This is a genomic window from Legionella sp. D16C41 (assembly GCF_048541585.1).
Taxonomy (GTDB): domain Bacteria; phylum Pseudomonadota; class Gammaproteobacteria; order Legionellales; family Legionellaceae; genus Legionella_C.
Genome location: NZ_CP183303.1, coordinates 115,343 through 173,013, shown reverse-complemented (window position 1 = coordinate 173,013; position 57,671 = coordinate 115,343). Strand labels below are relative to the sequence as shown.

Genomic DNA, 57,671 nt, shown 5'->3' with positions numbered 1-57,671 from the left:
TCATGAGTGGCTAGAAGACTTAGGGTTTAGCTACCACCATAGTGAGTTTTATATGGTTAGGCAAAGCAGTCAACCTTCATTAATTACGCGCCCACGCTTAGCTATTCGCCAAGCAACCTTTGCTGATTTAAATGATTTGTGTAAGATTGACGCGTCCTGTTTTGCCATACATCAAGATATGGCTGAACGTTTTGCCTATTTATTAAATCAGGATCAAACAACTATATTACTTGCATTAAAAAATAAAATTCCAATTGGAAAAGCCCATATTCAGTGGAAGCCTGATATAGCACATTTTTCAGATATTTCTATTCTTCCTCCCCAGCAAAAAAAAGGCTTAGGCAGTGAATTATTGGCCCATTGTATTAATGAAGCTTTAAATAGAAAAAGAATAACGCTAGATTTAAGTGTTGAGGCTAATAACCAAAGAGCTTTAAAATTATATCAAAAGCATGGCTTTGAAGTTCGAAATAAGCAAGATTACTGGTCAATTAGCTTAGAAGGATTACAAGCGCTATTGCCTAGACTTCGTTATTAATAATTTATTATGCTGCAATTGATTACGAAACAATTTAAATCTGTAGTAATTGCATTATGGAAGTATTGCTTTCAAAATCTACCAAGTACATAATTTAATTTTATAGACTTAAAAGAATAGCTCAATTTAACAGTAATTTAATAGACTTCTTCATAATTTATAGCAGATGACAAGGTATATAGCGTCACCCACTAAGTTTTAGACAAGGTAGCAGTGAGTGAGGCAAAGGAATGTACATAGAAGTACATGACTGAACCGAACGAGCTGGCAAACGTCGCATAATGTTTAGTGGAGGGCGCTATATTAAGAATTGATGTACTGAAATAATTTAGCCAATGGCCTGTAATAATATTTTTAAGAAAGTCTAAGGTGTTACTTTAGCTAAATCAACTAACCTCTATCTTGCAAGAATAGCTTAAGGGTAAGGAATGAAGAAAAGGGTTGTAATTACAGGTATGGAAATTGTATCTTCTATAGGAAATAGCCTACAGGCATTCTGGCAATCAGCTGTTGAGGGAAAATCCGGTATTAAACGGATTCAAAATTATGATCCAAGTCCTTATCCTACTCAAATTGGAGGCGAAATTACTGATTTCTCCTTAGAGGGAATAGAAGCACTAGAAAAATATAAACGGTATCCACGTGCTGTTCAGTATGCTCTTTTCTGTACTTATTATGCACTTGAACGTGCTGGTCTTACGACTAAAGAATTAGAAACAGCAGGTGCCTTTATAGGGACTAGTTTAGGCGGTACACCGGAGATAGAGTCTGCAGCTTATGGTGTTTTCTTTAACGAAACTTGGAAAAAGATACCTGCTTTAAGCGTTTTACGGGCAATGCCTAATTCTATTGCTAATCAAATTGCCATTACCTTTGGTTTAGGCGGGCCTAATTCCACTATCTCAAATGCATGTGTTTCCTCTGCAGAAGCAATAGGTAGCGCTTATCAACAAATTTCGCAAGGCCGTCTACCTATCGCTATATGTGGTGGGACAGAATCTTTGCTATGGGAAGCTATTATGGCTGCCTGGTGTAAATTACGAGTTATGTCCGTTAAAAATGAACAACCAAAGCTCGCTTGTTGTCCTTTTTCAAAAAATCGTAGTGGTATGGTCATGGCTGATGGTGCAGGCATTTTAGTTTTAGAAGATTACCGCCATGCAAAAGCACGGGGTGCTAAAATTTATGCAGAAATCATTGGTTTTGGTGCTAGCTGTGATGCTTATCATATTACCGCTCCAAGTAGTCCTGGGCAAATTCGTGCCATTCATTCAGCACTTGATGATGGTAGACTCTCTATTAACGACGTTCAATATATTAATGCCCACGGCACTGGTACTCAATTAAATGATCTAACAGAAACACAAACCATAAAAGAAGTATTTGGCCAACGAGCTTATGAAATACCCGTTACCGCCCAAAAATCCATGACTGGGCATGCTATTGGTGCTGCTGGAGTAATGGAAGTTATAGCAACAGCATTAAGTTTACAGCACGATACTTTACTACCGACTATTAATCTAACTGAGCCTGATCCCATTTGTGATTTAGATTACGTTGCTAATTTTTCAAGAAGGAAATTAATTGATATAGCTTTATCTAATCATTTTGCTTTTGGCGGTGCTAATGTTGCTTTATTATTAAGAAGAGCTATTTAGCAATTTAATTATTATAATTATCGTAGGCTCGATTTAGCAAAAAATCGCAAAACATGATTCGCAAGTCATCTCGCAACGCGTTATAATCGATCCATTTGTGTAAACTAGAAGGTTAATTAATGAGTATTTCTTTATATGAAATAGCTAAGCTTGTGCAAGGTATAGTTATTGGTGAAGATATTATTGTATCGTCTTTATCACCTATTGAAAATATTGCCGCCGGCTCACTTGTTTTTGCTGATAGTCCTGAAAATCTGCGTCGAGCCGAGCAGTCTGAAGCAGCAGCTATTCTTACTAATCAACAGGTTACTCATTCATTTAAATCTATCGTGCAGGTTGATCATCCTTTTAAAGCATTTATTAAATTATTAGATATATTTTATCCTAACGCTATGCCTACAACAGGTATACATCCAAGTGCAGTGATTGCAGCTGATGTTAAATTGGGCAAAAATATCTCGATTGGACCTTATGTAACGATTGAGTCAGGCACCATTATTGATGATCATTGTATCTTAAAAAGTCATGTAAGTATTGGAAAAAATGTAAAAATTGGTCGAGATACGACAATACATTCTCACGTTACTGTCTATGATAATACAGAAATTGGCCAGCGAGTGTGTATTCATGCATCAAGCGTTATAGGATCGGATGGTTTCGGTTATATATTTGTTGACGGACAGCACCTAAAAGTTCCTCATAAAGGCAAGGTTATTATTGAAAGCGATGTTGAAATTGGTGCAAATACTGTTATTGATCGTGCGACATTAGATGCCACTTGTATTGGCTCTGGCACTAAGATAGATAATTTAGTTCAGGTAGCTCATTCTGTTAAGCTAGGACAGCATAATATTCTTTGTGCTTTTACAGGTATTGCAGGCAGCACTATTAGTGGTGATCATGTAATCTTTGCTGCTAATGTTGGCGTTAGTGATCATGTTCAAATTGACGATGGCGTTATACTTGGCGCAAGGGCTGGAGTTCCTCCTAAAAAACATCTAAAGGCTGGTAATGTATATCTAGGAAATCCAGCGCGCCCTAAAGAAAAAGCACTTGAACAAGAGCTGGGTGTTAATCGTATTGCAAGTATGCGTAAAAATATACGGCTCCTTAATGATAAAATAAATGAACTTAGTGTACGCCTGAAGCAATGTGAGGCAGCTGAATAATGTCTAAACCTATGCTTTTAATAGATGGCTCTTCTTATTTTTTTCGCGCTTTTCATGCTTTACCACTCTTAACTAACTCTAAAGGGCAGCCAACAGGCGCTATTTATGGCGTAGTTAATATGATTAAGCGGCTTATTAGCGATCTTAAGTGTGAACATTTAGCTGTAGTCTTTGATGCTCAAGGCAAGACTTTTCGTGAAGAATGGTACCCTGAATACAAAGCACATCGAAGTGCTATGCCTCCTGATTTATATAAGCAGTTCCCATTACTTATCGAAGTGTTAGAAGCCATGGGCTTACCGCTACTCATTGTAGAGGGCGTTGAAGCTGACGATGTTATTGGCACATTAGCACGCATCGCAACGGAGCAAGGTCAGCCGGTTATTATTTCAACTAGCGATAAGGATATGGCTCAATTAGTTAATGAACATGTCAGTATTATTAATCCAATGACTAATCAAGTCATGGATAGTATCGGTATTAAAGAAAAATATGGCGTTACCCCAACTCAATTTATTGATTATTTAACTTTAGTAGGCGATACCGTTGATAATATACCTGGGGTTACTAAATGTGGTCCCAAAACTGCTATTAAATGGCTTGAGCAATATGAGACTTTAGATAATTTATCTGCCAATGCTCATCTTATAACTGGTAAAATCGGCGAGTATCTACGTAAAAGCTTAGAGTACCTACCTTTATCCAAACGTTTAGTCACTATTAAAACAGATGTTGAACTTCCTTTAGGTTTAATGGATTTAAAAACTAAAAAAGCAGACAGAGAAAAATTAATAGCTTTAGCGCAAGAATTAGAATTTAAATCTTTATTAAAAGAATTACTTACAGCACAAGAAGAATCTATCCCGATAATATCAACAAACGATTTAAGCTTAAATATTATTAAAAATGATGCAGAGTTAGATAGCCTACTGCAAGTTATGCAATCTGCTTCACAACTTTATTTAAAGACGGAAACCGCTGATCCCAGCTCTATTCATGCAGATATAGTGGGCTTATCCCTTGCTATAGACGAATATAGTGCTTATCTTCCTTTTTCCCACCTAGAAAGTGAAGCAACCTTAAAGCCTGCTGCAACCTTTGCAGCTTTAAAATCGATTCTTGAGAATCAGGCTATAAGTAAAATCGGACATAATTTAAAATATGATTACAATATTTTAAAAAATTATGGTATTCACTTAGCAGGAATAAGTTTTGACACTATGCTTGCTTCTTATGTGCTAGATAGCATTGAGCAGCATACTCTTAATTCTTTAGCTCTAAAATATCTGGGTTGCAATACTATTACTTATGAAGAAACCGTCGGAAAAGGCGCCAAGCAACAACAGTTAAATCAAATTAAGCTTGATAAAGCTGCAACTTATGCGCTAAGTCAAATTACTACCATTGTAGCGCTCCATAAAAAATTTAGCACCCTACTAAAAGAGCCCTTAAAGACTATATTTGAAACTGTTGAGATACCTTTGCTGCAAATCCTTGCAGAAATGGAGCGTCACGGGGTATTAATTGATATTCCTACTTTAGAAAAGCATGGGCAGCGACTTAAATCGCGTCTAATAACTTTAGAGCAAGAGGCAACTCGACTTGCTGGTCGAGCATTTAATTTAAATTCTCCCAAGCAATTACAAGAAATTCTTTTTGAGGAATTAAACTTACCTATTTTAGCTAAAACACCTACAGGACAACCTTCAACTGCTGAGTCAGTATTGCAAGAGCTTGCATACAGTTATGAACTACCCGCTATTATTTTGGAGTATCGTAGTTTAAGTAAATTAGTATCAACCTATATTGATGCCTTACCTAAGCGTGTCCAGCTAGAAACGATGCGAGTTCACACCTGTTATAATCAAGCTATTACAGCAACAGGTCGCCTGTCTTCTAGTGAGCCTAATTTACAAAATATACCTATTCGCAGTGAAGAAGGACGTTTAATTCGTACAGCATTTATTACCCCTTCGGATTATGTTTTATTGGCCGCTGATTATTCACAAATTGAACTACGTATTATGGCTCATCTGTCATCTGATCCTAATCTCTTAAAAGCTTTTGCTAGTGGTTGGGATATTCATACGGCAACAGCTAGCGAAATTTTTCAAGTTAAATTACAGGACGTTACTCAAGAACAACGGCGTCGAGCTAAAGCAGTTAATTTCGGTCTAATCTATGGCATGTCTTCTTTCGGTCTAGCTAAACAATTAGGTATTGAACGTCAAGATGCTCAACTTTATATGGAGCGCTACTTTCAGCGCTATCCAGGCGTTTTAGAATATATGGAAAGAACACGCCGGCAAGCACACGATCAAGGCTATGTAGAAACTATATTTGGTCGCCGTTTATACTTACCTGATATTAATGTACGCAATTTAGCAAGGCAGCGTGCTGCAGAACGCATGGCTATTAATGCTCCTATGCAAGGAACTGCAGCAGATATTATAAAAAAGGCGATGATTGCAGTGTTTAAATGGCAAACCTCTTTAACTCAACCAATAGTACGTATGATTATGCAAGTCCACGATGAGTTAGTTTTTGAAATTCAACGAGATGCTCTTGAAGAGGCAACAAAAGAAATTCATCAATTAATGGAAAATGCTGTAGAGCTCGTAGTGCCGCTACAAGTAACCATTGGTACTGGTAACAACTGGGATGAAGCACATTAATTTATATGATAAATAGCTAACATTATTAGCTATAGCATCTGTTACTTACTAAATTCTAGACGAGGCCTCAGTGAGGCCAATGAAGGTACAGCGCAGGATACATGACTAAGCTTTGCAAACTTACTATGCAGTATTAAGCTCATGAGTGCTAACCATATCAAATATATAATTGCTTAAGCTTAACTTGACCTTTAGCAAAAGTTAATTTTTGTTTAATTAAATAAGATAAGGATTGCGCAATACGCTCAGGGCTAACAATTTTCTGCCAACAGTTATAATCATGAAAAGACCTATTATGCCGGCTAAAAACTTCTGCAAAGGCTTGACGCATATTTTCAGAATTTGTCCAAGCAATAATAGGGATATATTTGTAATTTGACCAGATAGTATGCGCTAAAGCAGGACCATTACATCCTAAGCCGTCTGATGCTTTTAAATCACCATCTAAAATGATAAGTTCAGGAGTGGTATGTTGTAAATAAGTCAACGCCTGTACGCTATCAATAACTACGGTAACATTAATTTGTGAATTTACTACCTGTAGTAAGCGAGTTAAGCAAAACGCATTGAAAGTACTGTCTTCAACAACTAATACTCGCATGAGAACTCCTTTTAATCCTTGCTAGGAGTATACTGACCAAACCTTAAGAAAAGATTAAGGAATCGAATTTTAATCCTTAATTTTTGCCTTCAATCTACTTATTTTTCAACTATAAAGATAATATTGTTCATAAAGCAAGTAAATTATACAAATAAATTAGGTAATCTATACATTGTTTGCAATGAATTATTTAGAACGTTGTAACGCCTCTGGCTCCGGCAACAATTACTTTATCTGCTAAACGCTTAGCGAATAATCCATTTTCAACGACTCCAGGAATTACTTTGATTGCTTGCTCTAATTCAATAGGACGATTAATAGGCAAGTTATAAACATCTAAAATGATATTATCATTATCTGTAATAAAACCTTCTCGATAAACAGGGTCACCACCTAATTTTACTATTTCACGAGCAACAAAACTACGTGCTAATGGTAAAACCTCAACTGCTATTGGAAAATGACCTAAGTGAGACACAACTTTTGTTTCATCAACAATACATATAAATTGTTCTGAGGCAGTTGCTAGGACCTTTTCACGGGTAAGTGCACCACCGCCACCCTTAATAGTTTCTTTCTGTTTATTTATTTCATCTGCGCCATCAATATAAAGCAAAAGTTCACCAGCTACATTTAGATCAATAACCGGAATACCAGCAGCTTTAAGTCGTGCCTCAGTTTCTTTAGAACTGGCAACACAAGCATCTATACGATGTTTAATTTTTGCCAATTCTTCAATTAAAAAGTTAACTGTAGAACCCGTACCTACCCCTAATACAATATTATCTTCAATATAATCTAATGCAGCAAAAGCTGCTTTTTGTTTTAGTTCATTCATAGTTATTTAATTCTTGTAATTGAAGTCCTACAAAGAGGGCGCCAGTATACTAGCTGACTTCTATATCAGCATATTATACTGGACTTTGCTAAATAAATTAACTTCTACGCAAAATTTTTAATCAGAAAGCTAATACGGTATTACGCCCTACTGAACAGCCGGCATTGTAGTAGGAACTACAGGAGATTCAAGCGCACTTCCTGCTGTACTACTTGCCTTTGGCGCTACAACTGTATTGGTAGTCGCATTACTGTTATTAGTATTATTAACATTGCTAACTGTATTTGTTGCAGAAGTATGCGCTGCCTGTGCTGGCATATTAGCCGCATTATATTTGTTAGTAGCAGACCAATGTGAGCTCGTTTCAGCCCGAGCCGCTCTTTTATTATAATGATGATATGCATGAGTATTTCGATTTGCATAATAAGGGTTATCGTTATAATTGTTTCCCCATAAGCCAGGAAAGGAGTCACATCCTACTAATAACAATGGCGCGCCGAATAAAGCAGCGTAAAAAGTTCCAATAAATAATTTATTCTTTTTCATAATATCATCCTTGTTATTATCTAAATTAAAAGTTTAGCTCTACTATTACAATATGTAAAATCAAGGATAAACTATAATTTTAAGGGTTACTTAAAAAGTATAAGTTATAGCTAACTATTTAGCGAAGATTTGTTTTCTCTATAGTGCAACTTAAATTTAGAACATTTTTTCTAATAAAAAACTTCATTAGTAAGGAATACTATGCAAAATAAATATTTAGATTACTTAAAAGAACTCTACACTTACTATAGTGAAGATAAAATTGCTATTTTCGCAGCGGCACTAGCTTATTATACAGCATTTGCTCTAGCGCCTTTCTTAATTATTTGCACTTCTATTGTAGGTTTAGCTTTTGGCCAAGAAGCAGCTCAAGGACGCATACTTGAGCAAGTTAGTACAATGACTGGCAAGGAAAGCGCTGATTTAATACAAACTATGATTGTAAGTGCAAGTAAGCCTAGTTCAGGCATTACCGCACAAATCGTTAGTATTGTTCTTTTAATTATTGCTACCTCTGGCATATTTAGCCAAATACAAATGGGCTTAAATAATATTTGGGGTGTTGAACCTAAACCTGGTCGTGGTATTTGGGGCGTAATAAAAGATAGATTTCTTTCTTTTACCATTGTATTAAGTGTCGCTTTCTTACTTCTTGTGTCCCTGCTTTTAAGTGTCATTATTACTATGTTAAGTGGCTACCTAAGTCAATTGTTACCAGGTGGTGAATTAATTGCTTGGGGACTAAATTTTGCTATCTCCTTAACCGTTATTACATTTTTATTTGCTCTGATTTTCAAAATACTACCTGACGTCGAATTAACTTTACTTGATGTTATTTGGGGCGCTTTTTGGACTGCCGTTTTGTTTACGGTTGGTAAAACCTTATTAGGTCTTTATTTAGGGCAAAGCCATGTTGCAAGCGCTTTTGGCCCAGCAGGATCACTTATTATAATTCTTATTTGGGTTTATTACTCAGCACAAATTCTTTTCCTGGGTGCCGAGTTAACTAAGCTGCATGTTACCAAACACGGTAAGAAGATTAAGCCCGATGTTGATGCTTATGTGAAAGAAGAAGGTAAAAAATCATTGCCAAGTTAATTACTAAAATCAATAATTTTTATTAGGCAGCGACGTCTTTGCTCGTTATACTGTTTTTACATTCATTATTTATGGGTTAATTATGATATATCCTAATATCCTTGCGACAATAGGTAAAACACCTGTAGTAAAAATTAATCGCTTAAACGAAGGGCTTGCCTGCGAACTATATGCAAAATGTGAATTTTTTAATCCAGGTGGCTCTGTTAAGGATAGAATTGGTTTTGAAATGGTAAAACAGGCGGAGCGCGATGGACATATAAGGCCAGGATATACCTTAATTGAACCTACCTCTGGCAACACTGGCATAGGAATTGCGCTAGCAGGTGCTGTTTTAGGATATAATGTAATCATTACCATGCCAAATAAAATGAGCCAAGAAAAACAATTTATTCTAGAACGTTTAGGTGCAACAATTTATCGTACCCCAACTGAAGCTGCATCACATGATCCCGACAGCCATATTTCATTAGCAAAAAGACTTCAACAAGAAATACCTAATTCACATATTCTTGATCAATATGCTAATCCAAATAATCCTAATGCTCATTATTATGGAACGGCGCAAGAAATTATTGATGATTTTGGCAAAGATTTAGATATGGTCGTTGCGGGTGTAGGCACTGGCGGAACTATTTCCGGTATTGCTAAACGCCTTAAGGAATTTAATCCAAATATTAAGATGATTGGTGTTGATCCTGTCGGCTCTATCCTAGGCGGTGGTCATGAGGTTAAGCCCTACCATGTCGAAGGGATTGGTTATGATTTCTTCCCTGATGTTCTCAACAATAATTTAATTGATCAATATATTAAAGTTAATGATGCAGACTCTTTTACCACGGCTAGACGTCTAATTCGTGAGGAGGGCCTACTAATTGGCGGCTCTAGCGGCGCTGCAATGTGGGGTGCATTACAAGCTTGTAAGACGCTAAGCGCTGGAAAAAAATGCTTAGTTATTTTACCGGATTCAGTACGTAATTATATGTCTAAGTTTGTAAATGATACTTGGATGAAGGGTGAAGGTTTCTCACTTGCTTAACTAACAGATAATTTATCTGAATGATTGTTTATGTATAACTGGCTGATTTAGTGAATCATAAACAAAGTCTTCAGCTAATTGACCTGTGCTTATTGCTTCGGCCAGAGCGCGAACCAAATCCTGCATAACTATACCATCATAATTAAGGGTAGTTATATGACTGCCTTTAGTTAAACGTTGTGCAGTCTTTGGCATGAATTCAGCAAAGAAACTCTCGTTGCCATGCTCAATGCCAACGTATTTACTATCATGCGCATCATTATTATTTTTCACGCCTTTAATATAAATATTTAACAACTGCTCTTTAGTAATTTTATTATCACTAATTAAATAATTTAAACGACGCATATTTTCTTCAAGGTCCGCTAATAATTGCCTTTCTTCTGCCGCAATTTGTGCATGAATTGCTTCCATAGCGGGATCTACATCTGCATTATTTGCATTATCTGCATCAGTCTCACTGGCTTCCGGCTCTATAACTGGCTTGAAAGAATGAATGGATTGAAAATTACTATTATTCCTTAAGTAAGGAATATAGTTTGGATCTTCTAATTGAATATGAATGCCTTCAGGCATATTAAACCGCTGTCTAGGACCATATTCTAACTTTAAGGGTAATTCTTTATCACGAGAAACTACACTAATGGTAATAGATATTCCCAATGCATCCGCAAGGGCAGCAAAAGCACTTTTATCGACTGGCGTATTAGGCTTGCGCATATATTCTGGGGAAATATTTTTACCTTTACCACTAAATGCAACCCAGTAGCGTACGGGGTCTTTACATAATTGACTTACTGTAATTTGCCTTAAAGTATAAGCAAATTCAGCTACAAATTTTGCCATTGTTTCAGGTCTATTAATAAGTTGTAATAATCTTTCAGCAGGTGTTAACAATCCTGCTGCTTGTGGCAAAGTAAAATATTTACTGTGTTGTTCTAAAATTTCAACTAACAAAGGTTGATTTAGCCTTCGGCGACTTAAAACATTATCAATAATAGCAGCAGCTACGGCACGAAAACCGCAGTCTTCATGACCAATATCGACTAGGCTACGTTTTGTTAATGTTCCTTGGCTTGAAAAAAAGTTAGTTGCCATAACCTGCTCTTTATATAAGATATTAATACTATTTTATGCAAAAAAGATTAAGAAAATATTAATTATCTAGTTTATATATCATTCAAAAAATAAGCAAGATACTTATTTTTAAAACAAATTTATTGATCTGTTATTAAATGTATAGTTAAGAAGACTTAAAAACACAATATCTGTTTATAAATTTATTAATTACATCAAAAAATTGTTTGTCCCAAAGATCAGTGTGACCTCTTTTTTCAAAATCTACAAATTCTTTAGGCTGGTTGGCCTTTTTATAGAGCTTTATTCCTTCTTGATAAGGAACAATTTCATCCTGTCTACCATGCAAAATTAACAAAGGAGCTTTTATTGTATTAATTCGCGCTAAAGAATTAAATTTATCCCAGGGCGCTAATGGTAACCAGGGGTAATGAAACTTAGCTAGATCAGCTAAACTAGTATAGGGAGATTGCAAAATCAAAGCACAAACTGGATACAGGGAGCCTATTTTAGTAGCTATACCAGTACCTAAGGATTCACCATATAAAATTATTTTATTCAGTGGGACTCTTTGTTCTTGTAGAAATTTAATTGCAGCTTCGCCATCTAAGTAAAGACCTTCTTCTGTAATGCGGCCCTCATTCCCGCCATAACCTCTATATTCAACGAGTAAAACACCATAACCAGCTGTTAGAAAATAACGAATAAATGGCATACGATAGCCAATATGTCCTGCATTGCCATGATAATAAATTAAAGTAGGCCAATTGAGGTTTGCTGGTTTATACCAAGCTAATAGCTTTAATTTATCCTCTGTCATTAAATAAACTTCTTGCATATCATTGGCTGCAAAAAACTGACGTGTTGGCCTTGCCCTTGCTGGAAAATAAATAAGTTGGCGCTGTATAAGATAAATACTTAGTATTGTTACAATGCTAAAAGCTAAAATAAAAATTAAAAATTGTTTAATCATTGTATTCTCTGTGCAGTAGTTAATTAGATATGCACTATGATAGATGACAAAGATTTATCTTATTACGCTCCCTATGGTTATAAGCTACGTTATAAGAAGTGAAACGAAAAAGTATGCCTATCGATTTTTATCAATTGATAGCGATTAACAAATAGTACTTGGTTTAAAAATAGATTATGAATCTACCATTAACAATGATACAACTATAATTTCTTACTCTATAACTAGTAGTATTACCAATTATGTAAAACAATTAGGAGAAGAATTATGGAACAACTTCATGATTCTGACATAGCCAAGTTAAAGGAATTATTACGCCATTTAGGTGAGTTTATAGCCTATTTTGAGGTTGCTGATTCGAAAATGATTGCTTGGCGTCAAGAATTAGAAACTCATTCACAAATCCAAGAAAAAAAGATAAATCATCAACTACAGCATTTACAACATGAACTTGAAGCTTTGCAAGATTTATTAACTCAGGCAGGAATAATTAAATTAAAGTTAAGCATTGAGAAAGCGTTAAAAGATGGTGAAATGCACCTCACTCTACTTCAGGAAATAGGACAAGAGTTATTAACTAACTTGAATATAAAACAGCAAGAAATTAATAAGACCATGGTCTCAGGCCTTAACCAATTAGAACAATATACTTTGCAAGCTTTAAATCAAATTAATGATAAATTAGCAGATTATAACGTTGATCATTTTCGTAAAGTTACCACTGAAAGTTGCTCTTATGTTGAAAAAGTAGCGACTTTGAGTATACGTAAAAGTACGAATCTATTAAAAGCTTTTCAATGGCGAACCATAGCTTTAGCGCTTATTACGACTTTTCTAACTGCTTTCGCAATTAGCCTCTATGTAAGCAGTGAAATGCCTTGGGAGAGCCATCAGCGTGCTTTAAATGAACGGCAAGCAGGCAAAGTATTAATTACAGCTTGGCCACAGCTCTCACATCAAGAAAAAGATAAAATATTAGCTAGTTATATGCAGCAAAAAACTTAACATGTTAATCATTACCGCAAGCATAGTAATCTTAGCCATTATTATTTGGTTCTACCAAAATAAGACAGCGAAGAAAATAAAAAAATGGCAGCAAGCACTTAAGCTTAATATACATCAACCTATATTTAATAAATTGTACTGCGATGTTAATGGCTTTAATCTTTCTAAGATGGCCCGACTTAAACAAGATACAATTGCATTTATATATGGTGAAATTGAATTTGAGTCATTCATCGCGCTGTTATCCCTATGTAAACCACAAGTAAATACAATTTTCTATGACCTAGGTAGTGGCACGGGCAAGGCTGTTATTGCTTGTGCTATGGTATTTAATATTCAAAAAAGCTATGGTATTGAACTTTTAGTTCCTCTTCATAAGTGTGCGCAAAAGCAGCAAGAGCGGCTCGGCCAGTTAGAATCCTATCGGGAAAACGCTAAAAAAATTGTATTTATACAAGGAGATTTTTTACAAAAATCTTTTGTTGATGGCACAATTATTTTTATTAATGCGGCCACTTTTATTGCTGAACTTTGGGAACAGTTGAGTACGCATGTCGAACAAGTCAAACCAGGTACATTGATAATTTCAACTAGCAAAGTACTTAATTCAAAGCGGTTTATCTTAAGGAAAATTGTACCTGTTAGGATGAGCTGGGGTATTGTAAATGCTTTTATCCAACAGCGCTTATCAGATATATAGAAGTCTCATGAATTTTGGCTAACTAAATTAAGTTTTATATTGCAATGATGAGTAAAAGATTGATACAGTTAATTGATAAATTGAATAATTTTGTTCTGAGTCTATACTAAAGATATTAAAGCTTTTGCCTAATCTGTAAATTTTATTTTAATGTTAGGTGCAGGCGTATCAAAAATAGCATTTACAATGCAAAAAAGAAGCACTAAAAGATGAATGCACCTAGCACTAAATAAGATACAGACTCTGTAAAAGCTCTATTGAACTGCTATCTACTATTGTGTCCTAAGAGATAGCAATTTGAAAACGCGGCTAACCGAGGTGGGTATGATTAAATCTGAACTCATAGCAAGCCTTGCTTCCAAAATGACACATCTACCTGAAAAGCAAGTCACAGATAGTATAAACCGCATCCTTGAATTAATGAGTGATGCTTTAGTTAAAGGCCAACGGATTGAAATTCGAGGTTTCGGTAGTTTTTCTCTGCACTATCGACCACCACGCAATGCTCATAATCCTAAAACAGGCGAAAAGGTGGTTACCGAAGCAAAATATAGTCCACACTTTAAGCCTGGAAAAGAATTACGTGAGCGTGTAGATGCTTCACGTGATAAAATTGAGCTAGAAGCAGAAGAGTAGCTGTTAATAGTCTTCTTTTACAACCGTCATGGCTATAATGGCTATAGGTCAATTAAACAAAGGACACCTTAAAAATCAATGTACATAAAGTACATAAATATTTTAAGGTTTCTTCGTTTGACACTGGATCTTAATAGCCTTTTTAAAGAGACTAATTAATTAACAATAACTTAAGTACGCGGTAAGGTAACACCTGTTTGGCCTTGATATTTGCCACCTCTATCACGATAAGAAACAGCACATACTTCATCTGATTCTAGAAATAACATTTGTGCTACCCCTTCATGGGCATAAATTTTAGCGGGTAGTGGGGTAGTATTTGAAAATTCCAAAGTAACATGTCCTTCCCACTCAGGCTCTAATGGCGTGACATTGACAATAATCCCACAGCGTGCGTAAGTTGATTTCCCCAAACAAATTGTTAAAACATTACGTGGGATACGAAAATATTCTATAGTACGAGCTAAAGCAAATGAATTGGGTGGAATAATACAGACATCGGACTTAATATCTACGAAACTATTAGCATCAAAGGCTTTTGGATCAACAATAGCAGAATTAATATTAGTAAAAATTTTAAATTCATCAGCGCAACGTACATCGTAACCGTAACTTGAAACGCCATAGGAGATAATGCGACCACGCTCCTCATTTTCCCTTATTTGGCCTGATTGAAATGGTGAGATCATTCCATGTTCTAAGGCCATTTTTTTTATCCAGCGATCGGATTTAATCGACATGTTAACTCCACTTACTATTTAACTTAGAACTACTCATAAGCCTTTATAATAGTTTAATAATTATAATAAGCTAGACTTAAACTAAGGTAGCTGCTCTTGCAAAAGTATTTAATTTATATACCTCTTCCTAAGCTTAAGTCTAGATGGACATTAAAAATATATGCCTATTTGTGCAACGACTGCATCAGAGGCTCTGCCAGTCCCTATGATAGGAGCATTGATAACGCCTGGTGGCGCAGCGCCATTGGCATAATTATTAGAACCATAATCAATATCATGTCGATATTCAAGGCTCTCAACTGTATCCTTCCAGATAGAAATATTAAATACACCGCTTATACGCTGTTTAGGTATGTTCAAAGCTAAAGCCTCCTTCGTCCATTGGTAGCCAATTGCTGCTGATGCAGGCTTATCCCATATTCTAAAAGTCATTCCTGCCTCAAGCTGAAGCGCTTGCGGTTTAGCTCCACGGTTATTAAAACTTAAATCTTGTACCCTAAATGACTGACCAGCGCCAACCCATTCAGCAGTTAAATTATAGCGATCAAAACTAACATTACCATGTAAATTTAAACCATTAATCTTTCTAACGGCTTCTGAACCATTCGTTAGTGATCCAAACCCGCCGAAAGTAGTTAAAGGAGGAGAGCCATTAATTTGCATACCTTGTGAATCATTAAGCGAGCCAATTAATCCTCCGCCAAATTCACCAAGAAAATCTCCTGAGCCAAATACATAACCTAAATTAAATCCTCCAACGCCACCACGCCCTAACGTTGTATCGGATACAAAACCATATACTGCGGCATAAGGGCCTGGATCATTTTGTGACTTATAACCAAAAATAAACGGTCTAGTTTTGGTACGGGCTAAGGTCATAGTCAGTGGAGAGCTAACCATCGCACTAGCATAGCGGCCAAAAGGGGCATAAAGTTGACCTGCAGTAAAGTAAAAGGGAGACCTATCTAAATCACCGATGTTAACAAACCCCAGATTTAAACTAAATGCTGAATTAGTAATTCTAGGCCCACCTACAGCAGGTGGTGATTCATCATAAGCAATAGAAATAAAGCCTTCTACATCTTTATTTAATATGGCAGCAACATCTAACTCACTTGAGCCTAGAGTAATGTCACCTTGTGAATTGCCACTACGCACTTTACTTAAGCTTGCTATCGGTTCGGTTTTACCACTAACTGCCAAAATGGGTACATTAGGTATAGGGTATCCTATCTGTTGGTAAGCACGAAATAATCGTCGTCGTTGCTGCATCAAACGTATATCACGATTAATACTTGAAATATTAACAATATAATCTGAGCCATCAAAAGCCGGTCTCTCACCCAAATAGGGAGAGGTTACAATTGGCGTACCGGCAATATAAGTAATCACTTGGTTATCTGCAATTAAAGCGGTTGGATAAAAACTAATAGACTCAGGATGAGCTTCAATTGTATGAACCACAATATGGCTTTCTTGAAAGTTGACTACTTTTCCGGCCTTGGCGTTTGTCTGTGCTTCAGTAACGGGTGCTGCTGGGTGATCAACGGGCGTTGCCAAGGTTTGTGCTTTCCGTTTAGAAATTGCTTCTTTTTTTGACTGAGTAGGTATAGATTTGTGTGATCGCTTAGCGTGCTTACTAGGCTCATTTTTAATTTGGCTTTTTAAATGTCCTAATTGCGCCTGTAAGGTTTTTGTCTGCTCCTGTAACTGCTGAATTTGTGCTTGCAACTCGTCTTGGTTAGCTGCATTAATGGTTGTCGATAAAGGGATAGTGGCTAAGGCCAGAATAATTGCTTTAGATTTCACGCGCTATACTCCTGACATATTTTTTTACTTCTTTGTCTTTGCGCTTGCCAACTATTTGCTTCCTAAAAACATGGATTAAACATATTTTTGTTGAACTAAACAAATTTTTAACAAAAAACGCTGATAGATTATATACTCGAGAACAGCAATTGTGCGAGTTTTAATCGATAATTTTGTAAGTTAATTTATAAATTAGCTTTAGAATAACAATTTAAATTCGAGTTTAAACTAGATAGAAAATAATTCTGCTTGAAATTGATTGAGTGGCTTAAGCTTTATTTAGCTTAAGCTTGTCCTCAATCATCACAATATTAGGCACTACCTAACCATTTCACGCCAAAATAGGGACCATATAATCCAAAATTACTAGTAATAATATTAGTAAAACCGATAGTAGGAGTCTCTAAGGCATTAAAGTAATTAAGTGCTTGGAAGCCACCTTCAATATTTAATAAACCTTGCGCAAAAGGATGAGCGTAAGCTGCGCCTACCTTAGCTTCAAAGCTTGGGATTATTCTTTTTCTACTTGCATAAGTTGAGCTAACTATTAAACCATTATTATAAATAGTCATCCCCTCTAACCTTGCTGAGCCGTAGAGTATAGATGCTGAAGTATTAGCAGTTATCCTTAATCCATAAGGAAGTCCGTAAGAATAATCAATACCTATTGTAGGACCAAAGCCATTGAAATCGGCATTAATAGGTTCTCTAACGCCACCAATTGAAGATGCGAAAATCGGGCTAATATTATAAAAATGAAGGCCCTCAACCTGAATCTTTGCAAATTGGCCACCTGCATAAAAACGTGCTTTTTTAAGTAGTCCTAGATCAACATGTTGACCCATAACTAGATTCACTTGTTCAAATTTGTTGGAAACCAAGCCATGAAAATTAGCAGGAAGATTGACTACAGACCCATTAGGTAGTAGTTGCCGATATGCCCCCCTAAAATGTCCAAGATCACTATTATCTACATCATAATGCAGCCAATTCATGGTAATGTCATTACCTGTACTGAAATGATAAGAGCCTTCTACACGATAACCCCATCCAAAATCTGGTTCAATAGCTCTTAAGACACCCGTGTCTGCAGGGAAAAAACTTCGTCCATCAGTATAGAGAGGCTGTAAATATAACGCTTGTACACCCAAATCCCAAAAATTTGTCTCACAAGGTACTGTAACATCACCCGGCACACATGTAGGAACTGGGGGGGCTGAATACATACCAGCTGCAGCAACTCCACTTACCGATAAGCCTAGTATTATTGAAGTGATTTTCTTCACCATTTTTACTCCATTGGTAAAAAAAAACCCATCAACAAGTGATGGGTCATAAAGCTTTTAGATTAGATTAGACGTTGCCAACCCATTTTAGACCAGCATATGGGCCATGGATTGAAAAGTCAGAGTTTCCAAGTCCACTGTTTTGAGCATTAAAGTAGTTAACCCACATATAACCTACGTCTAAAGTTACATCGCCTTGTGGCATAGCGTAAGTGTATGCAGCACCTAACTTAGCTTCTAATTCTGGAACTAATGCATCTCTTTCACCAACAGAACCGACGCCAAAGCCAGAAGTTGTATCAATTACACCAGCAGCGTTACGGAATTTAGTTTCACCGATTAAGAGAGCAGAAGCGCCTTTACCGTAAATTGCTAAGCCATTGCCAAAGTTATACATTAAGTCCATACCAATTCGAGGACCGAAACCATCAAATTTGTTATAACCAGCAGCGCCTGCAGATGGTAAAACGTCAAACACTGAAGGGAAAGCTAATACTCTAAATTCATGCTTAATACGTGCGAACTGAACACCACCATGGAAGCGAATGTCTTTGAACTCACCAAAGTCAACATGTTGACCGAATTCAGCATTAACAGCATCCCACTCAGGTTCAACTCTTACAGTAAGTGGATAGTTACCAGCTGGAATAACTGGAAGAAGTGCACCAGGAGTAGTAACTAGGCCATCTGAACCTGGGAAGTAAACTAAGTAACTTGATCTATTGTCATCGCTACGATAGTGATACCAGTTAACGTTAATATCATTACCAGTGCCGAAATGATAAGAAGCTTCTATTTTAAAGCCCCAATCCCAGTCTGGCTCTATTTCATTGTAATGAGCGCCACCAAAAGGATCAACGTAGAAACCTGCGTAGTGATTAACAACAGGTTGGAGGTACAATGCTTGCGCACCAAAATCCCAAGCCATTCTCTCGCAAGGTACAGTAACACTACCAGGGGTGCACACAGGACCCATGGTTCCAGCAAATACTGCACTGCTACCTAAAGCAAGGACAGCTACTGCTGTTTTTTTTAGATTTAACATGCTTCATCTCCACTTTTTTATTATTAATTTCCGGTTTTTATTGCCAAACCAATCTTGGTGTTGACCGCAGTACGCAATCATCGCTCTAACCGAGAACGTACATGGGCAAATTATCAAACGCCACTTTCGCAAAGTCAACACTATTTCGCTAGAATTTCATCATAATTTTAATTAATTAAGTATCTTGTACCAATATATGTTTTTTTTATAATCACAATAATTAAATGCCCACCATATATAAAATTCGAATTCACTGAAATCTAATTAGTAAATTGCGATTTAAACAAAAATCAAAAAGCCTTTAAATTTAGATAAAAAATACAAGTTGTTGAAAATTTGTTATTATATTTTTTTCATGTTATAAGAATTTATAAAAGATTAAATTCTAATAGTAAATAGAAATTTTACTTAAATTAAAAATATATTTAGTAAAAATTTATTTTTTATAAACTGTATTAACTTTTTTGTCTTAATTAGTAGTAGGATTTTATGGTGCAATTTACAATTACTCGTCCTGATGATTGGCATCTTCATTTAAGAGATGGTTTAGCTCTAAAGCATACTGTTGCAGCAACTGCAAAACACTTTGAAAGGGCATTAGTTATGCCTAATTTAAAACCGCCTTTAACCTCACTTGATAGTCTTTTAAGTTATCGTGAACAAATTTTATTAAATGTTCCTAAAGATTGCTCTTTCAATCCTTTAATGACATTTTACTTAAATGAAGACGTTAAGGCTGATGAGCTTGTTAAGAGCAAATCACATACTTTTATTGTAGGTGCAAAGCTCTATCCAGCTGGGGCAACAACAAATTCAGAGGCAGGAGCACGCTCTTTAAAAAATCTTTATCCTTTATTGGAAGTGATGCAACAAATGGATTTAGTGTTACAAATTCATGGCGAAATTGTACATGGTGATATTTTTGAGCGTGAAGCTAATTTCATTAAAGAAGAGTTAGTGCCTATTATTAAGAATTTTCCTAAATTACGTGTTGTCTTAGAACATATTTCTACAAAAGAGGCTGTAGATTTTATTATTAATACACCTAATAATGTTGCCGCAACAATAACTCCCCATCACCTTCTATATAACCGAAATCATCTGTTAGCAGGTGGGATTAGGCCACATTACTATTGTTTACCTATTTTAAAGCATGAAAACGATCAGCGTGCTCTTCAACAAGCAGCGATCAGTGGTAATCCAAAATTCTTCGCAGGGACTGATAGTGCGCCTCATAGTCAGCAAACAAAAGAAACTGCTTGCGGTTGCGCTGGAATTTATTCAGCCCCCTATGCGGTAGCGCTCTATACTCAAGCATTCGATACACTTAATAAACTTGATAAACTAAATGCTTTTATCAGTCATTTTGGTGCTAATTTTTATCACTTTCCAATTAATAAACAAAAACTAACGCTTATTAAACAAGCCCAACACGTGCCAGCAACCTTACCATTCGGTAATCAAGAAGTTGTGCCTATTGCTGCTGGTAGTACATTATCTTGGAGTGTTTCAGATGAAACAGCACAAAGCTAACAGGGCTTTAAAAGAGCGCTTTCGAGGCTTTCTACCTGTTGTTGTCGATATAGAAACAGCAGGTATCGAACCAACTAAAAATGCTTTGCTGGAAATATGTATTGTCCTAATTTATAAAAATGAGCAAGGTTTATTTTATCCACAGGCCACGTATTTTGAACATATTATTCCTTTTGAGGGCGCTGAATTAGATGAAAAATCGCTGGACTTTTTACAAATTGATCCCTTTCAGCCTTTACGATTTGCTATTAACGAAGCGGAAGCTTTAAAAAATTTATTTGCACCCATTGAACAAGCACTTAAAATAAACCACTGTCAAAAAGCTGTGCTAGTTGGTCATAACGCTTGGTTTGACTTGCTATTTTTAAAAGAAGCGCTTAAAAGAACTAACTTAAAATCACCTTTCCATTCTTTTACCTGTTTTGATACAGCAACGCTTGCAGGCTTTATGTATGGTCAAACCGTGTTAGCTAAAGCAATGGAAGCGGCTGGTATCCCATTTAATAAAAATGAGGCACATTCTGCTGTTTATGATGCAGAAAAAACAGCAGAGCTATTCTGTATGATGTTAAATACCTTGGAAGAAAAGCTAGCAAAAAGATGATTTAAGCTGTGTTAAAGTCATCTTTTTTGAAAAATGTAACAGAGCATACCTAGAAGTAGCTGGGCAACTGACCATAGAAAATCATTTCCTTGTGGCCACCTGCTAGGCTTTGAAAACCCGTCTTAAGTAAATATCGTGCCATGCTAATAGCACGATATTTACTATATAAACTATAATTCTTCAGAATAAGTAGATAAATATTCTGCTACTCCTGTAGGAGAAGCTTTCATGCCTGCCTTTCCTTTTTGCCAACCAGCAGGACAAACTTCACCATTTTCTTCAAAAAATTGAATAGCATCAATGATACGAATTAATTCATCTATATTACGGCCAATGGGTAAATCATTGACTATTTGAGAGCGAACTATACCCTTATTATCAATAACAAAGGCGCCTCGAAAAGCTACGCCAGCTATCGGATGCTCTACACCATAAGATTGACAAATACTATGAGTAATATCGGCTACCAACGTATATTCTACAGGCCCTATTCCACCATCTTTTATAGCTGTATTGCGATAAGCATTATGGGTAAATTGTGAATCAATAGATACAGCAACTACTTCTACATTACGTTTCTTAAATTCATCCATACGTCGATTTAGTGCAATCAACTCAGAAGGACAGACAAAAGTAAAATCGAGCGGATAAAAGAAAATCAAACCATATTTATTAAGTAAGGCTGTATGCAAATTAAACTTATCAACAATATCACCATTACCTAAAACTGCAGAAACAGTAAAATCAGGGGCCTTTCGCCCGACTAAAACAGACATTTAAATCTCCTCAATTCAGTGCATTGCACCTTATTACTTAAGTCAAAAGCGTTGGTTTGTCAGTAAATAAAAACAGTCATCTTTTTACTTAATGTAAAATCAATTATTAAAATCTAGAGAGCTACCGCTTCACGCAATAATAATTCTAATTCGCCTTGTTGATAAAGCTCCGTAATAATATCAGAGCCACCAATCAATTTGCCTTTTACATAAAGTTGAGGAAAGGTAGGCCAATCAGCGTATTGAGGTAGAGTTTGTCGAATATCGGGATTGGCTAAAATATCTACATAAGCAAAATCAACTCCACAAGCATCAATACATTGTACTGCACGAGCAGAAAAGCCGCATTGAGGCATTTTTGGAGTACCTTTCATATAGAGTAATATTGTATTTTCAGCAATCTGCTGTTTAATTTTATTAAATGTTTCCGTTGTATCCACTGACGTCACCTCTATAATTAAATGAGCCTAATTATGGCGAAAATACGAGCAATTCGCAACTTAAAGATTGGTTGTTCAATAGGCTAATAAATTGAAATTTATTACGATAAATGCAGTAACACCTTCTATTATAGATTATTTTAGCTTACATTTGCGCAGTATACCTTTTCCAAACTAACATTAATGGCCAATCGCAGCCGAAAAAAGTCTCCAAAATGCTCATGTACTTCATGTACACTGCGCTTTTTCAGCTTTTTTTCAACTGACCTTGTCTCATTACTGCCAGCTTGGAAAGAGGTTTAGTACATGAGGACTTAATTCAATTTGATTGATTTTAAAGAATTTACCAAGCAACAAGAAGTCTAATCACATTGAAATTGAATATGTTAAACATCCTGCTAAACTTATCATTTTAACTCTTAATGGAGATTTCTATGGCATTTACACTTCCGGCCCTACCTTACGCGATGGATGCACTTACACCACATATTTCTAAAGAAACCTTAGAGTATCATTACGGCAAACATCATAATGCTTATGTAACCAATTTAAATAAATTAATTACCAATACAGAGTTTGAAAACCAAAGTTTAGAAGACATTATAAAAAACTCAACAGGTGGAATATTTAACAATGCCGCACAAGTTTGGAATCATACTTTTTATTGGCATTGTCTAAGTCCAAATGGCGGCGGTGAGCCACAAGGTAAACTTGCCGATGCAATAGCAAAAACTTTTGGGTCTTTTGAGGATTTTAAAGAGAAATTTTCACAAGCGGCTATTACAACCTTTGGCTCTGGCTGGGCTTGGTTAGCTCAAGATGATACTGGTAAATTACAAATTATAAGTACAAGTAATGCTGATACTCCAATGACTAAGGGACAAAAAGCCTTATTAACATGTGATGTCTGGGAGCATGCTTATTATATTGATTATCGTAATGCTAGGCCTGATTATGTCAAAGCCTTCTGGTCTCTTGTAAATTGGGATTTTGTAGCAGATAATTTAGGTTAAATTTTAATCTTATAATTTGCCGTTTAAATTTATTTAAAATAAACATCTATAGCGGCTTTGTAAATAATAGACTTCTTCGGAAATTGTTAGCATTTAAGTTAAATATTCTACGTAAGAAAGCTAAAAAGCAAGGTAGACAAGTATTCTGTAGTGCTTTCTTCCTATAGAAATTAGTCTACAATTGCCGTTTCCGAAAGAGTCTAATGAGGAGTTGTAATGACATTAATTACGAGTTATAGCCCTATTCCTATCACTTTTACTCACGGCGAAGGTGTTTGGCTTTATGATGAAGATGGCAAGTCTTATTTAGATGGTTTAAGCGGTATTGCGGTATGTGGTTTAGGCCATGCACATCCAGATGTTACACATACTATTCAACAACAAGCTGCTAAATTGCTACATACCTCTAATGTTTTTCAAATTAAAGAGCAGCAACTACTTGCTGAAAAATTAACCAAACTTACAGGGATGGAGCAGGCTTTTTTTGCTAATTCTGGTGCCGAAGCAAATGAAGCAGCTATTAAACTGACGCGACTTTATGGTCATAGTAAAGGGATAGACACTCCCTCCATTATTGTAATGGATAGAGCTTTTCATGGACGAACTATGGCAACATTAACCGCATCAGGAAGCCGTAAAGTTCAAGCAGGATTTGAGCCTTTAGTACCAGGTTTTATCAGAGCACCCTTTAATGATATTGAAGCATTAAAAACAATTGCTCAAAATCGTGATGATATTGTTGCGATTATGGTAGAACCTATCCAAGGCGAAGGCGGTATTTATGTAGCAGATGATTCTTATTTACGAGCAGTAAGAGAATTATGTGATCAATATGAATGGTTACTTATTTTAGACGAAATTCAAACAGGCAATGGCCGTACAGGAAAACTGTTTGCCTATATGCATAACAATATTTATCCAGATATTTTAACTACAGCAAAAGGCTTAGGGAATGGGGTACCAATTGGTGCTTGTCTAATGCGTGGTAATGCCTGTAACCTCTTTAAACCTGGAAATCATGGTTCTACATTTGGTGGGAATCCTCTAGCATGCGCCACAGCTCTTACCGTTTTAGACGTTATTGAACGCGATAACTTGTGTGAAAAAGCTAAATACAGTGGCAACCTAATTAAAGAAAAGTTAATGCAAGAATTAGGTTCAAACGTATGCGCCATTCGTGGCCGTGGTCTAATGATTGGCATTGAGCTTGACAGACCTGCAGCAAATGCCAGAAAAATAGGTCTTGAGCATGGAGTTATATTTAATGTTACTGCTGATAACGTTATCCGTTTACTACCACCCCTTATTATTAGCGAAGATGAAGTTAATGAGCTAGTTAAGCGTGTTGTAACCACATTGCATGAATTTCTAGAAAATTAAATATTTTAATTTTTTAAATAAATAAGCGGTTAGATTTAACTTCAATCTGGACTAAAATAATACCAAGAAAACGTAGAGTAGCATGCTACATAAGCACGTTTTAAAGTGTTATTTTAGTTCAAAGTGCTATATACAACTTTTTGGTAAACGAGGAGCTCTCCTACCAGTTGATTGTAACGATTTATTAGAAGCAGCTAAGCTGACCGCTATTGTGTGTGCAAAGCCTTTCTTACTTTAAAAATTGAAGCTTTGTCCCCTACACACAAACCCTAAAAAACCGTCAGCTTTTGCATTAGGTAAATCGCTCGCATTATAGTGATAAAGCCACATTTTGCGCTTAATTTCTGCTGGCAATTGTTTTAACTCATTATAGTGAGCATGTACACCAGACTTATTTTTCTGCGTTTCACAATCATGAAAAATAAGGTCTACTTCTTTATCTAAATGTTGAAGTAAGTAAGGGTTATATTGCGTATCAGTAGAATAAAATATTCGTGTTGCGCCATGAGTAAATAGAAGGCCATAACATGGTACTAACTGATAATTATTATAAACATGAATGACTTGTATTAGTCTAAATTGAATATTTTGCCATGTAAACGAGTGTTCGTTGCCTATAGTAACTACATCAAAATAAGTTGATAATGATGGCTTTTGATAAGTTAACGTACTCAAGCCACCTACAAGAGAGTGTTCCCAGAGTTCATCAACAATTTTTGCTGAAACAAATAAAGTAGGCTTTTGCTGATAATCCTCATCAAAATAAGTTGATAATGCTAACCATTCTAAGCCCCCAATATGATCGCTGTGCAAATGACTAATATAGACATTACGGATGTCTCGATAACTACGATTTAGGGCAAACAGTGAAAAACGTAAATCAGTACCAGCATCAATTAATAAGGAATCATGATTACTTTCTAAAAGTACATTGGATTGGAAATTATCTTTTCCTACAGTAAATGCAGCACCGGTGCCCAAAAAAGTTATTGTCAATGACATAACGTAATCCTAAATAGTTAAATCGATTGTTCGGAAAAGGATTTCATCATTTTCAAACCAAGCCTTAGTAATTGAATATTCGGGCAGCTCAATCCAAGTTGTTCTATTAGTAGTTAAAGGCTCAGAGGCAAATAAAATATTTTTTCGTTTATTACCGTACATTTTATAAATACCTCCACTGCTACCATAGGACTCGCCAAAAGTTGCCCATAGACTGTGATATTCTAAAAATGCTCTTTGTACATTATTCTCATTATGGCCGAAATCATAAACAAAGCGAGTTACAATTAAATAATTACCATTAGTCAAAAATAAATTAACAGGAGAAGCAATCTTAATGCCAAGCTTTGCTCTAATTCGGCGAACAATAGCAAGTGTTTTAATAACAGCGTCGCATGCCTCGTTTACACTAACCTCTTGAGTATAATCAGGTAGCTGGGATAGAAATAAAGCATATAACCATTCGCTATCAGTTGTCCCTTTTATTTGCGCAAAAACAGATGGTTTCATTTCTTGACTTAATGCATATTTCATTTCAGCCATGTTAGCTAAGCTACCATTATGGGCAAAAGCAATTTGGGTCGTTTCAAATTTAAATGGATGAATATTTTGTTCAGAAATAATTTCATTAGTACTGTATTCAACACCTCTAACATGAGCAAGAAAACAATTTGCCCATATTTTTTTAGATAAACGATATAAATTCTTATCAAAAAAAGGTAATGCTGTCGTTTTATAATAATAAGGCATCATAGACTCAAGCGAGCTAGATGACCAGGCACAAAAACCTAAACCCGCCAAATTCTGAATATGTTGCATTAATTTAGGCGCATAACTTTGATGCGCTAAAGAATTATCAGGCGCATATAATAAATCGTATAAAACTACTTCCTGTTTTCCCAAATAAATAAGAACCCTACACATACACCCTCATGAAGTAAAATTTAGGTATTCACAATTAATTCTTATACATTGTCTATTTATTATAGAAAGCCAATGAACAAAGGCAGTGTGCACATACTGACTTAACTTATAAAAAATCTCTGGCTCAGTGTGTTTTAATTGTTGATATTGATTAATATCTAACTCAAGAATTATACTTTCCTCACAAGTTACAAATTCAAACACTGATTTTAAATTTTGGGTAAAAAATTGTTGTAAAAATAAATCCCCAATACTAATAATACCTATAGATTTAATTAAGTTTTTTTCTTTAGCTAAAAAAAACATAACGGCGCCTGAAAAAACCAAACCAATTTTTCCTAGAATTTGTTCATTTAATTGATATCCTCTATCATATAATTTGACTTGCATAAAAGTTAAAAGTTTATCAATCTGCGCTTTGGTAAGTGCATTTAAAAAGGCTAATTTATCCAAAAGTTGTCTATTTATCGCTTTGATATTTAACTCTTGATAAGTGGCTTTATTACTTGGTAGAGAATGCGCGTGATCAGAATATAAATTATGGTTTGTCTGCAAAGTTAATAAAGTATTAATTAACTGACTGCCGTCACAAATAATCTTTTGATTAGTTTGTTTAGCAATAGCATATTCAATTTTAAAAGCAATCTCTGGGTAGAGAATACGTAATGCATTTAAAACAGCGCGTTTAAGTAAAAGGCAGTTCACTGAGGTTTTAGCTACAATAGTTGCGGTCGTTAAATCATCTGTAAGAAAAGCAACTTCACTAAAAATTTGTGATTCAACTAAAATAGATTTTTGCTTTATACTGTCGCCTGGTAATGTGATATAAACTGCAACTTGCCCTGTTTCGATAATGTAAAGATACTCACTAAAACAACCCTGAGAAATAATTAAATCGCCTGCTTCAAAAGAAGCTTTAGTAATAAACTTCGTTAAAAAGAGTAGTTCTTTTTCGGTAAAATTAGAAAAAAAACCTCTAGCCCTACTACTTTTACTTACTATTCCCATATCATATAGCCCATTGTGCAACAGGTAACTCTTGCTCCTGATTATGTAAATAAACTTCTAATAAGTTATGAAAATCGCGACCATATTTACTAATAAATTGACACTGCCAAGCGCTACCATTCATCCTTTTATCGATACGTTCAGCGATGATATCTAGATATAGTTCAATATCGCTATTATTGATACCTAATGCTAATAGGCCTTTACGGGCTTTAGGAATTAATTCTTTTAACAGCAAACAAGCATTCATTTTTTTACCTAAAAACCATGTAAACTGTGCATTAAATCCGTGCCTTGCTGCTTCAAAAAAATTATTTTTAGCTAAGTAAAAAGGCAATAAATGCTCTATGGATGTTGATTGCAAAGAAAAGTAACTTAACAACCCATAAAAGAAAGCAGCATTAGCTATCATATCTATAATTGTAGGCCCTGTAGACAAACCACGATGCTCAATCCTTAAATGAGGCTGACCTTTATTATTAAAATCAATAACGGGCCTATTCCATCGGTAAATAACACTATTTTGCCGCCTAACATGAAACATGTTATCGATTGATGATTTATAAGAAATTTCTGGTATAAGCCGAGGAAAAAATTGATAGTTTTGATCAAAGAGTTCAAAAAATGAATTTTTTAAATAACTGATACCGAACATACAGCATTTAAAACCTAGAGCTCTATCAAAACGCGGTAAAGTCAATGCTTGCTCAAAGAGAAAAACTCTTGTATCAGCGAAAATATGTTTACCTAAGAGAAAAGGACTATTACAGGCTAAAGCAAGCATAGGTCCAGCAATAGCCTGTGCAATATTATAATATTTTACGGATTGACTCAGACCCATTTGAATATGGATTTGAAATGCGGAAATCAAGCCGTTAATAGTTAAAGAATGTAGTGGTAATTTAAGATGCTCGGCGCCTAAGAGATCTATTAAAATTGGTTTACCACTACAATGCTCCCAAATACAACTGTTAATAAGATGATAGCGCTTTTTATTAGTTAAGTATTTAATTGCCAGGTGTTTTTCAGTTGCCGTAGGCAACGTACCAATTAATGCTAAATGATAGTGATTTCGTCGAGCTACATCACAACATTGTTGCCAAAATTTTAAAACATTTTGATGTAACTTACTTAAGCCATCTTTACATAAATGAACATGGCAGGTATTAATTTCTAAGTGTGCTTTGCCCACTTCTGGAATTAGTGCAGCGTCATTAACTTTCTTTATAAACTTTAAATTATCCGGTGCCGGATTATACTTATCATCTAGTAAAAATAATTCAATTTCAGCACCTGCTTCTAATTCTCTTTCAATAAAAATTTGCTCAATAAACCACTGCTCAAGTAAGTTAGTTTCTGCAAGAAGACGCTTATCAAATTCACGATATCGCAGCTTGCTAATTTTCGTATGATTCTTACTAGACATATTAGCCTTATAATAAAATACTAAATATCGTCTTAATAAAATTAAAGATATGACTGAAATTATAGTATATTGCTAATTAGTTATGCTTTATGTGGGATTAGTAATAACGTTAACTTCATGCTTCATGTAGGTTAGTTTTAAGGTTTTTTTTCTTCCATTAACAGAAGAAAGTGCCCACAAGACGGATAAAATAAATAAGAAGATAACATTTTTAAGAGCGCCCTTATGGGGAGGGAGAAAGAACCTTAAGCTGATAGCTATGGGCCAGAGCCCATCAAGTTCTCTTAAGTTAATGCTATTAGCTGAGCTATCACCGCTTTATTCAGCAATAATGAGCTAGAAATCTAATCTTAGTTGGTAGTACGCTGACGTAAGACTTCGTATAAAGATACAGCAGCAGCTACAGAAACATTCAAGCTTTCTACACTTCCTATCATAGGGATAGAAAACAAGGCATCACAGTGTTCACGTGTTAAACGTCGCATGCCATGACCTTCCGCACCAAATACAAGAGCAATTGGTACCTTAAAATCAAGTGTGTAAATAGTGTCGCTTGCCTCACCAGCAGCGCCATAAATCCAAAAGCCTTCTTTTTTTAAGGCTTCTAAAGTACGTACTAAATTGGTAACTCGCACTAAAGGAATAGTCTCAGCAGCACCGCAGGCTACTTTACTTACTATGGGCGTCAGGTTTGCACTTTTATCTTTTGGTAGAATAACAAAATCCACTCCAGTTGCGTCAGCGGTGCGTAAACAGGCACCTAAATTATGTGGATCCGTTACTGAATCTAAAATTAAAAGCAAGGGCGGTTTTTTGCTTTTCTGTAATAATGAAGTTAAGTTTCCTTCATTAAAATTAGGTAATTCCCCTACATAGGCCACTACGCCTTGATGTTTACTCTGTGGGAAGCGTTGATTCATTTGTTGTGCTGTTAACCGTTCAATAGCGATATTACGTGCTAAGGCTAGCTCAAGTAATAGTTGAACGCGTTGGTCATGACGCTCAGCATTAAGTAATAACTTGTTTACTACACGTTGTCCTTGATTTAGCAGAGCAGTTACAGCGTGCAAACCATATATAATCTGCTCACTCATTATTTTCCTCAGCTTCTGCTAATTCAAAATCAATTTTACGTTCATCTAAATCAACGCGGGCCACTAAAACTCTAATTTTATCACCAAGGCGATAATTTTGGCCGCAACGCATTCCTCTTAAACGATGCTTTACAGCATCAAACTCATAATAATCATTTTTTAATGAAGTAACATGCACAAGCCCTTCCACAAAGATATCATCCAATTCAACAAAAATACCAAAACCTGTAACAGCTGAAATAGTACCATTAAATGTTTGCCCAAGCTTATCTTGCATATACTCACATTTCAACCAGGTAATTACTTCTCGAGTAGCCTCATCAGCTCGCCGTTCTGTTGCAGAACATGTTTTACCTAACCGATTCATATCCTCTTCGGTATAAGCAAAATCTTCAATCGGCTGATTATCAATTAAATGTCCGATAGCACGATGAATAAGTAAATCGGGATAACGTCTTATTGGAGAAGTAAAATGTGTATAAGCTGGATAAGCTAATCCAAAATGGCCATCATTCTTTTCAGCATACTGAGCTTGTTTTAACGAACGCAAAATAACCGTTTCAATTAGATGTTTCTCAGGCTTATCGCCAATAGATGCAATAGTGGCTTGGAAATCTTTGGGATGTGGCTTTTTACCACCACCTAAACGCAGCCCCAATTCGCCTAAAAATTGACGAAGTGCCATAATTTTATCTTCATCAGGCGTAGCATGAACGCGGTATAGGGCAGGAATTCCTGCTTTTTCCAAAAAACGTGCTGTAGCAACGTTAGCAGCTAGCATGCATTCTTCAATTAGTCGATGTGCATCATTACGTACAATAGGAACGATCCGTTGAATTTTTCTGTTTTCATCAAATTCAATGGAGGTTTCTGTTGTATCGAAATCCATTGCGCCTCGTTTTTTACGAGCTTGTAATAGTACTTTATAAAGGCTGTATAAATCTTGTAGATTCGCCCAAACTGCCTGTTTAACTGTATCTACCGTATTTGTTTCAAGCCAGTTTGCAACTTGCGTATAAGTTAGACGCGCTTGGGAATGAAAAACAGCTCGATAAAATTTAGATCGGGTAATTTTTCCTTCCGCACTTATTGACATCTCTGCCACTATACATAATCTATCAACATGAGGATTTAACGAACAAATTCCATTTGATAAGGCTTCTGGTAACATAGGCACAACTTTGCCAGGAAAATAAACTGAATTTCCGCGCCGTGCTGCTTCCTTATCTAGAAGAGAGCCAACTGGAACATAATAACTAACATCAGCAATAGCGACATAAAGCTGATAACCGCCCTTCGCTTTTTTATAACAATAAACAGCGTCATCAAAATCTTTAGCATCTTCACCATCAATTGTTACAAAAGGAAGATGTCTTAAGTCAGTCCGGCCCTTACATTGTTCTGGCGTAACATGCTGTGGAATTTTAGCAACAGAGGCTACTACCTCTTCAGGCCATTGCGCTGGAATACCATGTGCAAAGATGGCTACCTCAATTTCCATACCAGGAGCCATATGCTCACCTAATATGTGCATAACCTTGCCTATTGCTTGGTTACGTTTACTAGGAAACGCGATGACTTCAACTAAAACGATTTGCCCCTGTCTTGCGTTATTAGCAAACTCTAGTGGTATAGAAATATCTTGCGTTAAGCGCTTATTATCAGGAATAACGAAACCTACTCCTTGTTCGGTAAAAAACCGGCCGACTACAGTGACGTTGACATGTTCAATAACTTCATGGATTTTGCCTTCTAATCGCCCACGTCTATCCTGGCCACTTTGATAAGCAAGAACCGTATCACCATGCATAACTGTACGCATTTCAGTGGCTGATAAAACCATGTCATCACTGCCATCATCTGGGATAAAAAAACCATACCCGTCTGGATGACCTTGTATTGTTCCCTTTTTTAAATTTATACGTTGTAGTAGACAAAATCTGTTACGTCGATCTTGCATAATTTGGCCATCACGTAACATTGCCTTTAATCGAAATCCTAGCGCTTCTTGCTCATTTTCTGAGTGAAGATCTAACTTATTTATTAATTGATTTCGAGACATAGGGCGACCATATTCTTCTAGCACCTGCATAATTAATTCCCGGCTAGGAATAGGTAAGCCATATTTTTCTTTTTCCCGCTTATAATGGGGATCTTTATTTTTTTTACTCACAAGCACCACGTTTATTAGTTTAATATAAACAGTTAATTTTTAATTAAATCATAGCCTAGCATTTATTATTGAGCTGGTAACTTAAACCCTCTTCCACCTAAATGGGAATTTAAAGCTGGTAAATCCATATTCTCACCTGCCCAAAAAGTACCTGTTGAACTTGCTGGAAGTTTAACTTTTGACCACTTGCATACTGCTAATATTCCAGCACAAGGCACTTGCTGCTCATGTCCTGGCTTAGTTTCAATACAGCTTAGCTCAAAAGAAGATTGATTTACTGCTAGTGCTGACCAATTCTGAGACTCTAAACGACTACTCCAACCAGCACTAGCACTTGGCTCAGATACAGGGTGAGTAATCCATAAATCGCTGTTTGAATTATTATAAATTAAATAGAGGGTTGGCTGTTTAGCTTTTAGAACTACAGTTTCATCTTTGACAACCACGGGCGTACAACCAACAGGAAATGTAGCTTGACTATAAGCCAAATTATTTATAGCAAATAACAGCATTAGTGTATACCAAATTTTCATAAAGTTCTCCATCTAAGTCACTATTAAATAAGCTAAGTCAATAAATATCACTCTCTTATTTAATTATCGATTATGCTAATAGTTTAACTTATTACATTGTTTTATTAATACTACACTGTTTGATAATAAATTAGTAATTAATGCTGTAATAGCGGCTAAATTATTTACTATTATTACTAGATTTAGTTGTAAAATTTAAAATTAATTTAGCCTTTTCTATTCGTATAAGAATCAATTAAATTTAATTTTTATGATCTTAATAAGTTTATTTCATTTTCGCCGCTTACTAATCGGAAATATGTTACACTCACCTTTCAACCTTTTTATTGCCATGATTAATTATGAATTCTAATCTTTTAGTTGCCCAAATCATTCAATTACATCGTGAAAGCATTATTTTATGGAAAAGTAATGGTGTTGCCTATAACCATAAAGACTTTCTGGCTTTGGTTGAAGAAAATCATGGGTTTAACTATAAGCTTTGGCATGCTGAAGATAAAGCGCGCCGTGATGATATGGGCTATGAATTTGTTTATCATGCAAAGCGAGAAATTGATAAGTGCAATCAACAGCGTAATGATCGTATGGAAGCTATTGATGAGTGGCTCGTTACTTATTTAAAGCCATCTGAGGGAGACTTATGCCCTGTACACTCTGAAACACCGGGCATGATTATTGATAGACTCTCTATCCTTGCACTTAAAATTTATCATATGCAAGAACAAGCTAATCGAACCGATGTTAATGAAAATCATATTTTTCAATGCCAACAAAAACTTGCTACTTTAATCCAACAGCATCAGCAATTACATTATTGTTTAGAGCAATTACTTGAAGAAATAAAAAATCAAACACGAACTTTTAAAATTTACCGTCAATTAAAGATGTATAATGACCGTACTTTAAACCCCCAGCTTTATCAAAATGAAACTGCCTAATCATCTCATACTTAGCTTTTTAGCCAAATATAGCTTTTCGCTAGTAGAAGGTATTATTACGTCATGAAATAGACCTCTTGTATAACCTGTTTATTTTACATGAGTGCAAGGCGCAAGGGTTTTGAGGAGCGGAGTTTACAGGGCGTAAATGAGCACCGGAAAAACTCTTGCAACACAGCAATCGTGTAAAATAAACAGGTTATGCAAGAGGTCTAATGAAGTTATCCGGGCTTTAAAGTTGTAGTACCAGGTGCTACAAAACTTTCCTTTTTTGAAAATAAGGAAAAATGAGAAGTGCCTAAGCGAAATGTTTCCATTAACCCAGTTTTCTTTAATTTAGGCGCATCCAATTTAGTAGTATTAGGAATATCATTTTTTCTTAGTTCTACCGTTTCAATAGTTGTAGCGGCCCGCTGTTTATCCACATATCCCTTGTCTGTTGTTTGTGTTTTTTCTTTGTCCTTATTATTTTGATTAGCATGATTAAATAATTTAATAAAATAAGATGATTGAGTTTTTTGAGGAGATTGAGAATCCGTGAGAGTTGTTCTAGATTTATCCAATGTTTTTACATTGAACTGTTGAGAGGGTATCTGAGTTAAGTCGGAAGATTCAGGCGATTCTGTATTTTCTGGGATGTTTTCAGCTAATATTGATTTTTTATTTTCTTGTTGCGAGGGGTTTGACTCTTGTCTGTTAGGCAGCGAGCTGGCTTCTTTAATTTGTTGCGCTACCTGCGGGGGTGAAGGTGGCGACTTATCAGTTTTGGCAAAAGATGTCGGTGGCGGATGCAAGCTTGAATTAATTTTATCTTGTCTTTTAGTTTGATTAAAAGGTGGCCGACCAAAACTGCGAGCATGATTACGTAACGCTAAAGTAAAGGCATATAATGCTGAGGCTATAAATGAGATGCCCACCATAATAGGAGCATCGTGGTAATGTCCATCACTAGCTAATTCTTGTAGAGGATTAAGTACATAGCCTGTGGCCTTAGGTCCTTTTGTCAGGCCTGAAAAAAAGGTACGTATTGTTTCAAACCATTGCTGAAATATAAATTCAGGCGCACTTGGTACTTTTTTACCATCATTAATAACATCTTTTACTTCTTCTTTAAAATTACGCCGTTTTTCTGGCTGTATTGTTTCTCTAATAACATTAGTTGCAGACCTTTGCTGAATCTGCTTTAAATCTCTTAGCATCTCATTTAATTTCTCGTAAGGTTTATCGTTAATAACCTCATCTTTGGTTCTATGTTTATAATGTTGATACATAGAGTAAGCTACAAAACCTGCTAAAAAAATGATTCCTGCTGAAATACAGCTAATAATTAATGCAGGTGGGAAGGTTGCCGTAGTAAGAATAACAATAGTTGAGATAGCGAATATAACACAAGAAAGAGCGCTATAAGCAGCTAAACCATGTCGCATACCTTCTAAACACGCCTCAAGTGGTGATAAAGTTGCTAACGATTTAAGGTGATCACGTTTATTTTTAAAGTCTAGAAGAGTTAATTTTATATTAGCTGTTAATTTATCTTGTTCTTCTAACAGTGCTTTACTTTTGTTACCTAATGCTATTAGTTCAGATATTTCCTGCAAACGAGCAAAATTAGCTTGTAAACTAGAAGTATTTTCTTTAATGAACAGTGCTAAATCAATTTCTAATTGAGTAATTTTTAGTTTACGCTGATTATCGTATTCCTCATAAATACGTGTTGCGATACAAGCAATACAATAGAGAATACAAAGTGCTGTCAACCCTACTAATAAGGGCCAATTAAATGAGCATAAAGTTAAAATACCCATGTAATAATAAAGACTATCTACTGTGCCATTAAATGCCGTAGACGCGTAAGCCAAACGATGTCTATTTTTTACCTCATTAATTTGTGTATAGATTTGATTTCTTATACGCTTATAATCTTCAACTGTTAAATTTCCATTATCTTCAATAGATGCTAATAATATCGCGTTTGCCTTCATCATATTTTTACGTAAATTAACCATATGACGAAACCAAATACGATTACTTATTGATAAGACACTTAAAGTTAATCCAACTGGCAAAATTAAAAGATTTAGATGGGAGCCACTCAGCAAATTAGCAACTTGAATAGTACTACGTACACCCTTATAAATATTTTTTAATCCCTTTAAGGAATCACGAATATAAGGCCAAGTAATAGCAATATAACGCTTGAGAAGATTTTTATCACTGTCTTTAAAGTGATTGGCAAGCATTGAAAAGACAATTAAAGTAATTGATTCTGTTGCTGCAACTAAAATACCCGTAGGCGTTAACGTCCACTCATGCATAGCATCCGAGGAGGAGGTTTTACTGTTTGTAAATATAATATCAAAAAGATTTTTAAGGGTAAGGTAGGAAAGATTTAGGCCATCCAGTAGCCCATAGAAGATGTAGATTTTACCAGCTTCATGTAATTGCCTAGCTAGTAAGCGGCTTTGAACATCTAATCTACCCGCGATAGCATAGACAGCACTTTCATTGTCAGTTGAAGAGGCTATATCATTTGCCAGTTTGGTCTTGGACGCCATGGAATTACTACAACGACTAAGATGGGCGGCATTTTACTCAACTTAAGACTAAATGGCAATATAATTTTCATATTGATTTAAAAGCGAGCAAAATAGCTAGTCCATCAACAATATTATCACAATTACCTAAAAATAAAAGCCAATTTTTAAAATTAATTTGATGTTCTTTTGCGCATTAAAATCATTTTTATAACGAACTTATTGCTGATAACTAAATCATACTTTTAGAGACTTAAAAAAATAAACTAATAAATACTTATTAATTTAATTAAAACTTATTTTATTATCACTTTTCATCGATAAAAAATGGATGCAGTATTATTAATGAAGAAAGCAATTAACGCTTGCCAAAAAGTTAATAAATGCGTATAAAGAATCTATTGTGATATATAATTGAACATCTAATATTATGAGGATAACTATTTTATTAATGTTTTTGCGATACATTGCTAATTCTAACAGCCTTTTACTTTATCATGTGGCCGCTTAAATATTTACTTACCTCCAATTTATTTTTTAACCTGTATTTCTTACTAATTAAGGTTAAAAACTTTATAGATTAGCTTGAAATTTTGATGACTAGGAAGAGCTGTCATGCAACAGTATAAATTAACATTAGTTTATGGTTTCGCAATTTTTGTTATGTTTTTTGGTTCAGGTAATTTAGTATTTCCTCTACAAATTGGCCATATAAGCGGCCTACATTGGTTTTTAGGATTTACTGGACTATTGTTAACTGGAATTCTTTTACCTTTGCTTGGGCTATTTGTCATCAAACTTTATCATGGCAACTATTTAGGTTTTTTTAATGAGGCAGGGAAATTAGCTGGGACAGTTTTACCTTTCATTATTTTATCTCTACTTGGCTCATTTGGCGTAGTACCACGTTGTATTACAGTTGCTTATGGCAGTATAAACTACCTTTTTCCACAAATTCCTTTAATGGGGTTTAGCTTAGTTTTTTGTCTTATAACCTTTTTTCTATGTTTAAATGATAAAGTTATGGTTAAAGTACTTGGCAAATGGATGAGTCCCTTATTATTATCAACACTTATTATTTTAATTTTCGTTGCAGTTCTTAAAGCGCCTCATACACTTACTGAAACAGTAGCAAGTCAAGCGTTTACTAATGGCTTTTTAACAGGCTATCAGACTATGGATCTTTTTGCTGCTTTCTTCTTTTCTTCACTAATCTTTAAACAAATTCAAAGTGAATTTCCTCATTCTTCTAATCAAGAAATTATCCGTTTTGCTATTAAGCCTAGTATTTTAGGAGCTTCTTTATTAGGGCTTATTTATTTAGGCTTAGTTTATCTCGGCTCCCACTATGCGCCTTTACTCTATCAAGTTAGGCCTGAATTAATTTTACCTACCATTGCCGCACAAACTTTAGGTAGTCATGGTACGTTGTTTATGGCAATAACCATGTTTTTTTCTTGTTTAACTACAGCTATAGCTTTAAATAATCTATTTGCTCGCTATCTTGCCTCTATTTTTAAACCTGGGGAGCAAAAATTTCTTATTTGCTTAATTTTTACTACAAGCCTTGCCTTTATTATGTCTTTATTAGATTTTAAAGGTATTGCTGCCTTCTTAAATCCTATTTTACAACTTACCTATCCTGCACTAATCGTACTAACAATATTGTGTTTGTTTTTACGTAAAGGCCAACGTCTTAAAATGGTGATTTTTTATTTTATTACTGGCTTAATAGGCCTTACTACCTTTCATTTAGCCAATTAATAAAAAAGGAGCTAGTCATAAATTACTTATATGATTAAAATTCAATTGTAAATTTCAGTATTCGCTCAAGCCTTTTAATTTCCTCTTATTTAGGAGCGCTGGGCACGGCTGTACTAAGCTGATAAAATTTATAGACTTAATTGGAGGAAAGAAATGAAATTATTTACTGTACTCATTTTAGTTTGCACAATATTTTCAGGATATACAATGGCTGCAGAAAATAAAATTATTTATGGCTATGTTGAAAAAGCTATCCTTATAGATAAAAACCTTGTTGTATCAGCTAAACTTGATACTGGTGCAAAATCTGCTTCTCTAAGTGCAATTAATATTCAACAAATTGATAAAGATGGCAAAATTTATCTAAGCTTTCTTGTGCCTACTAAAGAAGGTGAGGTACCCTTTATAGCTGAATACTTAGGTGATGTAAAAATTAAAGTACGAGCTGGTGAGAATTTAAAATCTAAAACAGATCCCTTAAATAGACCTGTCGTGTTATTACGTATTCGTATCGGTGATATAGAGCGTACTATTCCAGTTAACTTAGCAAATCGCAAACGCTTTTTATATCCTCTGTTGTTAGGTCGAGAAGCTATTAAATCATTTTCAGGCTTAATAGATCCAAGCCTTACTTTTAATGTAAAACCAGTTATGTTGAATAATAATGAAGTCAAATAAACGCCATGTTTATGGTTTAATTTTAACCTTATTTTTTTTAGGTATAGGGTTGTTTCTTTATCGTCACTTAATTTTAGATGTGCCAATTACAGATACTGAAACCGTTAATAGCTGGATGGTTGAGGCAAATCTTCGCTTTACAGCGGAGCGAAATACGCCAGTTAAGGCCAATTTTATTATTCCGTATATGCCGCCTTATTTTGCTATTTTAGATGAATATTTTGTTTCACATAACTATGGTATTACTACAAATTTACAGGGCTACAATCGCCAAACTGTTTGGTCTTTACGTCGAGGCGCAGGGGATCAGTCGCTTTATTATCGAGCGATATTTCGTGAAACTGATACAAATGAAGCAACACTGCCTAAACCACCACCTATTAAAATACTGACCTTAGCAGAAAACCAAAAATCAGCAGTAGATAATATTACAAATTTAGTTCGTCAATCGTCAGCAGATATTCAAACTTTTGCCCAAGGAACTATTAAGGAGTTAAATAAGAAAGAAGGAAATGCTAAACTTCTGATTGGCAGTGATTTCTCTGATCTTAATATTCTGAACACAGCGATACTCATATTAAATCAAGCTAAAATTTATGCCATGCCAGTAAAAGGTGTCTATCTAAGTCAGCAAAATAAAGCTGAATTTAAGCTATTGATGGCAGTTTACAATGGTAAGGAATGGTGTTATATCAACCCTCGCACCGGTAGCGCTGGCTTACCTAAAAATTTTCTAGTCTGGCAATATGGCTCTGAACCGTTATATACGGTAGCAGGTGGTAAAAAAGTTAACTTCAATTTAACTATTTCTACAACGCCCATTAATGCCCTCACTATTGCTAAAGCCCGTGGTTTACAAACAGACTCAGAAATGTTGCGTTTTTCTTTATTACAATTGCCTGTTAATACTCAAGAAACTTATAAAATTTTACTTACCGTACCCATTGGGGCTTTTATTATTTTACTTCTACGTAATTTTGTCGGTCTAAAAACCTTCGGTACATTTATGCCTGTACTTATTGCTCTAGCTTTTCGAGAAACGCACGTCATTTGGGGCATAACTTTATTTGTACTTATAGTATCTTTAGGTTTACTAGCCCGTTTCTACCTTGATCAACTCCGTCTGCTTTTAGTGCCAAGACTTGCTGCCATCTTAACCATTGTAATTCTGCTTATGATCTTTATTAGTGTTTTGAGCCAAAACTTAGGGCTTGAATCAGGGCTTTCTGTCGCTTTATTTCCTATGGTTATTTTAACTATGACAATTGAGAGAATGTGTATAACATGGGATGAGCGTGGCCCAAGTGAGGCTATTAAATCTGGCATAGGAAGCCTATTAGCGGCAGTAATTGCTTTTGGAGTAATGAGTTATGCTCCTATGCAATATCTAATTTTTGCTTTTCCTGAATTATTATTAGTGCTGCTAGCATTAATTTTATTCTTTGGCCAATATCGTGGCTATCGGCTCTCTGAACTGTTTCGCTTTAAGGTATTAGCTGGAGCTTACTGATGTGGCAAATTTATCGCCGTCTAAAGCAGAAAGGTATTTTAAGTATTAATCAACGTAACGGTGATTATGTATTACGTTATAATCAACGCAAACGTTACCCACTAGTAGATGATAAATTACAAACTAAAAACCTTGCTTTAAAGGCAGGGATTGCAGTCCCTCGACTTTATCAGATCATTGAAACAGAGCATCAAGTCAATGAAATTGAGCAGACTCTTGCACCTTATAAAGATTTTGTAATCAAACCAGCACATGGTGCGGGCGGTGATGGAATTATCGTAATTACCGATCGCGTTTTTGGGCGATATAGACAAATAAACGGAAAACTAATTACCCAGCAAGAATTAAGTTATCATCTATCTTCGCTCTTATCTGGAGCTTACAGCTTAGGCGGACATGCTGATTATGCCATTATAGAACACCGGGTTAAAGTTGATCCTGTTTTTAAAGAGATAAGCTATGAAGGGGTTCCTGATATTCGTATCATTACCTTGCTAGGCTACCCAGCTATGGCTATGGTACGCTTACCAACACGCTTATCAGGTGGAAAAGCAAATCTACACCAAGGCGCAATTGGTGCCGGTATTAATCTAGCAACAGGGAAAACCTTAGGAGGTGTTTTTAATAATGACACCATTGACTATCATCCCGATACTTTAAATCCAATTGTAGATATTGAAGTTCCTTACTGGGATAAAATTCTTGAAATTGCTGCAAGTTGTTATGAACTTACTGGCTTAGGATACTTAGGTGTAGACATTGTTTTAGATAAAGATCATGGCCCCTTAATGCTTGAATTAAACGCAAGGCCAGGTCTAAATATCCAGATTGCTAATCGTGAAGGTGCAATAAAGCGATATCAGCTCATTGAGAAGCGAGCTAATATGATTAAAGAAACTACTCTAGAACGAGTCGATTTTAGTAAGCAACACTTTGCTCGTTGATTTAAGGTAAGAGAGCACATAACGGTCTGATGGAATCTCCTTTAGTCCTATTTTAAATTAATTTAAAATAGGACTAAGTTTACATTACCAAAAATTTACTGCTATTTGTAACCTAGCTTACTTTCGAACAATTAAATTGTTCTGTACTCCTTTTACACCCGGCACTTTAGTAGCTAATTCAAGAGCAGTATCGCTTTGACGAATTGTTTTAACATAGCCGTTTAACTCAACAATGCCGCTCATAGATTGTACGTCAATTGGTATTCCTGCAAGCTGATTATTATTAGCAAGGGTCGCTTTTACTGCCTCCGTAATAGCCGCATCTGACTGCATCATTAAAGGAACATTATTGCTAGAAAGTATATTGTTTTGGCACCCAAACAACAACATCATTAACGTTGCTATAACCGCTACCTTAAAGCAATTTTTCATGGGTTCTCCTTAGTTAATTCAACTGTCTGACCTTAGCATGATCTATCGTATTATAACAACTTCTCATTAGTTAATTGAATTAAATTACTGATGGATTATAATTATTTGCTTGTTTTATGTGTTAGAGTGAGGAAATAAGATGCTTATTTCGCAAGAACCTGCTGCTGAAAAGAAAACTCAATTCCGTATTAGAATAAGTAAAGCAGTTTATGACGAAATAACAGAATACTGCGAACATGCTGGTATCCGCTATAAAGACTTCTTTATTGAGCATGCTTGCCGCTATATTTTTACGCATGATAATGACTGGCAAGCATTTAAGGCAAATAAAGAAAGAGAATAATTATTCTCTAAAAACTACCTATCGTTGCATCAACATCTTAATAAATACTAATAAGGTTATATGTAACGGATAATAAATCCAAAACATATAGCGTAACCTAGGTATTCTAGTATTTATAAGGGTTGCTAATAAAATAATAGGTATTGTTAATAAGGCCCAGTTATTGTTATTAACTGGGTATAGCAATAAATAAGAAATGGCAATAAGAGTAATTGACGCTATTGAAGGCTTGCGTAAATATAACCAAAAAGAAACACTAAGAGCTACTCCTGCCCAACTATACTCTACCAGTAAACTCCCTAAAAAAAACACACAGAATGCAAGAAGCTGCCCGCCTTTCAGCGAGTAAATAAAAATAGTAGTTGCGGCTACCCAGAGCGTAAACATAATATTTAATGGAATGATATAAGCTAAATGCAACATCTGCATGTAAGCAGGTATAGCTAAGGCGCCAAAAAAAAGAAGTCGCTTACTCATTTTAAGATAAATTTCATCAGTAAGCTTAGGTGGCCTTGATAAATTATAAGCAAAAACAAATGCAAATAAAGGCATTGCTAGTCGGCCTACGCAATACGCAGGATAATAGTTAAAAAAGACTCGATTAGCATGATCAACGGTCATAAATAACAAGGCGAGCCACTTTAAAGCTTCAATAGTACCATCTTGTATTACAGGTCGCGGAAATTTAATCACGGTTATTTTTTTAAATAAAATTACATCATAACAGTAATTTTTTGTTATTTAATTAATTCTTCTTTAATAATCTGCAGATGCTGTATAATGATTTATAATTAAGCTTATATAATAATTAGTTTGTCAAGAAAGGTCGCTTGATAAAATAGCTAATGTTAATTTAACAGCTAATTAAGCAAAACTTAAACTTAACACCTTTTAAAGGGAATACGATGGAATTATCGAATAAAAAAGTAGGCATTCTAATTGAAAATGACTACCAAGAGTTAGAGTTTTGGTATCCTTATCTGCGTTTACAAGAAGAAGGCATAGAGCCGTTAATTATAGGAAAAGAAATAAGAAGTTATAAAAGTAAATTAGGTTATGAAGCAAAAGCGGATATTACTGCAGAAGAGGCAAGTAGTATGCATTTTGATGCTATTATTATTCCTGGCGGCTATGCGCCGGATAAGATGCGTACTCAATTAGCCATGCTACATATTATAAAGGATACTTATGAACGAGGCGGTATAGTTGCAGCGATTTGCCATGCTGGATGGGTTTTAGCCTCAGCTAAAATTTTAAATGGTAAGAAAGTAACTGGGATTAAATCGATTCAGGATGATTTAATAAATGCAGGCGCCCAATTTATTGATGAGCAAGTTGTCGTCGATGGGAATTTAATTACCTCCAGAACGCCGACAGATTTACCTTTTTTCTGCCAAGAAATTATTAAAAACTTACATTAATTATTCGCACTGTATAAAAATTAAAAAGTTAAAAAACTCTTCATTTCCAAACCAATTTCTTGTGGCTTATTCACAGATCTAGTAATTTAACTGGCGCACTAGATCCTGCAAACAAGTCAAGAGAAGTAGGCAGGGAGTGAAAAGGATAATTTTGTCCGATTTAAGACTATCAGAAAGCTCTGCAAATTAAGCTTTAAGCCTATTTAAATCTTAATTAAAAGCGCCTGAGAAATCATGTAATAATTTGCATGATTATCTATTGTTGTCTATCCTCAATAATAGCTCTACTATAGTTAATAGTTAATATTATCAACAAACTTATTTCTGCTAGATTAGCTCTACACTAATAAATAATCTTAATTTTTTTAATAATCAATATTTATAATTCTTAATTAAAATCTAAGTAAAAGCAGCAATCTAAAAGCAAAAATACTCAATTTTAATTGGAGAGAGTATGAATCTAAGAAGTAAATGGAAACTAATTGTCTTTTTTTCTTGCTTGACTGTTTTAGTTTTCATGAATTCTTCTTTGGCAGAAACCACTACAGAAGCCAAGCCGCTCACTAATGTAGATAATAAAGCTATGGCACCTTATGATCAGTCAATTCTAGAATCTATTAATACGACATTAGGGAAAGAGGCTAAGAGAATTAATATTAAAGTTGATAATGGGATTGTTTATTTATCTGGTAAATTAAATAATTTTGAAGAATACGAACGTATTGTTATGTTAATTGAATCAACATTGGGTGTAGTAGATGTTAATGCAACAGCGCTCCATGTGGAGGGTGATCCATTATTACTTAATAATGTTCTTCTACGAGCAAAGATTAAGGGAATGCTTTTACAATCTGGTAAATTAGGTAAAGAAGTTAGGACTTGGCCTTTACATATTGAAGTCCACGACGGCCTAGTTTCTTTATCAGGCAGAGTTGCTTCTCTACAGGAAAAACAATTTATAATAGATACTGTAAAATCATTAGAAGATGTTAAAGAAATAGTAGATAAAATAGAGGTTAATAAGTTACCAGCAAGTTAAAAAAGCCCGTCAAAACTTAAGCAAAGGAGACTAGCAATGACTATGCAGATAGTGAGCGCTGATGATGTTATTGGTGTTGACGTGAAAAATACAAATGGAGAAAGCTTAGGTACCATTGAAGCATTAATGCTTGATAAGCTACAAGGGCAAGTTACCTATGTTGTCTTAGCCTATGGTGGTTTTATTGGCATAGGTAAAAAATTATTCGCTCTACCGTGGAAATTATTCTCTTATGATCAACGAAATGAGTGTTTTATTATTCCAGTTGATAAACAAACCTTAGAGAAGTCTCCTGGTTTTGATAAAGATCATTGGCCAGATATGTCTAGCCAAGCTTGGAAGAAGACTATGACTGATTATTATGGTAGTTATTTGTCTAATCCACATCAACATTAATAGCTAATAATACCAAAGATAAACTTTAGTGGTTTTAATTTTTCTCAAACTAAAATAAATACAAGGAGCTAGTATGAATAAATTACTTTTAATCTTGGGGACGATGCTTGTCTTACCCCTGTCAGCCTATGCTGAATTACAACCACCCACAGCTAATCCGGCTCAAAACGATACCGTTAAACAAACTGAAGCTTTTAAAAATAATAATCAATCAGCAGAGACTGCACAAAAATCTAAAAATAAAGATGGAAAAGATGGAAAAGTTACAGATGCTAATACGGTAAGTGATGATTCTCCAGCTGGTCCTATTCTCCCACCAACTAATAATTTAAACGATTCGCCAGGACCATAATCTAATCTTGTACCTTTAAAGCCTCTACTGTAGCGACCAGATGACAGCTACAGTAGAACTAAAATACTTACAGATTTATATCCATAATGGGTAATAGCTATTTAGCGCACTTGAAATAATATTAATTATCCGCCAAAAACTTATTGTCTCCCAAAATTAGGGAATGGTATTAATGTTGGTATAAGATGAAAGAATTGCAAAATATAAATAAGTAACAAAATAAATACGAGGAAATTTAATAGCCCTTTTATCATTGGCGCCATTGGAATAAATGCATTGATCCCCCATAATATAACGCCCACAATAATAATTAGAATAATCAAATGTAGTAGAGTCATTGTTTAAGTCCTTTTCACTAATAGAATAAACACTCTAACTAACCTTTAATAAAAACTCAATTAAAAGTATAGCTTTAGCAGGAAAGTTTAATTAAGTGGGTAAATGAAATTATTATAGTGCTAAACTCACATTAAGAATTTATTGGCAAGGTTTATATAACGTTACCCACTTTTTAGATAAAGTATGAATAAGTAGGGTGAAAATATACATGAGAATACATGTTTTAAACCAGCAGACTTAGAGCACAATATAAAACTTGAGAAGTGGCGCTATAAGTTAAGAAGTGAGAGCAATATGAGAAAGTTTAATGTACTTGATCAGGTTATCCGAGAAATTGATGTAGCAATACGTACACTTTTACCTCCAACAAAACGAGTTAGCGATAGACCATCGCCGGCTAAAGATCTAGCCTCTAATGAAGTATTAACGGCTAACCAGAAAAAACATGTTGCTGGACTTATGCGCGTTAATCATGCCGGAGAAGTTTGTGCTCAAGCACTTTATCAAGGCCAAGCATTGACTGCACGCTTAACTGATGTGAGAGCACAAATGGTAAATGCTGCAGAAGAAGAAGTTGATCATTTAGCTTGGTGTGAACAACGCTTACATGAGCTAAATAGTCAACCTAGCTTATTTAATCCAATTTGGTATATTGGCTCTTTTACTATTGGTGCATTAGCAGGACTGGTTGGTGATAAGTTTAGTTTAGGCTTCTTAGCAGAAACTGAATTGCAAGTAAGTGCTCATCTACAAAAGCACCTAGAAAAACTACCATTAGAAGATAAAAAAACGCCGCTTATTCTTAAGCAAATGCAGGAAGATGAAGCACATCATGCAGAAGTTGCTAAGCAAGCTGGTGCTATTGAATTACCAGAAATTTTAAAATATTTAATGAATAAGACCTCTAAATTAATGACTAAAACGAGTTATTATATTTAATTATGATCACCTTTATTCTGATAATTATTGGCCTGATCCTCGTCGTACTTAATGCTTTTTTTGTAGCAGCAGAATTTGCTATGGTTAAGTTAAGACCAACGCGAGTAGCGGTTATTGCAACGCAGTATCCTTGGCGTGGTGTTATTTTAGCTAAAGTGCATAAACAATTAGATGCTTATTTGTCTGCTTGTCAGCTAGGTATTACTTTAGCCTCATTAGGTTTAGGGTGGGTCGGCGAACCTGCTCTTGCTGATTTAATTTCCCCTATTTTGAACACGCTTGGTTTAACTGCCCCAGGATTAATTGAATTTATTAGTTTTACTTTTGCTTTCACGTTTTTATCTTTTCTTCATATTGTTATTGGTGAATTATTACCTAAGTCCTGGGCCATAAGGCAAAGTGAGCAGATTGCTTTATGGACCGCAATACCACTATATAGCTTTCATTGGTTTATGTATCCTATTATCTGGTTACTTAATTCTTGTTCTAACTTCTTTTTAAAAAAATTACATCTTGATGAGGTACATCCTGGTGAAGTGTCTCATTCATCGGAAGAGTTAAAATTAATCTTACGCTCAAGTCAATTGCATGGCGAACTTACCTCACAAGAAAGTAGTATTTTAGCTCATACCTTAGAGCTTGCTGAGTTGCAAGCTATTGATGTAATGTGTTCAGTTCATGATATGGTCATGTTAAATAGTGAGATAACCAAAAAAGATTTACTCAATACCCTAAATCGTTATCGCTATAGCCGATATCCTGTTTATAATCAGCAGGAAAAAAAAATAATAGGTCTTTTACATGTGAAGGATTTACAACCCACTTTAAATGCTAAAAATGATGAGCTATTACATTTACAAAGCTTAACTAGGCCTATCCCTCAAATTTCTTATCGCTTACCTGCCTTAACCTTATTGCGTCAATTTCAAAGTGGGATGCCACATTTTGCTTTAGTATGTAATCGTCGAGGAGATGTTGCGGGTTTTGTTACGCTAGATAATTTATTACACTTAGTCATTGGTGTCATTAAAGATGAATTTCATAAAACAGGAGATGCATGGCTCAGACATCCTGATGGTAGTTTAACAGTTAAGGGGAATTGCCCCGTATTTGCTTTGGAAAGAGCATTACAAAAAGAATTAAACCTTAGTACTGAGCAAGAAGAAATTACGACTGTAGGTGGATTAATCTTGCATCAACTAGGCGCAGTACCCATAATTGGCCAGCAAGTGGAATTTTCAGATTTTATAGCGGTTATTGAAACAATGGACGGAGCTCGAATTATGCAAATTAAAATTTTTCCTAAGCATGAGACGCTAAATGACCTAGAAGGATAATCATGATTTCTGGAACTTTATTTATAATATTTGTAATTTTAGTTGCTTTTGTTTTTGATTTTATTAATGGGTTTCATGATGCCGCTAATTCGATTGCAACTATTGTCACTACTGAAGTTCTTACACCAAGGCAAGCGGTACTTTGGGCAGCTTTTTTTAATTTTATTGCTTTTTTAATCTTTAAGTTGACAGTTGCTAAAACTATTGGTGATGGACTTATTGATACAAGTATAGTTGAACCTTACTTAATTTTTGCAGCCTTAATTGGGGCAATTTTTTGGAATTTAGTAACTTGGTATTACGGCCTACCCTCAAGCTCTTCTCATGCATTAATAGGTGGGCTTGCAGGCGCTACTTTAGCTAAAGCTGGGATAAGCGCATTAAAACCATTAGGATTTGTTAAGGTATTTATTGGTATTCTTATCTCTCCACTTGCAGGTTTATTATTAGGTTTTTTTCTGACTACTGTCATTACAAATTTCACTGAACGTCAGAATCAACAATCTATACAAAGAACATTTAAAAGTTTTCAATTGATTTCAGCAGCTTTTTTAAGCTTGACTCATGGCGGTAATGACGCGCAAAAAACAATGGGGATCATTGCTATATTACTCTTTTCTTCATCGTGGCTCGGTGATACTTTTTATGTGCCTTTTTGGGTCGTCATTAGTTGTCATTTAGTTATTAGCTTGGGAACACTAGCCGGTGGCTGGCGTATCGTGCATACGATGGGTACTAAAATTACAGAATTAAATCCGCTACGCGGTTGTGTTGCTGAAACAGGTGCTGCTGCTATAATTTTTATAGCTACTGAATATGGTATTCCAGTGTCTACAACACATACAGTTACAGGTACTATTACCGGTACTGGTATCAGTCGCGGTTTAAAACAAGTCCATTTACCTATTCTTAGACGAATATTTTTTTCATGGTTATTTACTATTCCAGGTGCGGGCATTGTAGCTGGCGCAGTGATGTTACTTCATTAAACTTTACATTTTAATTTTAAATGTTTAATTAACCAAAAATAAGCTTAAAAACACTGGTAATAAATAAAACAGCTAAAACAATGGCTAGATAAGCTAATGCCAAACATATCCCATCATCGTTTGCTAACCCTAAACCAAACATAATAATAATTAACGCAAAAATCGAATTACTTAATGGAATAGGCAATAACACTAAAATACTTAATATTAAAACGGTTAGTGCATGCACTTTTTCCATAATTGATGAAGTCATAAAATCAAAACGTGGTTTTAGTAACTTTTCCATATATCCTAAATAAGGTAAAACCTTTTTTATTAGATGCCCTAATTTGTCTTTATTAATTTCTCGTTTAGCTAAAGCTTTTGGTAACCAAAGAGAATGCTTACCAATAATAATTTGGAGTGTAATAAAGATAATAGGTAAACAAAAGATAAAAGAAAAACCAGGTATAGCCGAGAGAGGCAAAGCACTAGGCAATGCAAAAAGAAAAATAATAAGCCCAAAACCTTGACTTCCTAACTCTTCTATAATGTCTTTAAAGGTTATTTTTTGCTCCTTTTTTGCTTTATCAGCTAACCCTTGCAAAGCTCGTGACATAGGATATTTTTTGTCTTTCTGGGCTTTAGTCAAATTAGCTCCTACTATTCGTGGTTAAACTCTGTATTTAATGTACTGTGGAAGCGGCTATAACTAAAATAAATAACTAGGCCAATAACCATCCATATCACAAAACGCAGCATGCTAACCCAGGGCAAATGGATGAGAAGATAAGCACAGCTTAATATACCTAAAGCCGGAATAAGAGGCATTAGTGGTGTTTTAAAGGGACGTGATAGCTCAGGACGCGTATAACGCAAAATAATTACGCCTGTGCAAACTGTCATGAAAGCAAATAAGGTTCCAATATTAACTAATTCAGCTAAATCACTCAATGGTATAAAACCTGCAAGCAACGCCATAATAATTCCGCAAATTAAAATAATTCTTATAGGTGTTTTAGTATAAGCTCCTGTTTGAGCAAAAAATCTTGGTAATAAACCATCTCTTGCCATAGCTAAGAAAACACGCGTCAGACCATAAAACATCACTAACATAACAGTAGTTAGACCAGCAATAGCACCAATACCAATTAACCCTGCAATAAATTTATAGCCAAGTAGTAACATAGCGTGACTAATAGGCGATGGCTGATTTAAAGAAGTATAAGGGACAATACCAGTTAATAAACCTGATACGATAATATATAAGACTGTACATATTGTAAGTGAGCCAATAATTCCTATTGGTAAATCGCGTTTAGGGTTAACGGCTTCTTCAGCAGCGGTTGAGACTGCGTCAAAACCAAGATAGGCAAAAAAGATTAATGATGCACCTTGCATTACGCCTGTCCAGCCAAAAGGCATAAAAGGTGTCCAGTTAGCTGGCTCAACATTCATGCTTGCTATTATGATAAATAATAAAATGACCGTTAATTTAGTTATTACCATTATATTATTAACACGTGAGCTAGTTTTTACCCCCCACATTAATAACCCTGTTAATAATAAAATAATACCGAAAGCTAATATATTTATTAAACCGCCATTAAGCGGACTCTTTAATAAATAAGTAGGTAAATTAATTTTTCCAGTTTTCAATAGATCATTAAAATATCCACTCCATCCTACAGACACCGCAGGAACCGAAATAGAGTACTCAAGTATAAGATCCCATCCAACAATCCAAGCAATTAATTCACCAAATCCAGCATAAGCATAGCCATAAGCGCTGCCACAGCCTCCTACTAAAGCAGCTAATTCAGCATAAGATAAGGCTGAAAAAGCACAAGCAAGACCAGCCATTACATAAGAAAATATAATCGCTGGCCCCGCCTGGGTTGCGGCAACTATACCAGTTAACACAAAAATACCAGCACCAATAATGGCGCCAACTCCTAGGAAAACTAAATCAAAAGCAGATAAACATTTCGCTAAAGGACCATGAGAGTCGCTTGGTTCAACAATTAATTTTTTACGAAACAAGTCCATGTTTTGCTCGCTTTCCTAACATAAGGTAGATTTAGAATAATAATATGCTAAAGTCACTTTAACACTAAATTTTAAAACTTGGAATTAAGTTGGTTTGCTTAATCTTATGAAAAAAATGATGACAGTGACGTTGATTTTTTATTTAACTTATGGACATGCTGAGCTTGCAGAGCATTGTATGAAGCAACCCTATTGGCTTAAATCTACTTGTCAGAGACTTTATCAAATCTGGGAAGAAGGTAATAATGAGCTCTATTTTTCAGGTTATGCTTGGCATAACCGTTATACCTATAGCCCAAAAAGAATAAAAACATATAACGAACAAGCCTGGGGCGGCGGCTTAGGTAAAGGACTCTATGATGAAAAAGGTAATTGGCATGGGTTATCTATCATAGCCTTTCTAGATTCACATAAGAATATTGAACCAGCTCTCGGTTATGCTTACTTAAAATTAATTCCTGTAAATAACGAGACACAATTTGGGCTTGGTTATTCAATTCTAATTACAGCACGCCCAGATATCTTTCATAATATTCCTTTCCCTGGCATATTGCCTTGGGCTTCTGTTTCTTATCGCCGCTTAACACTGTTAGCCACTTATATACCAGGTGCACAAGGTGCAGGTAACGTACTTTATATTATAGGAAAATGGACTTTGGATAGCGTTTAATACGCCTGCGGTTAATTATTAAAAACTTTAAATCCACTTCTGCCTGCCTTCTTAGCTTGATAGAGCGCGTCATCAGCATTAGCTATTAGCTCATGTGCTGAAATGTCTTCACCTTGATAAAAAGCAATACCAATACTGGTTGAAATAGATAAAATTAAATCATTAAATTTAAAGGGATTACTAATTATTTTAATAATCTTAGAAGCTATAAATGTAGCATCTTGCTGAGAGGTCATTTTCTCTATCAAAATAATAAACTCATCCCCTCCTAAACGAGCAAATACATCATCTTGCCTTATACTACGTTTAACACGCGCACAAAAAGCTTTTAATAATTCATCACCTATAGCATGACCATAGGTATCATTAATAGATTTAAAATGATCAATATCTAAATACATCAGTGCTAATAAATAGTGCTGATTTTTAGCGTAAGATAATGCCATTTTAAGGATCTCATTAAAGGATTTTCTATTAGTAAGTTGAGTTAAATTATCGTGATTTGCTAAATAATATAATTTCTTTTGTAATTTTCTTAATTCGTTTAAAGCCTCAGTACGTTCTTTTAAAATTTGTTGATTAGCCTCATATAAAATTTGATGTGCCAAGCCTGAAGCAATAAAACCCGCCATTACTTGTAGAGTTTGAATATTATTAGCAGAAAAAGCGTAAGGCTTATTAGACAGAATTTTTAAAACACCAATAGGTTTACTTTCATAAACTAAAGGAGCAACCACTAAAGAACGTGCTTGAACCTTTCTGCAAGCTTCAATGTCAACACGCTCATCTTGTTCTGTATCTTCTGAAGAAAGTACTTTATTTTTTTTAATACATAATCCTGAAATACTATTGTGTATACTAAGTCGTAAATTTAAGTGGCCAGCAATAGACCCTGTCGCGGCCCGATACACCATTTCATCACCTTCTACTAATTCAACTACCACACCCGTTGCACCCGTAAGCTGTTGTACTTGTTCGACAACAAGCAGCATAAATGCATTTAGATTAAAGTCTGCCTGTCCTAGCAAAGATTGAATCTTAATAATTTGCTTTAAATAAGCAGATTCTTGCTGTAAATTATTTTTCTCACAAGTTGAATTTGTTTTTACCAATTATTAATCCTCAAGTAATTAGCACTTTAAATCATTTTTATTTAATGTAGCCAGTTCTATAGATTAATTATAAATTCGTAACGTAGATAAGGCTTTTCATTATGCCCTATATTTGCACAATAATTTTTTTCGTTACAATAAATATTGTTTTAAATAAATAATAGCATTAAACAAGCATAGCAGTTTTGAATGTTATCATTGATAACTAAGCAACAATAATCATACGAATGATTAAGTATTAAGAGGAAATGAAATGAGAATATTAATTGGTATTTTTTTACTTTTAGCAAATACCTTTGTCCTAGCACTTGATAGTAGTTTTTTATTCTTACAGCATGCTAATAAAGGTGAGCTTATTAAAAATAAAGATAGTAGTTATAGTTTAACTCTTCGCGAGGTACCTGCCTATGTTAGTTATTTTACTGATAAACCAAAAAGAAAGGCTGGTATTTTACCTCTAGTTCAATTTATAACCTTATTAGCAGATAAAGATTTGAAGAATCATTTTTCTGCTATCTCGCCAAATGCAGCTATAGCTATGATTGCTAATTCAGGCCAACAACAAAATTTTACGGCTTTGTTATCTAAACCTCATTACATAGAAAATGGTACTATTATTTACCAATTGAAAATGGTGAGTAAAAACCCCATACTTACTGGTAATATGAAGCACATTAATATGTTTATTAATGATGTTCACTGGGATCCTACTAGAATTATAAGCTAGATAACCATTAAATATTTATTTTCAAAATAATGAACTACCGCCATTAAAGAGCGGTAGTACGTTTTCTTAACTTCATACCAGAAATTAATCACTTTATCGGCCAAAAGAATGGCCATGTGAATGATAATGATCCTGAGAAGGATGGTGATGGTCATGATGTCTATTATTTCTAAAAGGCGAATTATAATGTCCTGGTGGCGGCGGAGGAACTAAATAAGTTTGAGATGGATTATAAACTGGTGTTATTACTTGTTGTGGCTGTATTGACTGGTGGTGATGATGATTAGGATGATTATTCGCCTGTGTAACTATTACAGTAGATCTTGGTATAGCGCCTAAACCAGTTAACATCATAGCATAGGCTGATTGTTGTGGATTTGGTCCGCTCATATTTTTAGTCCTCCAATGTCTAAAGAAGAAGACTATATCGTTAATTTTACAATTGTGCAATATACTTAACAAAATTGAAATAAAACATTTTTAAATTTCCAAATTAATATTAAATAGCGGAAAAACTACTTTCGCTAAGCTAAGCTTAATTATTATTAAATATTTTAGAAATAACCTTTAATTTATTAGTTTTACTATAAGGTAAGATTAACTTATAAACAGTTAATCCTTATTACCACCTAGCGCTTAATATTGTTATTTTTTAAAGCAGTTAAACTTACAGGAAGTTTTTATGCAAGACTTTAAAAACAGCTTACTATTAAGATTGACCATTGTTAGTCGTCATATTTCACAATCGACAGTCGCTTGTTTAATTGCGATGACTAAAGGTGATTTAAGTACATTGACTTTAAATCATTGGAAGGTTGCTTTGTTAACCGGGTTAGGCGCTGGTTTAATTAGCTTAATTGCCTCTTATGGCAATTTAGTAAAATTTCAAACTTCACGATTTGGACTAGCAATTACGGCCTTTATAGGAACAACGATTGCAGATTATGCAAGTCATGCTCCAGGTTGGACAGAGTCGTTGCTTACAGGTCTTGGCGCAGCGATACTATCTTTACTTTTATCTTTTACCCCACTTGATAGTTTATTAGCAAAACTAGATAAGGAATAAAAAGCTATAATTGCTGACCATATAAAATATGTACTTTAATGTTTAAGCAAAAAGCAGTGATGAATACGTTTATTACGTTTAAAATCTGCATCGATTGTCTCTGGAGTAATATTTCTTACCTGATATTTTTCAGAAATAGCAGGTAATAACTTAAAGTGACGAAAATTGGTGGAAAAATATAAACTACCTTCAGGCGCGAGCAAACGCATTGCATTATCAATTAGAATTTCCTGATCTCTTTGAATATCTAACGTAGAAGTCATTCGTTTTGAATTTGAAAAACTAGGTGGATCAAGGAAAATAACATCAAACTTATCGCGGGCAATTTTTAACCAATTTATGCAATCTGCTTGGATAAAACGATGGCGAGTAGCAGCTAAATTATTAAGTTTAAAGTTATCCTCTGCCCAGTTTAAATAGGTTTTTGAAAGATCAACATTGGTTGTTAACGCTCCTGCCAATGCAGCATGTACGCTTGCACTACCTGTGTAACAAAAGCAATTTAAAAAGCGCGTCCCTGCTGGCAATTTCGCAAATTTCAAGCGCAGTAGGCGGTGATCTAAGAACAAGCCGGTATCTAGATAATCATAAAGATTAACCTTAAATTTTGCTTGACCTTCATTAACAATAAGTGTGCGCTTAGTTTGATTTATTTTTTGATATTGATTTATTCCTTTTTGTTGCTTTCGTTGCTTAACTACTAACTTATCAGCTGAGATATCTAAAGCTTTAGGGACAATCTGCATGACTTCTAAGCTTCTCTTTTCAGCTTTATGGGGTGCAATCGTTGCAGGAGCGGCATACTCTTGTAACACAGCATAATCATTGTATAAATCAATAGCATAAGCATACTCTGGAATATCAGCATCATAGATACGATAACAACTAACCTGCTCACGCTTAGCCCATTTTTTTAAATGTTGATAATTCTTTTGTAAGCGATTAAGTAGCATCTGCGCACCACCTGAAAGTGATGCAGAGCTTGCATTATTTTTTAAACGATTTTCTGCATTTAGTGATAAACAATATAATTTACATTCTAAGGGCCCATTAAAAAAAGTATATTGCTTTGCTGCACGCAACCCTACGGCCTTTGCTAACATGGGGTTTGAAGTTAGAAAAGCCATTTGCCAACCTTGAAACGATGTATGCGCTGCTGTGCCTATTTGTTGATATAAAGGGATAAGCTGAGTAGCATCTGCTAAACGCTCACCATATGGCGGGTTACAAATTAATAATCCGTGTGGGCTCTCTGCGTGACAGTCTTTAAGAGCTCGCTGGGCGAATGAGACTAAAGGTAATACGCCGGCTCGTTCAGCATTTGCTTTTGCATGCGCAATTAACTTCTGATTAGTATCCGTGCCAATTAATTTAATTTTGGCAGGCTTAACTTGAGTAAGCGCATGAGCACGTAATTTTTCCCAAAGCGTTGGTTGATGTTTAACCCAGTGAATTAACGATTGGTCCTGACGCAATAAGCCTGGTGCAATATGGCCTGCTATCATCGCAGCTTCAATCACTAAGGTTCCTGAACCACAGAACGGGTCATGAAACGCATAGCCTTTTTCTGCTAACTGTGGCCAATTTGCACGTATTAACAGAGCCGCAGCTAAGGTTTCTTTTAAAGGTGCTTCGCCTGCTTGCAGGCGATAACCGCGTTGATGCAAACTATAACCTGTTAAGTCAAAACTTACTGTTAACGTATCATTCTTTAAATAAGCATGTAGACGAATTTGCGGTTTATCTTTATCTACTGTCGGCCTCTGCCCTCTTAGGTTACGAAAGTGATCAACGATGGCGTCTTTGATAACTTGTGCCCCATACATAGAATTACGAATATGCTTTGAGGTACCATGAAACTCAATAGCTAGCGTTTTGTCTGCTGTAAATACCGTTTGCCAATGAAATTGGTGACAAAGCTTATACAAACTTTGTTCCTCAAAAACCTGACCGCTAAATAAAATCAGCTGTACTCGATTAGCAAGGCGAGACCATAAACATAGTTGGTAAATAGTTGCTTCATTTGCCTCACCATAAACACCTTGGGGGCTAACATGAGTAATTTGCAACCCTATCGTTTTTAATTCTATTTCAAGTAAATACTCAAGCCCTTTCGCGCAACTGACAAATAGAGAATAATTCATTATAAATACGACCTTAACAAACGAAACAACGCTTTACTTGCACCTCTATCCTTACCACTCACTTTCTCATCAACAGCTTTTTTAATCTGCTGACGTAATTGTTGCGCATCAGCATGCGGATACAAATTAATAAACGCTGTAAGGGCAGGCTTACCTTCAGCAATTAAACGATCTCGCCATTGCTCTAATTCATGAAATACCGCTGTTTGAGCATTTTCTTGTGCTTTCAACTCAGCAAAAGCAGCAATAATTGCTTCACTATCTACTAAACGCATTATTTTACCAATAAGCTGCATTTGTCGCTTTAAAGCACCATGGCTTTTAATTGATTTAGCAGCGATTATCGCTTGTTGTAAGTTATCTGGCAACGAAAGTAAAGTTAATTTAGCTACGGATAAAGTTACTAGCTCTTCACCAATCTTCTGTAGCGCATGCGCTTCTCTTTTTCGTTGCGATTTACTAATAAACTCATCTTCCATCAATAAACCTTTTTTAATTTATCATATCGGGTAAAACAGGTTGTAACCCTGCTTCATTAATTAATTTTTGTACTTGTTGGGCTATTATCTTATGAACTGCTGTGGTTGGATGAACTTGATCCCAGAAGACATAACTACCACATTGTAATGG

58 protein-coding genes (2 of these 58 running past the window's edge) are annotated in these 57,671 nt (G+C 35.2%); 29 read left to right on the top strand and 29 right to left on the bottom strand.

Annotated elements, in window-relative coordinates:
- The 4 genes from ACNVED_RS00810 to polA all read left to right on the top strand — a co-directional run.
- A protein-coding gene (locus tag ACNVED_RS00810) for a GNAT family N-acetyltransferase (protein WP_419419879.1) crosses the window boundary here: on the top strand, nt 1-538 show its 3' portion. The gene continues 341 nt to the left of window position 1, outside the view; only the last 538 of its 879 coding nucleotides appear in the window; its start codon lies beyond the left edge, outside the window; its stop codon occupies nt 536-538.
- A 428-nt stretch (nt 539-966) separates the two neighbouring features.
- On the top strand, nt 967-2,196 hold the full coding sequence (locus ACNVED_RS00805) for a beta-ketoacyl-[acyl-carrier-protein] synthase family protein (protein ID WP_419419878.1): 1,230 nt from the start codon (nt 967-969) through the stop codon (nt 2,194-2,196).
- Between the two features lie 119 nt (nt 2,197-2,315).
- Entirely contained in the window at nt 2,316-3,365 is a 1,050-nt protein-coding gene (gene lpxD, locus ACNVED_RS00800; RefSeq protein WP_419419877.1) for a UDP-3-O-(3-hydroxymyristoyl)glucosamine N-acyltransferase, read from the top strand.
- Nucleotides 3,365-6,040, top strand: a complete 2,676-nt coding sequence (gene polA / locus ACNVED_RS00795; protein ID WP_419419876.1) for a DNA polymerase I — start codon at nt 3,365-3,367, stop codon at nt 6,038-6,040. The genes lpxD and polA overlap by 1 nt, the downstream gene beginning before the upstream one ends.
- Before the next feature lie 157 nt (nt 6,041-6,197).
- On the opposite strand, the gene ACNVED_RS00790 is transcribed toward polA, so the two are convergent.
- The 3 genes from ACNVED_RS00790 to ACNVED_RS00780 form a co-directional block, all read right to left on the bottom strand.
- Nucleotides 6,198-6,641, bottom strand: a complete 444-nt coding sequence (locus tag ACNVED_RS00790; protein ID WP_419419875.1) for a response regulator — start codon at nt 6,639-6,641, stop codon at nt 6,198-6,200.
- Nucleotides 6,642-6,831: 190 nt separating this feature from the next.
- Nucleotides 6,832-7,479, bottom strand: coding sequence for a ribose-5-phosphate isomerase RpiA (rpiA, locus tag ACNVED_RS00785; protein ID WP_419419874.1), 648 nt, complete (start codon nt 7,477-7,479; stop codon nt 6,832-6,834).
- A 147-nt stretch (nt 7,480-7,626) separates the two neighbouring features.
- Entirely contained in the window at nt 7,627-8,025 is a 399-nt protein-coding gene (locus tag ACNVED_RS00780; protein WP_419419873.1) for a hypothetical protein, read from the bottom strand.
- Between the two features lie 201 nt (nt 8,026-8,226).
- On the opposite strand from ACNVED_RS00780, the gene ACNVED_RS00775 reads away from it, so the two are divergent.
- Together ACNVED_RS00775 and ACNVED_RS00770 are read left to right on the top strand one after the other, a co-directional pair.
- The gene (locus ACNVED_RS00775; RefSeq protein WP_419419872.1) at nt 8,227-9,123 is read left to right on the top strand and encodes a YihY/virulence factor BrkB family protein; all 897 of its coding nucleotides are present in this window, start codon (nt 8,227-8,229) and stop codon (nt 9,121-9,123) included.
- A gap of 82 nt (nt 9,124-9,205) precedes the next feature.
- Nucleotides 9,206-10,162, top strand: a complete 957-nt coding sequence (locus ACNVED_RS00770) for a PLP-dependent cysteine synthase family protein (RefSeq protein WP_419419871.1) — start codon at nt 9,206-9,208, stop codon at nt 10,160-10,162.
- Between the two features lie 12 nt (nt 10,163-10,174).
- On the opposite strand, the gene ACNVED_RS00765 is transcribed toward ACNVED_RS00770, so the two are convergent.
- Together ACNVED_RS00765 and ACNVED_RS00760 are read right to left on the bottom strand one after the other, a co-directional pair.
- Nucleotides 10,175-11,260, bottom strand: a complete 1,086-nt coding sequence (locus ACNVED_RS00765; RefSeq protein WP_419419870.1) for a hypothetical protein — start codon at nt 11,258-11,260, stop codon at nt 10,175-10,177.
- Nucleotides 11,261-11,405: 145 nt separating this feature from the next.
- Nucleotides 11,406-12,212: an alpha/beta hydrolase gene (locus tag ACNVED_RS00760; RefSeq protein WP_419419869.1), complete on the bottom strand. Its 807-nt coding sequence runs from the start codon at nt 12,210-12,212 to the stop codon at nt 11,406-11,408.
- Between the two features lie 267 nt (nt 12,213-12,479).
- On the opposite strand from ACNVED_RS00760, the gene ACNVED_RS00755 reads away from it, so the two are divergent.
- The 3 genes from ACNVED_RS00755 (at nt 12,480) to ACNVED_RS00745 (ending at nt 14,553) form a co-directional block, all read left to right on the top strand.
- Nucleotides 12,480-13,217 (top strand): hypothetical protein, encoded by a 738-nt coding sequence (locus ACNVED_RS00755; protein ID WP_419419868.1) that lies wholly within the window; start codon nt 12,480-12,482, stop codon nt 13,215-13,217.
- Nucleotide 13,218: 1 nt separating this feature from the next.
- Nucleotides 13,219-13,917 carry a methyltransferase gene (locus tag ACNVED_RS00750; RefSeq protein ID WP_419419867.1) on the top strand — a complete coding sequence of 233 codons (699 nt, stop codon included), beginning with the start codon at nt 13,219-13,221 and terminating at the stop codon, nt 13,915-13,917.
- A 297-nt stretch (nt 13,918-14,214) separates the two neighbouring features.
- Complete coding sequence (locus ACNVED_RS00745) at nt 14,215-14,553, top strand: integration host factor subunit beta (protein WP_419419866.1); 339 nt, start codon at nt 14,215-14,217, stop codon at nt 14,551-14,553.
- A gap of 170 nt (nt 14,554-14,723) precedes the next feature.
- Here ACNVED_RS00745 and dcd read toward each other — a convergent pair whose 3' ends face one another.
- From dcd to ACNVED_RS00725, 4 genes are all read right to left on the bottom strand, one after another.
- Nucleotides 14,724-15,293 carry a dCTP deaminase gene (gene dcd, locus ACNVED_RS00740; RefSeq protein WP_419419865.1) on the bottom strand — a complete coding sequence of 190 codons (570 nt, stop codon included), beginning with the start codon at nt 15,291-15,293 and terminating at the stop codon, nt 14,724-14,726.
- Between the two features lie 150 nt (nt 15,294-15,443).
- Nucleotides 15,444-17,102 (bottom strand): LbtU family siderophore porin, encoded by a 1,659-nt coding sequence (locus tag ACNVED_RS00735; RefSeq protein WP_419419864.1) that lies wholly within the window; start codon nt 17,100-17,102, stop codon nt 15,444-15,446.
- Between the two features lie 311 nt (nt 17,103-17,413).
- On the bottom strand, nt 17,414-18,391 hold the full coding sequence (locus ACNVED_RS00730) for an Lpg1974 family pore-forming outer membrane protein (protein ID WP_419419863.1): 978 nt from the start codon (nt 18,389-18,391) through the stop codon (nt 17,414-17,416).
- A 64-nt stretch (nt 18,392-18,455) separates the two neighbouring features.
- Nucleotides 18,456-19,433, bottom strand: coding sequence for an Lpg1974 family pore-forming outer membrane protein (locus ACNVED_RS00725; protein WP_419419862.1), 978 nt, complete (start codon nt 19,431-19,433; stop codon nt 18,456-18,458).
- Nucleotides 19,434-19,922: 489 nt separating this feature from the next.
- Here ACNVED_RS00725 and pyrC point away from each other — a divergent pair, with 489 nt between their 5' ends.
- Both pyrC and rnt read left to right on the top strand, forming a co-directional pair.
- Nucleotides 19,923-20,966 (top strand): dihydroorotase, encoded by a 1,044-nt coding sequence (gene pyrC, locus ACNVED_RS00720; RefSeq protein ID WP_419419861.1) that lies wholly within the window; start codon nt 19,923-19,925, stop codon nt 20,964-20,966.
- Nucleotides 20,947-21,570 carry a ribonuclease T gene (gene rnt, locus ACNVED_RS00715; protein WP_419419860.1) on the top strand — a complete coding sequence of 208 codons (624 nt, stop codon included), beginning with the start codon at nt 20,947-20,949 and terminating at the stop codon, nt 21,568-21,570. The genes pyrC and rnt overlap by 20 nt, the downstream gene beginning before the upstream one ends.
- A gap of 170 nt (nt 21,571-21,740) precedes the next feature.
- On the opposite strand, the gene ACNVED_RS00710 is transcribed toward rnt, so the two are convergent.
- Both ACNVED_RS00710 and grxD read right to left on the bottom strand, forming a co-directional pair.
- Nucleotides 21,741-22,346 carry a peroxiredoxin gene (locus ACNVED_RS00710; RefSeq protein ID WP_419419859.1) on the bottom strand — a complete coding sequence of 202 codons (606 nt, stop codon included), beginning with the start codon at nt 22,344-22,346 and terminating at the stop codon, nt 21,741-21,743.
- Nucleotides 22,347-22,459: 113 nt separating this feature from the next.
- A complete protein-coding gene (grxD, locus tag ACNVED_RS00705; RefSeq protein ID WP_419419858.1) occupies nt 22,460-22,786 on the bottom strand; it encodes a Grx4 family monothiol glutaredoxin in 327 nt (108 codons plus the stop codon).
- A gap of 434 nt (nt 22,787-23,220) precedes the next feature.
- Here grxD and ACNVED_RS00700 point away from each other — a divergent pair, with 434 nt between their 5' ends.
- Nucleotides 23,221-23,799 carry a superoxide dismutase gene (locus ACNVED_RS00700; RefSeq protein WP_419419857.1) on the top strand — a complete coding sequence of 193 codons (579 nt, stop codon included), beginning with the start codon at nt 23,221-23,223 and terminating at the stop codon, nt 23,797-23,799.
- A gap of 216 nt (nt 23,800-24,015) precedes the next feature.
- The gene (locus tag ACNVED_RS00695) at nt 24,016-25,179 is read left to right on the top strand and encodes an aspartate aminotransferase family protein (protein ID WP_419419856.1); all 1,164 of its coding nucleotides are present in this window, start codon (nt 24,016-24,018) and stop codon (nt 25,177-25,179) included.
- 234 nt (nt 25,180-25,413) lie between these two features.
- Here the strand turns inward: ACNVED_RS00695 and ACNVED_RS00690 are convergent, their stop codons facing one another.
- From ACNVED_RS00690 to ACNVED_RS00660, 7 genes are all read right to left on the bottom strand, one after another.
- Entirely contained in the window at nt 25,414-26,181 is a 768-nt protein-coding gene (locus ACNVED_RS00690) for an MBL fold metallo-hydrolase (protein WP_419419855.1), read from the bottom strand.
- A gap of 9 nt (nt 26,182-26,190) precedes the next feature.
- Nucleotides 26,191-27,105 (bottom strand): class II glutamine amidotransferase, encoded by a 915-nt coding sequence (locus ACNVED_RS00685; protein ID WP_419419854.1) that lies wholly within the window; start codon nt 27,103-27,105, stop codon nt 26,191-26,193.
- Between the two features lie 6 nt (nt 27,106-27,111).
- Nucleotides 27,112-28,113, bottom strand: a complete 1,002-nt coding sequence (locus ACNVED_RS00680) for a cyclic nucleotide-binding domain-containing protein (RefSeq protein WP_419419853.1) — start codon at nt 28,111-28,113, stop codon at nt 27,112-27,114.
- A 1-nt stretch (nt 28,114) separates the two neighbouring features.
- The gene (locus ACNVED_RS00675) at nt 28,115-29,539 is read right to left on the bottom strand and encodes a hypothetical protein (RefSeq protein WP_419419852.1); all 1,425 of its coding nucleotides are present in this window, start codon (nt 29,537-29,539) and stop codon (nt 28,115-28,117) included.
- Between the two features lie 350 nt (nt 29,540-29,889).
- Nucleotides 29,890-30,633, bottom strand: coding sequence for a 23S rRNA (guanosine(2251)-2'-O)-methyltransferase RlmB (rlmB, locus tag ACNVED_RS00670; RefSeq protein ID WP_419419851.1), 744 nt, complete (start codon nt 30,631-30,633; stop codon nt 29,890-29,892).
- A complete protein-coding gene (rnr, locus tag ACNVED_RS00665; RefSeq protein ID WP_419419850.1) occupies nt 30,626-32,806 on the bottom strand; it encodes a ribonuclease R in 2,181 nt (726 codons plus the stop codon). Before rnr ends, rlmB begins: the two co-directional genes overlap by 8 nt.
- A 65-nt stretch (nt 32,807-32,871) precedes the next feature.
- Nucleotides 32,872-33,339, bottom strand: coding sequence for a hypothetical protein (locus ACNVED_RS00660; protein ID WP_419419849.1), 468 nt, complete (start codon nt 33,337-33,339; stop codon nt 32,872-32,874).
- 341 nt (nt 33,340-33,680) lie between these two features.
- On the opposite strand from ACNVED_RS00660, the gene ACNVED_RS00655 reads away from it, so the two are divergent.
- Nucleotides 33,681-34,277, top strand: a complete 597-nt coding sequence (locus ACNVED_RS00655) for a DUF4254 domain-containing protein (RefSeq protein WP_419419848.1) — start codon at nt 33,681-33,683, stop codon at nt 34,275-34,277.
- Between the two features lie 221 nt (nt 34,278-34,498).
- Here ACNVED_RS00655 and ACNVED_RS00650 read toward each other — a convergent pair whose 3' ends face one another.
- The gene (locus ACNVED_RS00650; RefSeq protein ID WP_419419847.1) at nt 34,499-36,832 is read right to left on the bottom strand and encodes a hypothetical protein; all 2,334 of its coding nucleotides are present in this window, start codon (nt 36,830-36,832) and stop codon (nt 34,499-34,501) included.
- A gap of 594 nt (nt 36,833-37,426) precedes the next feature.
- Between ACNVED_RS00650 and ACNVED_RS00645 the strand changes: the two genes are divergently transcribed.
- The 4 genes from ACNVED_RS00645 (at nt 37,427) to ACNVED_RS00630 (ending at nt 41,707) form a co-directional block, all read left to right on the top strand.
- Nucleotides 37,427-38,575 (top strand): branched-chain amino acid transport system II carrier protein, encoded by a 1,149-nt coding sequence (locus ACNVED_RS00645; protein ID WP_419419846.1) that lies wholly within the window; start codon nt 37,427-37,429, stop codon nt 38,573-38,575.
- Nucleotides 38,576-38,728: 153 nt separating this feature from the next.
- Nucleotides 38,729-39,253 carry an ATP-dependent zinc protease gene (locus tag ACNVED_RS00640; protein WP_419419845.1) on the top strand — a complete coding sequence of 175 codons (525 nt, stop codon included), beginning with the start codon at nt 38,729-38,731 and terminating at the stop codon, nt 39,251-39,253.
- Entirely contained in the window at nt 39,240-40,763 is a 1,524-nt protein-coding gene (locus tag ACNVED_RS00635) for an inactive transglutaminase family protein (RefSeq protein WP_419419844.1), read from the top strand. Before ACNVED_RS00640 ends, ACNVED_RS00635 begins: the two co-directional genes overlap by 14 nt.
- Nucleotides 40,763-41,707 carry an alpha-L-glutamate ligase-like protein gene (locus ACNVED_RS00630; RefSeq protein ID WP_419419843.1) on the top strand — a complete coding sequence of 315 codons (945 nt, stop codon included), beginning with the start codon at nt 40,763-40,765 and terminating at the stop codon, nt 41,705-41,707. The genes ACNVED_RS00635 and ACNVED_RS00630 overlap by 1 nt, the downstream gene beginning before the upstream one ends.
- A 117-nt stretch (nt 41,708-41,824) precedes the next feature.
- Here the strand turns inward: ACNVED_RS00630 and ACNVED_RS00625 are convergent, their stop codons facing one another.
- Nucleotides 41,825-42,139: a BON domain-containing protein gene (locus tag ACNVED_RS00625; protein ID WP_419419842.1), complete on the bottom strand. Its 315-nt coding sequence runs from the start codon at nt 42,137-42,139 to the stop codon at nt 41,825-41,827.
- A gap of 139 nt (nt 42,140-42,278) precedes the next feature.
- Here ACNVED_RS00625 and ACNVED_RS00620 point away from each other — a divergent pair, with 139 nt between their 5' ends.
- Nucleotides 42,279-42,482, top strand: a complete 204-nt coding sequence (locus ACNVED_RS00620; protein WP_419419841.1) for a hypothetical protein — start codon at nt 42,279-42,281, stop codon at nt 42,480-42,482.
- 18 nt (nt 42,483-42,500) lie between these two features.
- Here ACNVED_RS00620 and ACNVED_RS00615 read toward each other — a convergent pair whose 3' ends face one another.
- Entirely contained in the window at nt 42,501-43,175 is a 675-nt protein-coding gene (locus ACNVED_RS00615; RefSeq protein WP_419419840.1) for a TraX family protein, read from the bottom strand.
- Between the two features lie 212 nt (nt 43,176-43,387).
- Between ACNVED_RS00615 and ACNVED_RS00610 the strand changes: the two genes are divergently transcribed.
- The 4 genes from ACNVED_RS00610 (at nt 43,388) to ACNVED_RS00595 (ending at nt 45,690) form a co-directional block, all read left to right on the top strand.
- A complete protein-coding gene (locus ACNVED_RS00610; RefSeq protein WP_419419839.1) occupies nt 43,388-43,903 on the top strand; it encodes a type 1 glutamine amidotransferase domain-containing protein in 516 nt (171 codons plus the stop codon).
- Nucleotides 43,904-44,357: 454 nt separating this feature from the next.
- A complete protein-coding gene (locus ACNVED_RS00605; RefSeq protein ID WP_419419838.1) occupies nt 44,358-44,942 on the top strand; it encodes a BON domain-containing protein in 585 nt (194 codons plus the stop codon).
- A 36-nt stretch (nt 44,943-44,978) separates the two neighbouring features.
- Complete coding sequence (locus ACNVED_RS00600; RefSeq protein ID WP_419419837.1) at nt 44,979-45,338, top strand: PRC-barrel domain-containing protein; 360 nt, start codon at nt 44,979-44,981, stop codon at nt 45,336-45,338.
- Between the two features lie 73 nt (nt 45,339-45,411).
- Nucleotides 45,412-45,690 (top strand): hypothetical protein, encoded by a 279-nt coding sequence (locus ACNVED_RS00595; RefSeq protein ID WP_419419836.1) that lies wholly within the window; start codon nt 45,412-45,414, stop codon nt 45,688-45,690.
- A 140-nt stretch (nt 45,691-45,830) separates the two neighbouring features.
- Here ACNVED_RS00595 and ACNVED_RS00590 read toward each other — a convergent pair whose 3' ends face one another.
- Nucleotides 45,831-46,028: a Thivi_2564 family membrane protein gene (locus ACNVED_RS00590; RefSeq protein WP_419419835.1), complete on the bottom strand. Its 198-nt coding sequence runs from the start codon at nt 46,026-46,028 to the stop codon at nt 45,831-45,833.
- Between the two features lie 295 nt (nt 46,029-46,323).
- Between ACNVED_RS00590 and coq7 the strand changes: the two genes are divergently transcribed.
- Genes coq7 through ACNVED_RS00575 form a run of 3 tightly spaced genes read left to right on the top strand, consistent with a single transcriptional unit; the run spans nt 46,324 to nt 49,294 of the window.
- Nucleotides 46,324-46,968: a 2-polyprenyl-3-methyl-6-methoxy-1,4-benzoquinone monooxygenase gene (coq7, locus tag ACNVED_RS00585; protein WP_419419834.1), complete on the top strand. Its 645-nt coding sequence runs from the start codon at nt 46,324-46,326 to the stop codon at nt 46,966-46,968.
- A gap of 2 nt (nt 46,969-46,970) precedes the next feature.
- Nucleotides 46,971-48,305, top strand: coding sequence for a hemolysin family protein (locus tag ACNVED_RS00580; RefSeq protein ID WP_419419833.1), 1,335 nt, complete (start codon nt 46,971-46,973; stop codon nt 48,303-48,305).
- 2 nt (nt 48,306-48,307) lie between these two features.
- Nucleotides 48,308-49,294 carry an anion permease gene (locus tag ACNVED_RS00575; RefSeq protein WP_419419832.1) on the top strand — a complete coding sequence of 329 codons (987 nt, stop codon included), beginning with the start codon at nt 48,308-48,310 and terminating at the stop codon, nt 49,292-49,294.
- A 28-nt stretch (nt 49,295-49,322) separates the two neighbouring features.
- Here ACNVED_RS00575 and ACNVED_RS00570 read toward each other — a convergent pair whose 3' ends face one another.
- Together ACNVED_RS00570 and ACNVED_RS00565 are read right to left on the bottom strand one after the other, a co-directional pair.
- Complete coding sequence (locus tag ACNVED_RS00570; RefSeq protein ID WP_419419831.1) at nt 49,323-49,925, bottom strand: exopolysaccharide biosynthesis protein; 603 nt, start codon at nt 49,923-49,925, stop codon at nt 49,323-49,325.
- Between the two features lie 11 nt (nt 49,926-49,936).
- Nucleotides 49,937-51,322, bottom strand: coding sequence for an amino acid permease (locus ACNVED_RS00565; RefSeq protein WP_419419830.1), 1,386 nt, complete (start codon nt 51,320-51,322; stop codon nt 49,937-49,939).
- Nucleotides 51,323-51,437: 115 nt separating this feature from the next.
- On the opposite strand from ACNVED_RS00565, the gene pagP reads away from it, so the two are divergent.
- Nucleotides 51,438-51,992, top strand: a complete 555-nt coding sequence (gene pagP / locus ACNVED_RS00560; protein WP_419421123.1) for a lipid IV(A) palmitoyltransferase PagP — start codon at nt 51,438-51,440, stop codon at nt 51,990-51,992.
- A gap of 11 nt (nt 51,993-52,003) precedes the next feature.
- On the opposite strand, the gene ACNVED_RS00555 is transcribed toward pagP, so the two are convergent.
- Nucleotides 52,004-53,104 carry a diguanylate cyclase domain-containing protein gene (locus ACNVED_RS00555; protein ID WP_419419829.1) on the bottom strand — a complete coding sequence of 367 codons (1,101 nt, stop codon included), beginning with the start codon at nt 53,102-53,104 and terminating at the stop codon, nt 52,004-52,006.
- A gap of 253 nt (nt 53,105-53,357) precedes the next feature.
- Here ACNVED_RS00555 and ACNVED_RS00550 point away from each other — a divergent pair, with 253 nt between their 5' ends.
- The gene (locus ACNVED_RS00550) at nt 53,358-53,831 is read left to right on the top strand and encodes a hypothetical protein (RefSeq protein ID WP_419419828.1); all 474 of its coding nucleotides are present in this window, start codon (nt 53,358-53,360) and stop codon (nt 53,829-53,831) included.
- 93 nt (nt 53,832-53,924) lie between these two features.
- On the opposite strand, the gene ACNVED_RS00545 is transcribed toward ACNVED_RS00550, so the two are convergent.
- A complete protein-coding gene (locus ACNVED_RS00545) occupies nt 53,925-54,221 on the bottom strand; it encodes a hypothetical protein (RefSeq protein WP_419419827.1) in 297 nt (98 codons plus the stop codon).
- Between the two features lie 292 nt (nt 54,222-54,513).
- On the opposite strand from ACNVED_RS00545, the gene ACNVED_RS00540 reads away from it, so the two are divergent.
- Entirely contained in the window at nt 54,514-54,897 is a 384-nt protein-coding gene (locus tag ACNVED_RS00540) for a hypothetical protein (protein WP_419419826.1), read from the top strand.
- A gap of 35 nt (nt 54,898-54,932) precedes the next feature.
- On the opposite strand, the gene rlmKL is transcribed toward ACNVED_RS00540, so the two are convergent.
- The 3 genes in view from rlmKL to ACNVED_RS00525 are tightly spaced (at most 13 nt apart) and all read right to left on the bottom strand, a layout consistent with a single transcriptional unit that may run on beyond the window.
- Nucleotides 54,933-57,041 carry a bifunctional 23S rRNA (guanine(2069)-N(7))-methyltransferase RlmK/23S rRNA (guanine(2445)-N(2))-methyltransferase RlmL gene (gene rlmKL, locus ACNVED_RS00535; RefSeq protein ID WP_419419825.1) on the bottom strand — a complete coding sequence of 703 codons (2,109 nt, stop codon included), beginning with the start codon at nt 57,039-57,041 and terminating at the stop codon, nt 54,933-54,935.
- A complete protein-coding gene (gene yjgA / locus ACNVED_RS00530) occupies nt 57,041-57,520 on the bottom strand; it encodes a ribosome biogenesis factor YjgA (protein WP_419419824.1) in 480 nt (159 codons plus the stop codon). Before yjgA ends, rlmKL begins: the two co-directional genes overlap by 1 nt.
- A gap of 13 nt (nt 57,521-57,533) precedes the next feature.
- A protein-coding gene (locus ACNVED_RS00525; RefSeq protein ID WP_419419823.1) for an SGNH/GDSL hydrolase family protein crosses the window boundary here: on the bottom strand, nt 57,534-57,671 show its end. The gene runs 927 nt beyond the window's last position; 138 of the gene's 1,065 nt are visible here — the last part of the coding sequence; its start codon lies beyond the right edge, outside the window; the stop codon is at nt 57,534-57,536.

Bases quoted from the DNA above. Each gene is read 5' to 3' on its own strand.
- rlmKL (WP_419419825.1), bottom strand. From the start codon at position 57,041: ATGAATTATTCTCTATTTGTCAGTTGCGCGAAAGGGCTTGAGTATTTA.
- ACNVED_RS00600 (WP_419419837.1), top strand. From the start codon at position 44,979: ATGACTATGCAGATAGTGAGCGCTGATGATGTTATTGGTGTTGACGTG.
- ACNVED_RS00645 (WP_419419846.1), top strand. From the start codon at position 37,427: ATGCAACAGTATAAATTAACATTAGTTTATGGTTTCGCAATTTTTGTT.
- coq7 (WP_419419834.1), top strand. From the start codon at position 46,324: ATGAGAAAGTTTAATGTACTTGATCAGGTTATCCGAGAAATTGATGTA.
- ACNVED_RS00575 (WP_419419832.1), top strand. From the start codon at position 48,308: ATGATTTCTGGAACTTTATTTATAATATTTGTAATTTTAGTTGCTTTT.
- ACNVED_RS00755 (WP_419419868.1), top strand. From the start codon at position 12,480: ATGGAACAACTTCATGATTCTGACATAGCCAAGTTAAAGGAATTATTA.
- ACNVED_RS00545 (WP_419419827.1), bottom strand. From the start codon at position 54,221: ATGAGCGGACCAAATCCACAACAATCAGCCTATGCTATGATGTTAACT.
- ACNVED_RS00685 (WP_419419854.1), bottom strand. From the start codon at position 27,105: ATGTGTAGGGTTCTTATTTATTTGGGAAAACAGGAAGTAGTTTTATAC.
- lpxD (WP_419419877.1), top strand. From the start codon at position 2,316: ATGAGTATTTCTTTATATGAAATAGCTAAGCTTGTGCAAGGTATAGTT.
- ACNVED_RS00620 (WP_419419841.1), top strand. From the start codon at position 42,279: ATGCTTATTTCGCAAGAACCTGCTGCTGAAAAGAAAACTCAATTCCGT.
- ACNVED_RS00540 (WP_419419826.1), top strand. From the start codon at position 54,514: ATGCAAGACTTTAAAAACAGCTTACTATTAAGATTGACCATTGTTAGT.
- ACNVED_RS00770 (WP_419419871.1), top strand. From the start codon at position 9,206: ATGATATATCCTAATATCCTTGCGACAATAGGTAAAACACCTGTAGTA.
- ACNVED_RS00710 (WP_419419859.1), bottom strand. From the start codon at position 22,346: ATGTCTGTTTTAGTCGGGCGAAAGGCCCCTGATTTTACTGTTTCTGCA.
- ACNVED_RS00780 (WP_419419873.1), bottom strand. From the start codon at position 8,025: ATGAAAAAGAATAAATTATTTATTGGAACTTTTTACGCTGCTTTATTC.
- ACNVED_RS00595 (WP_419419836.1), top strand. From the start codon at position 45,412: ATGAATAAATTACTTTTAATCTTGGGGACGATGCTTGTCTTACCCCTG.
- ACNVED_RS00550 (WP_419419828.1), top strand. From the start codon at position 53,358: ATGAGAATATTAATTGGTATTTTTTTACTTTTAGCAAATACCTTTGTC.
- ACNVED_RS00660 (WP_419419849.1), bottom strand. From the start codon at position 33,339: ATGAAAATTTGGTATACACTAATGCTGTTATTTGCTATAAATAATTTG.
- ACNVED_RS00725 (WP_419419862.1), bottom strand. From the start codon at position 19,433: ATGTTAAATCTAAAAAAAACAGCAGTAGCTGTCCTTGCTTTAGGTAGC.
- ACNVED_RS00635 (WP_419419844.1), top strand. From the start codon at position 39,240: ATGAAGTCAAATAAACGCCATGTTTATGGTTTAATTTTAACCTTATTT.
- ACNVED_RS00775 (WP_419419872.1), top strand. From the start codon at position 8,227: ATGCAAAATAAATATTTAGATTACTTAAAAGAACTCTACACTTACTAT.
- ACNVED_RS00765 (WP_419419870.1), bottom strand. From the start codon at position 11,260: ATGGCAACTAACTTTTTTTCAAGCCAAGGAACATTAACAAAACGTAGC.
- ACNVED_RS00730 (WP_419419863.1), bottom strand. From the start codon at position 18,391: ATGGTGAAGAAAATCACTTCAATAATACTAGGCTTATCGGTAAGTGGA.
- polA (WP_419419876.1), top strand. From the start codon at position 3,365: ATGTCTAAACCTATGCTTTTAATAGATGGCTCTTCTTATTTTTTTCGC.
- ACNVED_RS00690 (WP_419419855.1), bottom strand. From the start codon at position 26,181: ATGTCATTGACAATAACTTTTTTGGGCACCGGTGCTGCATTTACTGTA.
- ACNVED_RS00760 (WP_419419869.1), bottom strand. From the start codon at position 12,212: ATGATTAAACAATTTTTAATTTTTATTTTAGCTTTTAGCATTGTAACA.
- ACNVED_RS00605 (WP_419419838.1), top strand. From the start codon at position 44,358: ATGAATCTAAGAAGTAAATGGAAACTAATTGTCTTTTTTTCTTGCTTG.
- ACNVED_RS00565 (WP_419419830.1), bottom strand. From the start codon at position 51,322: ATGGACTTGTTTCGTAAAAAATTAATTGTTGAACCAAGCGACTCTCAT.
- ACNVED_RS00790 (WP_419419875.1), bottom strand. From the start codon at position 6,641: ATGCGAGTATTAGTTGTTGAAGACAGTACTTTCAATGCGTTTTGCTTA.
- pagP (WP_419421123.1), top strand. From the start codon at position 51,438: ATGATGACAGTGACGTTGATTTTTTATTTAACTTATGGACATGCTGAG.
- ACNVED_RS00675 (WP_419419852.1), bottom strand. From the start codon at position 29,539: ATGTCTAGTAAGAATCATACGAAAATTAGCAAGCTGCGATATCGTGAA.
- ACNVED_RS00640 (WP_419419845.1), top strand. From the start codon at position 38,729: ATGAAATTATTTACTGTACTCATTTTAGTTTGCACAATATTTTCAGGA.
- ACNVED_RS00610 (WP_419419839.1), top strand. From the start codon at position 43,388: ATGGAATTATCGAATAAAAAAGTAGGCATTCTAATTGAAAATGACTAC.
- ACNVED_RS00630 (WP_419419843.1), top strand. From the start codon at position 40,763: ATGTGGCAAATTTATCGCCGTCTAAAGCAGAAAGGTATTTTAAGTATT.
- rlmB (WP_419419851.1), bottom strand. From the start codon at position 30,633: ATGAGTGAGCAGATTATATATGGTTTGCACGCTGTAACTGCTCTGCTA.
- pyrC (WP_419419861.1), top strand. From the start codon at position 19,923: ATGGTGCAATTTACAATTACTCGTCCTGATGATTGGCATCTTCATTTA.
- ACNVED_RS00655 (WP_419419848.1), top strand. From the start codon at position 33,681: ATGAATTCTAATCTTTTAGTTGCCCAAATCATTCAATTACATCGTGAA.
- ACNVED_RS00750 (WP_419419867.1), top strand. From the start codon at position 13,219: ATGTTAATCATTACCGCAAGCATAGTAATCTTAGCCATTATTATTTGG.
- ACNVED_RS00805 (WP_419419878.1), top strand. From the start codon at position 967: ATGAAGAAAAGGGTTGTAATTACAGGTATGGAAATTGTATCTTCTATA.
- ACNVED_RS00700 (WP_419419857.1), top strand. From the start codon at position 23,221: ATGGCATTTACACTTCCGGCCCTACCTTACGCGATGGATGCACTTACA.
- rnt (WP_419419860.1), top strand. From the start codon at position 20,947: ATGAAACAGCACAAAGCTAACAGGGCTTTAAAAGAGCGCTTTCGAGGC.
- ACNVED_RS00695 (WP_419419856.1), top strand. From the start codon at position 24,016: ATGACATTAATTACGAGTTATAGCCCTATTCCTATCACTTTTACTCAC.
- ACNVED_RS00650 (WP_419419847.1), bottom strand. From the start codon at position 36,832: ATGGCGTCCAAGACCAAACTGGCAAATGATATAGCCTCTTCAACTGAC.
- ACNVED_RS00580 (WP_419419833.1), top strand. From the start codon at position 46,971: ATGATCACCTTTATTCTGATAATTATTGGCCTGATCCTCGTCGTACTT.
- ACNVED_RS00625 (WP_419419842.1), bottom strand. From the start codon at position 42,139: ATGAAAAATTGCTTTAAGGTAGCGGTTATAGCAACGTTAATGATGTTG.
- ACNVED_RS00680 (WP_419419853.1), bottom strand. From the start codon at position 28,113: ATGGGAATAGTAAGTAAAAGTAGTAGGGCTAGAGGTTTTTTTTCTAAT.
- rpiA (WP_419419874.1), bottom strand. From the start codon at position 7,479: ATGAATGAACTAAAACAAAAAGCAGCTTTTGCTGCATTAGATTATATT.
- yjgA (WP_419419824.1), bottom strand. From the start codon at position 57,520: ATGGAAGATGAGTTTATTAGTAAATCGCAACGAAAAAGAGAAGCGCAT.
- dcd (WP_419419865.1), bottom strand. From the start codon at position 15,293: ATGTCGATTAAATCCGATCGCTGGATAAAAAAAATGGCCTTAGAACAT.
- ACNVED_RS00590 (WP_419419835.1), bottom strand. From the start codon at position 46,028: ATGACTCTACTACATTTGATTATTCTAATTATTATTGTGGGCGTTATA.